The following is a 57671-nucleotide window of genomic DNA, read 5'->3' on the forward strand; positions in this document are numbered from 1 at the left end:
ATTTTCCGTTCTCGCGAGTCTCGCTTTCCGTGCCCAAAATAAATGCCGCACGGCCATAATGATCGCTCGTAGCTGTTTTCTTGTCCTCAATCCAGGTAGAATATTTGGCATTCGCATTGAAGCCCGTGAGCCCTAGCGCCCATTTGGCGGTGCCTAAAACGAAATCGAAAAACTTATTGCCGGTCTCAATTTTGGAATTGAATATCATATCAAGAGTGCCGAGATTTGAGACAACCACAACACTGTCTTTATCCATCTGCTGATGGAATACGGACTCATGTATACGCTCAAATGTAGTCTTGTTGCTGGTGCCGATCTCACCTTGACCATGGGTCAACCAGCCAAGGCTGGAAATTGTGTTATCCCGCGACATCCCCGTAAGAAGCTTGAGCGCGAGCGCTGCGGGACTCCAGGGATCCAGCAGATTGTAGGCATCGTCAAAAGAGATAACATTATTGGGTCCGGAGCGAATTTCCGGCTTTATCTCGTCGAAGATCTCCGGATTTTTCGTGCGCATCATTTCGATAGCTTCTTTGTAGGAGCTAAACTGGCCATATAGCCCGGTAAGACCGCCCCCACCCAGAAACGCGCTAAAGAGGAACTTCCCCAGTATGTCTTCCCCCTTCTGACCACCAAACTGCTTATAGAAATCCTTCAGCCCCGTTTTGCGACCATATCCCCAAGCGCAATAGACCGGATCATTCTCCACACCGAGATTGATGATGCTGCCATCATCTTCCAGCGTCGAGATCACCGGAGCCATGGCAGCGACGTATACCGAATCTTTGAAAAAGCCGCCTGCAAGCGTGGCTTTCAGACGGTGAAAGCTGTTTGTGAACGAGCCGCCAAGGCTTGCACCGGTAAAAACAACGCTTTTCGGGTCCAGATTGTTATCCTGTGCGAGGCAGCGCACCGCATTCAGCGCATAGTCCAGCCTTTGTCCAATCGTACCATCTGTCTGTTCGTCAAACTCTGGTATGTCGCCGGGTTTATCCTTCCCCGGCACATCATTTCCGTAGGACATGATACTGAGGTTCGCGACTCTATCGCCTTCATACCGGGCGAGGACTTTTATTTGTGAGCCGCCGAATTTTGATAATTCCTTTACAATGTTGCCGTTCTTGTCCCGTATGACATCGCCATTCTTGTCCCTCTTGTCATTGATGCCGATGAACTTCCCTTCTTTATCGATAAGCTGGGTGGGGTCCTTGCTCAAGGTTTCGTAGAGATCACCGAGAAAGGCTTTGGTAAGTCCAATTCTGTCAAGCCAAGCCCGATTTTTGTCCAGGCTGCTTCCACCGCCATCAAGCTGCAGAGCCTTTAAAGTGGCGCTTTTGTCGATCTTGTTCACATTGCCGGCATCCGTACCAAGAGCCCGCCAATGTTCGACGTCACCCTTGTCATTTACGATGTCCGCCTTGCGCTCTTTTGACAGATACTCCCCTTGGACAAGCTTGAGGGCGTGCATTGCTTTTTGATATTTTGCTTCGTCATTGAAAAAAGCCATATTTTAATCTCTCCTTTTATTAATAAGTAAACGCTGGCGCCAAGCACCATGCTCGCGCTCCGGCAGCGGATGGGCTTCGGCCCGCGAATTCAAAAATTTTCTCTAAATTTTCCTCCGCGCTCCTCCCAAAGCACGCGTATTACTCTTACGTTTACGTCCAAACCTGCCGGAAATTCGGCAAATGTTACTTGCTCGATAACTAAGTTGGCTTGGTCCGCGTTCATAGACGGCGATGCAGGATGGCCGCGCCGGATTCTTCCGGCGCGGTGTCCATGATCTGCGGATCAGACGAAGTTGAACGCCTCGCTGTGGCTGTTGGCATAGGCCCTGAATTGATCGAGACTAGCCCAACCCTGCAATTTCACGCCGCTATTGTTATTCACCAGCGAGATCGTGCCCTCGCCGCACCATTTGGCATTTGCCAGCAACTCGCCAAGATTGCCGAACAGCGACCTGTCAATGGTCAGCACATCCCGGTCATTGGCATTGGTGTTGAAATCGCCGATCGTATCGATGCCGAAGCCGGTGCCTTCATAATAAAAACGATCATTGCCAAAGCCGCCGTGAAGGACGTCATTGCCAATACCGCCATAAAGCTGATCGTTGCCCTCGCCGCCATAAACCGCATCATTGCCGTGGTCGCCCATGAGCGTATCATTGCCCTTGCCGCCGATGATGAGATCGTTGCCGTTCAGGCTGCGGATCGTATCGTCGCCATCCGTGCCGAGGAGATGGTTGGCATTGTTGTTGCCTCCGTTCGGACCACCATGGCCGTTGAAACCATAGTTTTTTACCTCGCCGCCATGCCAGAACAGAAACTGCCAGCTCTCATAGCGGCTAAGCTGGCCGCTCTTCACATCGACATTGAAAGTGCCCTCATGCTTGGTGCCGCCCCACAGGCCCGAGAACCAGTTCACCACTGCTTCGCCCCACCAGCGCGCACCGCGGAACTGCAGATTTTCCACATCATGCAGTTCTTTAAGGCCGGTGGCCGGGTTATAGACATAAAGCGTGCGCGATTTTTTATCGCCAAGGATAACGTAATCCTCGCGATAGCCATCGAGTATCACCGTGTCATTGTCCTGACCGGCATAGACGATATCCGTGCCCTTCGAGTGCTCCAATCCGGCCGCCGAACTCAGATCGATATAATCATTGCCGCTAAGCGTCTCTATGGCATCATCGCCGCGCCCGCCGCGGATGAGATCGTTGTCATTCGTGCCGAGAATGAAGGCCGCTGCGCCATAATGATCGCTCGTCGGCGTCTTCTTGTCTTCCACCCAGATTTTGCCCTGCAGTTTCGAGGTGAGATGCGAAAGAACAATGACGCTGTCGCGGTCCATGACATCATGAAAGACCGAACCATAAATGCGATCTACTGCATCGCTCATTGGCATGCTGCCATGCGTCGCCCAACCGCTGCTCGCGACGGTCTTGTTGTTGAGCTGCATATTAAGCAGATTGGCAATCCACTCGCTCGCGCCAAGCAGACCGTTCTGCTGATGATAAGCATCGTCAAAAACGACCAGGTTATTGGGGCCAGAGGCAACATAGGGCCTGAAATTATCGAATACACCGATATAATGGGTGATGAAGCTTTTGAAAGTATCCGGTTTGATGAATTTTGAGGGATCCCTGCCCTTGTTGAAAACTTTAGTGACAAGATGCTGAAAGTTTTTATCAGTGAGAAGGCCCGTCAGAAACTTGGATGTATCTTCGCGTTTGACAATTTGAACCACAATTTTGCTGAGCGTGAAAAACAAGGGACCCAGGTTTTCAAACAAATCCGTCCAGCCGAGCTTGCTCGTATCCGGCATGCCGTTCTTGAACAGCCGGCGGAAATCGTCGTAGCCTTCGGGCGTGCCGTGATCCCACAGTCCATAGACCGGATCATTTTCAGCGCCGATACTGAATATTCTGCCGTCCCGCTCCTCCGGCGAGATGGCGCCGGGAGCACCCGCGAAATAAAACGAATCCTTGAAGAACCCGGTTTTCAAGCGATGGAAACTGCTGATAATGCCACCGCCGAGGCTGTAGCCGGCGAACATTATATCCTTGCCTTCGATACCGTTTGCCCGGGCGGTTTTTTCCACGGCGCTCAGAATATAGCCGAATTTTCGTGCCATGGTGAGATTGGCTTCGGCGTCTTTCTCAGGGAAATCCAGCGCACCATTGGTGCCGAGTGCGGTAATGGCGAGGGAAATGATGTTTCCCTTGTCATCATATTGCGCAAGAACCTGCACCTGAGCGCCGCCATCGGGGGAGATGCTATATTTTCCCGTCGGCTTGTCGTTGGCATCGTATTCGACATTGAAGCCACGAAAGAACCCATGGCTGTCGATAAGCTGGGTGAGATCGGTTATCGGCTTGCCATCATCGCCTAGATAGGTGCCGTCCTTGAAACTATCTGCGGTGATGCCCAAGGCTTGCAGAATGGCAAGCCTGATATCCTTCGTATAGGCATCGTTCTGTTTGTCGCCATTCTTGTCGGTGAAAAACACCGGGGCCGGACCGCCGATCTGCTTCCAGCCCTTCATGCCGCTTTCTTCGGTCAGATGAAACTTGCCTTTTTCATTGACCAGTCCCCCAAAGGCTCCGGTTCCATACTCGTCGATGGTTTTATCAACGCTCTTTTGATCCCTATAGGACCCCTCGCTGAGCAGCACGAGTTTCCAGCCAAGGCTGGCTTTTTGATATTGTACTTCGTCTTTGAAAAATGGCATTGCTCGTTTCTCCTGAAAAATAGGTGATAGATGAATAAAGGCCGGCGGCAAGCACCATGCTCGCGCTCCGGCAGCGGATGGGCTTCGGCCCGGCGAATTCAATAATTTTCTCTAAATTTCCTCCGCGCTCCTCCCAAAGCACGGGAATTACTCTTACGTTTACGTCCAAATCTGCCGATGATAGCAGGATGCGGTTTCCTGGTGGCCGGCCGGACTGACTACCGGTTCGGATAAGGTGCGACGATAAATCTAAGCCGCCGCTGCGATACGGGCTCTGGCAAAAGCGCCGATCCTGGCGATTGCCTCGCGTGCCTCGCGCAATTGCGAGCCGAAGATTTGCCAGACGTGCCACATGGAAGGCCAGATCTCCAGATCGACGGCAATGCCCGCGGCACGCGCAGTTTCCGCCAGATCGACCGAATCGCTTAGCAGGATTTCGTCGTCGCCCACCTGGATGAACATCGGCGGGAAGCCACCCTGCAGACAGCCGAAAAGCGGCGATATCCCACAATGATCGAGAGCATGGGTTCCGGCATAGGCGCGCGCTGAACTTTGCAGACGAAGCGTGTCGGAAAAGAATGGATCGCGCTTGCGGCGCGTCTTCATGCTCTTGCCGGTCAGCGTCAGATTGGTCCATGGGGAAAGACAGATAAGGCCGGCAGGTAACGGGACCTGCGCGTCGCGCAGCCGCAAGGCGGTCGCCAAGGCGAGGCCACCGCCAGCGGAATCCCCCGCCAGCAGAATGCGCTGCGGCGCAATTTGCTGATCATGCAACAGCCAGTCATAGGCCCGCACCGCATCCTCAAGCCCTGCGGAAAAGGGATGTTCCGGAGCAAGGCGATAGCCGAGCACAAGCACAGCGATGCCGCTCGCCCTGGCAATTTCAGCAGCGAGCGTGCGATGCGTATCGAGCGAACCGGCTGTATAAGCGCCGCCATGCAGATAAAGAATGACCGCGCCTTTCGTCTGGCCCGCAGGAATTACCCATTCTGATTGCCTCCCGGCAACATCCACCAGTCTCGTTTCCACGCCCGGTGGCATTGCGAAGCGGCGGGTGGCATCTTCCATGCCCTGACGCGCTTCTTCAAATGACCTGGCGCCGGCTCCGCGCATCTTGCGCCGGATGACCGACCTGTAGAGATAGCTCTTGATGCTTGGCAATCGAATTCCCCTCCCCGGGCTCAAGCAGCACCCCACCTCCCATGCCGCTTGTTTAGTCCGAAGGAATTAATCCGGCTTCGAATTTCTTTGCAATTCGACTTAGGTAGCATATTCGGGCGCAGCTAACGGGAATGACCGCCCAAGCTCTCCCACGGAACCCACTCAAAACTTCGAATGCCAATCTATCGAATAACCCTTTGTTAATACTGCTTTCATACGTCCGCCATTATCATATGCTTTCGTCAAGCCTTCGGATCAGGGGCAATCACGATCCGCTTCATATAAACTGGTAGCGCTCATGCTGAGAACGTCTGTTTTGCGTCATATCCTTCTTGGCCTCACGCTCGCGTGGACGGCGTCGGCTTCGCACGCCCAGAACCCGGTGCCTTCGGCAGCATTGCCCGTGCCGGAGCTGAAGCCCTTTGCCCCGGCGCAAACCCGCGTGAGCCCCGCGATCCAGGCGGCGCTGCATCCGGACCCGGTGACGACATCGGGCATCGGACGGAGTTCAAAACCGACGGCAATCGCGGGGAGCCTGAAAAGCGGCCTCGACGCCATTGCCGCGGGTGACGTGCGCAGGGCCATCGGCATTCGCAACGGCCTGCCGTCGCAGGCGCTCGACCGGCATATATTGACCTGGGCCATCGGGCTGTCGAATGCGCCGGGCGTTCCCAGCTCCGAGATCGCGCAAGCTGCCGCCGAACTGCCGGGCTGGCCTGGCATGGCGACCTTCCGCAACAATTCCGAGCGGGCGTTGCTCAAGGAGAATCCCGCGCCCTCCGTCGTCATCAGCGCTTTTGGCAATACCGCGCCGCAGACAACCGAAGGCATGGTCGTGCTGGCACGCGCCTATGTCGCGACGGGCAACCAGCGTGCCGCACGGCAAATCCTCGGGCCTTTCTGGCGGACCAAGAAGCTCGATGACAGCCAGGAGGCGATGATCCTCAAGGAGTTTTCGCAGGTGATCGCGCGCGAGGACCACCTGACGCGCATGCTGACCATGCTCTATGAGGGCAAGGTGAAATCTGCCGGGCGCGTGGCCAAGCTCGCTGGTGCGACCTCATTATACCAGGCCTTTGCCGCCGTACTGCAAAAGGCGCCGGACGCCGGCAAGAAGCTGGCACAGGTGGATGGTTCCTGGGCGCGGAATGCGGCCTTTATCTTTGCAAAGGCGCAATATCTGCGCCGGCAGGAGAAATACAGCGAAGCGGCCGAAGTCATGGCTACGGCACCGCGCGATGCGGCTTCGCTGGTCGATCCGGACGCTTGGTGGACCGAGCGCCGGGTGCTGTCGCGCGAGCTTCTCGACATTGGCGATGCAAAGCGGGCTTACCGGCTGGCCGCCATGCACAGCGCCGAGACGCCCGCCGTCGCAGCGGATGCAGAGTTCCACGCGGGCTGGATGGCGCTTCGGGCGCTGAACGACCCGAATACGGCTCATAAGCATTTTGCCCGCATCGCCGAGCTTTCATCAAAGCCGATGTCGGCATCGCGAGCCTATTACTGGCTCGGCCGTGCGGCGGAGGCCGGCAGCCCGGGAAATGCGCGCGAATATTACGCGCGGGCTTCACGCTATGGCACGACGTTCTACGGCCAGCTCGCGGCCGCGAAGCTTGGCCAGACCGGCCTGCAACTTCCCTACCCGCGCCCCACCGATGCCGATCGCGCACGATTTGCACAGCGCGAGGCGGTGCAGGCGATCAAGCGGCTTGAGGATACGGGCTACGATTCGCGCGCAGCGATGCTCTATACGAGCCTTGCACAGGAACTCGACAGCCCGGGCGAACTCGCCTTGCTGGCGGTAATGGCGGAACGCAAGAACAACCATTATGTCGCCTTGCGGGTCGGCAAGGCCGCCGCACAGCGCGGTATCGATGTCGGCGCCTTGTCCCACCCCATCGGCGCCATCCCTGGAAATGCCAATATCTCCGGATCCGGTACGGCCCTCGCCTATGCGATTGCCCGGCAGGAGAGCGAGTTCAATCCGGCCGCGGTCTCCAGCGCCGGGGCGCGCGGACTGCTGCAGCTTTTGCCGGGAACGGCAAAGGGCGTCGCCACCCGCGCCGGCATGAGCTATTCGGCGGACCGACTTACAACGGACGCGGCCTATAACGCGACGCTCGGCGCGAAGTTTCTCGGCGAGCAGATCTCGAAGTTCGATGGTTCGTATGTACTTACGTTTGCCGGATACAATGCCGGGCCGACACGGGCGAACCAGTGGATCGCGAAATACGGCGATCCACGCGGCAAGCCACTCGACGAGGTCGTCGACTGGATCGAGCGGATTCCCTATACCGAGACACGCAACTACGTGCAGCGTGTGATGGAGAACTACGAAGTATATAAGTCGCGGCTTACCGGTAAGGCGCAGATCGAGACCGATCTGACCGCCGGGCGGCGTGGTTGATCGCTTGGCTTTTCGCGAGATTTCTTACGATGCGCCGGACGGGCTGAAGCTTTACGCCCGCGTGTATGAACCTGTGCGGGAACTCGAAAAGCTGCCGCTGGTGTGCCTGCCGGGGTTAACGCGCAATTCCAGAGACTTTCACGAACTCGCGCAGACGCTGGCGCAACATGCGCAAACGCCGCGACGCGTGATCAGCTTCGACTATCGCGGGCGCGGCCTCTCCGCCTATGATCCCGATTTCACCCATTATAATATCGGCATCGAAGCGGGCGACGTGATCGCCGGACTTGCTGCGCTCGATATCAGCAAGGCGGTGTTTCTCGGGACCTCACGTGGCGGACTGATAATCCACATTGTTGCGGCGATTGCTCCGCAGCTTCTGGCCGGCGTGATCCTCAACGATATCGGGCCGGAGATTGCGCCGGCGGGTTTGCTGCAGATCAGCCACTATTTGCGCAACCCGCAAATCCCGTCGACCATTGCTGAAGCCGCGGAAATCCAGCGTGCCGTGCACGGCGCAGCATTTCCGGCGCTGAGAGACGCGGACTGGGAGCGTTTCGCCCGGGCGATCTACCGCGAGACCGATGGAGTGATACGCCCGGACTTCGACCCCAACCTGGTGCGGACGCTGGACGGCATCGACTTTACCCGGAAACTGGCGGACTTGTGGCCGCAATTCGACCTGATGAGCGAACTGCCCATGCTGGTTATCCGGGGCGAGAATACGCCATTGCTTGCCGCTGAAACTGTCGAGGAAATGACGCGCAGGCACAAGGCGCTGCAGGTCATCCATGTGGCAGGGCAAGGCCATACACCGATGCTGGAAACCGGGCGCCTGCCCGAACTGATCGCAGCATTTGTGGCTGGTGTGGATTTACGCGCGGTTTAGGTTTCGGGCCTTGGAGCAGTTCTTGCCTGGAAATACTGCTGTGCGTGGTTCGACAAGCTCACCATGAGGGAGGTGAGTTGACTGCAGGTGGGCACTTGCAGGGAATGGAGTTGACTGCAGGCATGGGGTTGGCTGCAGAGAGTGGGCTAATTGCGCGGGCTTGGTCGACTGCAGAAATTCAGCACGTCAGCGATTGTCGTTGCAACACTCTACTTCCCTCATGGTGAGCTTGTCGAACCACGCATAGCAGCATTGCCAAACGGAAAACGCTCAGCCGTTTTTGCCGGTTCTGGCTGGTCTGGGTGCAGCTTTGTTGGACGCACCCTTAGGCTTTGCTTTCGCCTTCATCAGGTCGGAAGCCTGCTTGACCCAGTCCTCGCGCTGTGCGCGACCGGGAAAGCCAAGTTCCTCGCTGATCCACGCGGCCTCGTCCGCAGTCCAGGCGGCTATCTGGTCGTGATGATAGATCCCCAGCATGAAGAGCTTCGATTGAATAATTGTCCCGATGCCGTTGATCTGCGTCAGCTTGTCGGGCCTGCCGCGCCGCGCCGCCTTGAGCAATGAGGGCCGGTTCTTGTCATCCTGGCGCGGGTTGCGGACAGCTTTTGCCGCCGGCCTCGCCCGCGCCGTTGGTGCGGCCGTCTTGGCGGCTGTTCTCGGCCCCCGGCCTGATCTTGCGGGATCGGGCGCCGGGATCGGCTCGGCCGGCGGAATCATCGCGGCGGCTTCCTTTGCCGATTTCCTCACGTCGTCATTGGCAGGCGTCCCAAGAAGCGGCAGTGACGAGAGCCGCGCATCGGCGGCACGCGTCGAACTCTCCGAAACAGAATTACTCTTTGGAGATAAGCTCTTGGCAAGATTGCCTAATATGGCCCCAATGATGAAGGCTGCAGCAATGAGGAACAGCGACGACAAAATGAACATGACCATGATCTTATCCAATCTTCATCGAGTTCAGGCGACTGCCTAGGCCCGGGTCGTCCAGCCTACATAGAAGCCGACCAGAACAGCAATCAAGAGAAAGAGCCAGAGCTGGCTTATCAGATACCACATCAAATCCGCCTCTTTTCAATTGCTGCTGGCGCGCGCCGGCGCTTCCAACTTTATCTCGCCCGCCTCCGCATTGCCCGGCAGAGCGGTATGGAAAGCAGCGTTCAACCTATCATAATCATTCAAATTGGCGGCGGTACCCCTGATATTATAGGTAGTGCCGGAAATTTCCACCTCGCCATTGGTCAGCTGAGCCGCCTGGGCAAGCGCGAAATCGACGAGATTGAAAAATCCCTGCGGCGCACCGCGGGCGACGGCCATTTCATCGAGAATCTCGATGCCAGGCATCGCATTTTCCGCAGCGGCGAGAATTTTTGCGCGCGCATCGCCGTAGGGAACATTGCCCGACAGGAGAATGCCCTCATCGGACTTGGTGACCACGAAGGAGAATGGGTCTGCGAGGGGCAAAAGCGTGGTCTGATTATCGACGATCCGAACGCCCTCCGTTTCCCCGGCGATTTTCAGCGCGGCGGCGAGAGCCTCCTCGGATGGCGCAATCCCCTTGAGGACCAGATCCCGGCCATCGATCTCGGCGCTTGCCCAGTCGTTTTGCAGCGCAAGCCCATCATTGACAGAAGCCGTAAGCTCGCGGTCGATCGGATCGGTCAGAAACCACACGGCCAGCGCCGTCAAAAGCGCAATGGTGATTACGCCTGGCCAGAACCAGCTTTTGATCGTGTGCATATATCCAGAACTTTCTCGTCTCACTTGCAGTCATGTTCATGTCTGCCCGCTCTTTATGGCCTTTTCAACACAGCCATGTGCCTGCGTGCCACAATCTTGTTCAGAAAAGCCGTTGACACGGAATTTTGACAAAAGAAAACCCGGCAGCTTGCGCTGCCGGGTCTCATTCAACCAATCCAGTAAAGGATTAGAAGTTACGCTGGAAGCGGATGATGCCGCCGAATGCGTCGTCGCTGCCGCCGTCAAATTCGGAAGCGGCCTGACGGGCACCGTCAAACTTGGTGTAGTTGATTTCTGGCGTGATAACGAAGCCAGGAACCAGCTCATAAGCTACGTTAAGAGCGAGGGCATAGGTGCCTTCGGATTCGTAAGCGCCCTGAGCATTGATGGTTGCCTTATCAGTAGCCTTGACAGAGATACCTGCCCAAGCTGCCCAATCGCCTTCCCATGTACCGAACCAGTTACGGCTATCGAGATCAACGTCGCCTGTGATTGGATCGAAGTCGTCTTCATAGCCTGACTGATATCCACCCATGACGAAGGCAGAGAACATCTCGTTGAACTTCACGTCCAAACGCAGCTTGCCAGCGAACTCTTCAACGTTGGAGTCGTAGCCGACAACACCGGAGATACCACCCCAGCCCTGTTCAAACTTCGCACCAGCAAGAACGTGTGGCATGTAGTCTTCGATAACGTAGTTGCCACCAAGACCTGTTACGTCATCCTGGCCCTGTTCAGCACCGATCATAGCGGAGAAACCATTGCCGCCAGTGAACGTGTAGCTGACCTGGTTGGTCGTGCCGGACTGGTAGTTGATAACATCGTCGTTGATGATGTTGCCAGCATAGTTCGTCCACGAACCGAAGAGTTCGTCAGCAACACCGATACGGAAGCCGCCGAGTTCGATCCAAGCCTGTGGCAGCGAACCGCCATCATCGATGCCATTGGTGTACTGGAAACGGCCCTGAATGTAGGAACGCAGGGTGCCGAGTTCGGTTTCCGAACGTGCATCGAAGCGAACTTCTGCACGAGTACGCTTGTACCAGGTCTCGTTGTCCTTGGCACCAACGTTGGTGCCGTCATAGACGTTGTCACCAGCAGCAGCATCATAACGGACATAGCCGCTGATCTTCAGGCAGGTCTCGGTCCCCGGGATGTAGAAGAAGCCAGCGCCGTATGCGTCGCAAACGCGAACGTATTCAACGGGCTCTGGTTCGGCGACGACGACTGCGTCAGCAGCACGTGCGCCTGATACTGCAACGAGAGCTGCAGCGGAGCCGATTAGAAGGCTCTTGATGTTCATTTCTGACCTCCAGTCAAAGTTAAAAATGGGTCTGGGCATTCCAATTTGGCTGAAGGACAACCTGTCCCCATCCCCTAAGTCCAAGAAGAAATGCGGTGAACGCCCTTCCTCTCGACAGACCATACTCGCCAACGCCGGGGTTTCAACCACGAATGTCCCCATCAACACCCTGTGAGGGCTCTATGCCAAGCCGCTGTTGCACAAAAGCCACGAAATTGCCCCGGCTCCTCCAATATCTTTACCACTCATTAATACAGGTAACCGGCTTTTTAATAAAAACATGCCTTGAGATGACGGAATTGGAACGCCAAAACCTAGGAGAATCGGCCATTACGGCGGTGTTGCGCGCCAAAGGATGAATCGAATCAACGATTTCCGGCTTTCCCTCGATGGTGATTTGACATGACTTATCTTACCCTTCTTCTCGCCATAGTCTGTGAAGTCGTTGCCACGTCGGCGCTCAAACAGGCGGATGGGTTTACCAGGCTGTGGCCATCGCTGGTCTGTGCGCTCGGTTATGGCGCTGCGTTCTACCTGTTGTCGCTGCTGCTGCGGACCATGCCTGTCGGCATTGTCTATGCGATCTGGTCGGGCGCGGGGATCGTTCTCATCGCGGCCGTCGGCTGGTTCTGGTTCAAACAGCCGCTCGATATCGCCGCGATCGTCGGCCTCGCGCTCATCATCGCCGGCGTTCTCATCGTCAATCTCTTCTCCAGCTCCGTCGGCCACTAGCCAAAAGTCGCGCATTTGCTGGGGAAAATGCCTCCTCCGGCCTGCCATTCCCCCTGATCTCGGTCCGAATCTTGACTGGAGGTCAGAAATGAACATCAAGAGCCTACTTTTCGGCTCCGCTGCAGCCCTCGTTGCAGTAACCGGCGCCCGCGCTGCAGACGCAGTTGTCGTCGCCGAACCCGAACCCGTTGAATACGTCAAAGTCTGCGATGCTTATGGTTCGGGCTTCTATTATATCCCGGGAACCGAAACCTGCCTGAAGATCAGCGGTTACGTTCGCGCAGACATCTCGGCTGGCGATGACGCATATTCAGGCACCAAGCGCGACACCTATGACTGGCGTGCCCGTGCGCTTCTCCGTTTCGATGCACGTTCGGAAACCGAACTTGGCACGTTGAAGTCGTTCGCTGAACTTCGCTACAACTTCAAGAATGGTGCCGACGCCGAAACGGTTGACCTGAACCAGGCGACGATCGAGCTTGGCGGCTTCCGTGTTGGCGCGGCCGACTCGCAGTTTACGACTTGGACAGGCTACCTTGGCGGCGTCATCAATGACGACGTGATCGCGGAAGGTTCATATGTCACCAACCAGATCAGCTATACATTCGCTGGCGGCAATGGTTTCTCGGCATTCGTTGGCCTGGAACAGGGAAGCGGCGGCTATAATGTGGTTGATGTCATCACTGGCGCGCCAATTCTTGATGCTGATGGCGAGCAAGTTACCTCGAGCAACAAGATCAATGACTATACACCGCACGTCGTTGCCGGTGCGAAGTTCGAGCAGGCCTGGGGTTCGCTCTCCGGTGTTGTTGGTTACGATTCGGTTACCGAGGAATTCGCGGGCAAGCTTCGTGCTGACGTCAAGTTCAGTGACACCATCTCGGCGTTTATCATCGGTGGCTACAAGACCGGTGATGAAAAGGACTTCTTTGGCACCTGGAATGGTGACTACGCAGTCTGGGGTGGTCTAACCGCCAAAGTTAGCGACAAGGCAACTGTCAACGGCCAGGTCGGTTACGAGGAAGATGGCACTGTCGCTGCTGCCCTTAACGTCGAATACCAGCTGGTTCCTGGTTTCGTAATCACGCCAGAAGTGAACTACACCAAGTTTGACGGCTTCCGTTCGCTTTACTCTGGTCGTGCTGACGATGCATTCGGCGGCATTATCCGCTTCCAGCGCAACTTCTGATCTTTTGACGTGCTGACAGAAGCCAATGCCGGGCGCTCCGGCATTGGCTTTTCGTCCTCAACAACCAATTCGGCCTTCGTTGTTTGAACTGCAGGCGCGGGTCGAGAAGACCTTCCCTTTCACCAGATTTGAAAACGCCAGAACCATTTTTTATTTGATTGGAGATTGGAAATGTACATCAAGAGCCTTCTAATTGGCTCCGCTGCAGCACTTGTTGCAGTATCAGGCGCACGTGCTGCTGACGCAGTCGTCGTCGCCGAACCAGAACCTGTCGAATATGTTCGCGTCTGCGACGCGTATGGCGCTGGCTTCTTCTATATTCCCGGCACCGAGACCTGCCTGAAGATCAGCGGCTATGTCCGCGCCCAGATCAATGGCGGCGACGACGCCTCTAAGGGAACTGAGCGGAACACCTATGACTGGCGTGCCCGTGCTGTTACCCGCTTCGATGCACGTTCGGAAACGGAGCTCGGCACGCTGCGCTCCTATGCCGAACTTCGCTACAATTTCAAGAACGGTGCAGATGCCGAAACGGTTGACCTGAACCAGGCAACCATCGAGCTTGGCGGTTTCCGTGTTGGTGTTGCCGACTCGCAGTTCACATCCTGGACGGGTTACCTTGGCTCCGGAATCATCTCCGATGACATTATCGCCGAAGGCAGCTACGCCACCAACCAGATCAGCTACACTTTTGCTGCCGAAAATGGTTTCTCGGCATTCATTGGTGCGGAGCAGGGTAAGGGCGCTTACCTGATCGATGACTATCTTCCGCATCTTAGTGGCGGTGCGAAGTTCAAGCAGGGCTGGGGCTCGGTTACCGGTGTGGCCGGTTATGACTCCAAAGCCGAAGAATGGGCTGGCAAGGTTCGTCTGGACGTGACGCTCACCGATACTGTCTCGGCGTGGGTCATGGGCGGATACAAGTCCAACAACCGCAACGACTTCTACGGCACCTGGAATGGCGATTACGCTGTCTGGGGTGGTATTGCTGCCAAGGTCTCAGACAAGGCAACCGTCAATGCACAGGTCGGCTATGAAGACGAAGGCACGATCGCTGCCGCTTTCAACGTAGCCTACACGTTGGTTCCGGGTTTCGTTCTTACGCCGGAGGTTAATTACACCAAGTTGGATGATGCTCGCCAGGCCCGCACGCCTGGCGCCAAGGATGACGCCTTCCAGGGCATTATCCGCTTCCAGCGCAACTTCTGATCTTTTGATCACCTGACAATTACCCAACGCCGGTACTTTTCCGGCGTTGGCCTGCCCCTCAAACATATTCACCATTCAATTTTCAGCGTTCGTCGAGCAACGCACAGACATTAACGAGAGAGGATTTTAAAGCCGGTCGCGGACCGAGGAGACGAAGAAATGTTTGGACAACAACCCTCGAGGTTGGAGCTCGCTGTAACCACGCACGGTTTCAACGAACGGGAGTCTATTAGCCTAAAGTTCTATAGGCCTAAGGATTGCGCTTTCGGAAAAGACGGCTACAACTCGTCACATATTATTCCGGCATTTGTTTTATCAATTAGAGCGCAACCAATATGACTATCTCGGGCATGTCCCCCTCTCCGTCCGACGCGGCGTTTCCAGTACGGTTCCAGTATGATCTCAGCTACGCTTCGGCGGACCACGGGATCAAGCGGCTCGTCAGGGAACACTCTCTCGACAATTTGACAGCGCAATATATCAGCATTCTCTGGGACGAGGGATCGCACAAGACCAATGTCCGATCGTTTCTTGGCGAGATTTGCGAAATATTGAGCGGCGAGCGTTTCAGCGTCTTTACGCAAGAGATGCTCGATTCTGTGATTGGCACCCTTCGCGAGCGCGGCAATAGCAATGCAACCATCAATCGCAAGATGGCCGCATTGAGCAAGCTGCTGCGAAAGGCATGCAAGATGGGCGACATCTACAATCTGCCGGAGTTCCGGCGCCAGAAAGAGCGGCAAGGGCGCATCCGCTTCCTTGAAGCCGAGGAAGAGCAGCGGCTTTTCTCGGCAATCCGTGCGCGCTGCGAAGACAGCTACAGGTTGAGCGTTTTTCTCGTCGATACGGGTTGCCGGCTCGGCGAAGCGATCGGGCTCAACTGGAACGACCTGCAGGATTCGCGTTCGACCTTCTGGCTGACCAAGTCCGGACGCAGCCGCACCGTTCCTTTGACCGCCCGCGTCAGGGAGGTCCTCCAAATTCCGCATGGCCGCTTGAAGGGGCCATTCGCCATGCACACGCAGGTTCGCTTCCGGGCCATCTGGAACGAAGCCAAGGCCGAGGTCGGACTTGGCACGGACGATCAGGTGGTACCGCATATTCTTCGCCACACCTGCGCCTCGCGGCTGGTGCGCGGCGGCATCGACATTAGACGTGTACAAATCTGGCTCGGTCACCAAACGCTGTCGATGACCATGCGCTACGCCCATCTGGCGACAAACGATCTCGACAGCTGCGTTGCCGTTCTCGAACGCCATTGATTGCAAGCGTTGTCCTATCGTTCGCGCCGAAAGCGCGGGGCGATAGATCGAGTGGGCCAGCGGCGGATAATTGGTCCTCACGCTTTTGCGCGCCTCGTAGCGGGCAATGGCTTTGAGTTAACGCTCCCCCTCTTCCTGCCCTTCGGGCAACGAGCGAGATGAGCGACGAACTCGCCCTTCGGTCGGACTCCATGAGAGAGAAAAAAGTTCTCCAATCTTGGCGTCCCTTTCTTCTCCCCCACGGGGAGAAGGTGGCCCAAAGGGCCGGAGGGGTAGCGAACGTAACTTCGTCAGACGCTCGCCTTGCTTGCGGAGCGGCGGCATCGACATTAGACGTGTACAAATCTGGCTCGGCCACCAAACGCTGTCGATGACCATGCGCTACGCCCATCTGGCGACAAACGATCTCGACAGTTGCGTGGCCGTTCTCGAACGCCATTGATTGCAAGCGTTGTCTTATCGTTCGGGCCGAAGCGCGGGGCGATAGATCGAGTGGGCCAGTGGCGGATCGTAGATCCTCGCGCTTTTAGAGGCCTCCGTGGCGACTAACGCGATTCTGATTGATGCTAGCCCTCATCCGGCCCTTCGGGCCACCTTCTCCCCTTGTGGAACCATTGCGAAACTTGCTCTTGCGCCTCGGCAGCCTGATTGCGGGTCGACATAGCGGATCGTGTCGAGGCCCATGCGCCGCTTGAGCGTGGCGAATGTCGTTTCCACAGCCGCCCGGCTTTTGGCGATGATCCGGTTGAAGCGCCGGGCAGCGGGCTTGAGCACCGGATGATGCTTGTTTGGCCGCCGCATCAGACCGCAGCGGATGCCGGCTGCCTTGAGCGCGGCCTCGCGAGCATGGGTATGATAGGCGCTGTCGGCCAGAACCCGCACTTCGTCGCCCGAGATCATAGCGTCGGCCGGCACCGTGTCGTTGACATTGGCCGGCGTGGTGATCACCTTGCGGATGATCCCGGATCCCTCGTCGACCCCGACATGGGCCTTGTAGCCGTAACTTGAACCGGCTTGCCCTTCTTGTGCGTGAACGCCGCATCCGGATCGCGCGGTACCTCTTACTGGCCCTCACCCTCGCGCAGCGGGTGCGCCGCGGCCTCCGTCTCGATGATGGTCGCATCAAGCATCGTGCCGCGCCGCAGGATCAGCCCGGCCGCGTCGAGCTGCCGGTCGAGCTCCAAAACAGCTTCTCCAGCACACCCGCTTCCATCAGCCGGTTGCGGAAGCGGCACAGCGTCGTGTGGTCGGGCACCATCTCGTCCAGGCCCAGCCCGCAGAAGCGGCGAAACGACAGCCGGTCGTAGAGCGCCTCTTCGAGCTCGGCATCCGACAGCCATAGAGCCGCTGCAGCAGAAGCGCCTTGAACATCAAAAGCGGCCGGTAGGCGGGCGGTCCGGCGGCGGTCTCCTTGTCGAGCGGCTTGAGCACTTTCTCAAACCGGTACCACTTCACCACCGACGACAGCTTGCCCAGACGATCCGAACCGGCACGCGCCGTCACCAGCGCATCGGCAAAACTGAACTGACCCACCGTCTTCTCAACCATCCAATTCATCCCCCGCAACACAGACAGGGAATCATATTCCAAGAGTTTTGCAATATTCCCCTTGTGGAGAAGAAACGGATGCCAAGATCGGAGAGCTTTTTTCCCTCTTTCATGGAGTCCGAGGGGCGAGACCCGTGGCCCAGCCGGCTAGCTATCCGGAAGGGTGGAATGAGGGGGGAGCTTCGTCAGACGCTCGCCTTGGCTTGCGGAGCGGCGGCATCGATATCAGGCGTGTACAAATCTGGCTCGGCCACCAAACGCTGTCGATGACCATGCGCTACGCCCATCTGGCGACAAACGATCTCGGCAGTTGCGTTGCCGTTCTCGAACGCCATTGATTGCAAGCGTTGTCTTATCGTTCGCGCCGAAAGCGCAGGGCGATAGATCGAGTGGGCCAGCGGCGGATCGTAGATCCTCACGTTTTCGCGCGGCCTTTGTGGCGGGTGCCAGGCAACAACGGCTTGAATCAGCGGACCAGCGGCATGCGGAAGGTGAATCGTGTTTCCTCGTGGGTCGAGGCGACTTCCAGTGTCCCGCCGTGCACCCGCGCGATCTCCGAGGCGATATAGAGGCCGAGCCCCAACCCCTGCTGACCCGGGCGGGCCTCACGGCGAAAGAATGGAAGGAACAATTGTTCCTGTGCCTCGAGCGGAATCGGGTCCCCGGAATTTGACACCGATAGTTCGAACGCGTCACCATCGATCGATGCACGGATGCGAACCGGACTGTCCTCCGCGCCATGCATCAAGGCATTGCCGAGGAGATTGGACAGGAGCTGGCCGATCCTCACCCGGTCGCACTTCACCGGATCCTCGAAGTCGAAGTGCGTTTCGACTAGGCGATCCGGCTGAATTGAAACGAGTTCGTCGACGACCTGGATCAATGTCGGCTTGAGGGGTTCTGCCTCGTCGACGTCGAGCACCACACCGCCGCCGAGCCTCGCCCTTGCCAGATCAAGCACATTGTCGATCAAGCCCGACATGCGAACGGCGCTGCCGCGGATCAGCTTGACGATACTCTTCGCCTTTTCGTCCAGCGGAGAGCGCAGCAGCATGCGCGTGCCTGATTGGATCGATGCAACCGGATTGCGCAGATCATGCCCGAGCACGGCGACGAATTGCTCGCGGAACTCGGAAATCCTCCGCTCATCCACAAGTGCGGCTTCCGTCATCGCGAGGCGCTCGTTTGCATGCAGATGAAACGCGATAAGCTCTGCGAACAGTTTGAACATGCCGATCACCTCAGGATTATCGAGGCGTGCCGGGCGCGGATCGATGGCGCATAGCGTGCCAAAAAACGTGCCATCAGGGAGGACGATCGGCATGGAAATATAGCTCTGGAAGCCATAGATCGCCGGTGTGTGGTGCAATGCGTAGCGCTCATCTTTCGCAACCTCCTCGATGACCACCGCTTCACCCGTATCGCGGATCTGGTCGCAGAGCGTGGTTTTGACCGACAGTTCACCGCCAGGCTCAAGGCCGAAATCAATGCTGTCGAGAACCTGACAGGCGACCCAACGATCCTCGGTCACACGTGCTACGGCAGAAAAGCCCATGCCGGTTGTCCGGCATATGACGTCGAGGATCATCGGCACAGCGTCGATCCGGCCGATCGCATCAATGTCGGCCTGAAAGTCATCGTTCATCGAGGATTCCGATATTGCAGTTTCGTCCAATATAGGGGCTCCACAGAATAACGCCATAATTTGTGTCAGCTTTTCCGCAAGTTCCGAAATGATATTCGCGTGTGTGCGCGGCGGGATTGGATTGGCGGAGCTCGAAGTACTTCCCTGGCGGGCGGTGCCAGCCCAAAGAAGAACGAGTGTTTCCGACCGGGCTCGATACCCTGCCCCGATAATAAATCTGCATTAAACTGTCTAGTCTTGACGATTAATTGATTTCTCTCTGCTCCTCTGCAAGACTTCGCGTTGGCACACCGGAGCCCGCGCATGACACAATGGTTAGATATACTTCGCGAGAAAAATGATCTTGCGGGGCAGTTGAGCGAGAAGATTCCAAGGTTTCTCGCCTATGAGGCGTTGACGCTGGACCAGGCCAGGCGTCTGCATGCCTTCCTGGAGCAGCACGCGCTGGAAATGCGGGCGCTCGCCGAGGACATCGGCGCAGTCGATCTCGCCGAAGTCCTGCACGAAGCCGCCGCCGCGCTCGACCGGATATTCGCTGACCTCGCCCATTCAGCCGCGCTCAAAGTCGCAGAACTCGAGCAGAGAGAAACGCGCTCAGGATTCAAGCCGAAACTCGTCTATAATTAGCGCGTTATCACCCCCCAAGCGGACAACGGCTGACAATCTGGCCTGCCGAGAACTTGGCGGCGCGGCGCCAGGATTCGTCCGTATCGCCGCGATAGGTGATCAGTTCGCCGCAAACGGCACGTTGATCTTCGACATTGAGAACCGAGTATTTGACCCAGCCGATCAATGTGCTTGTCTTCTCGACGATGCCGATGACGATGAAACGCGCGCCCACCTGTTTTGCCTGGCTGGCAAGCGCTTCGAAGCCAGGGTCTGTCGCGGTGCACTGAGCTTTCTCGCAAGGCAGATTTATCAGCTTGAGCTTGCCGCTCGTCGCCAGCTGCTGGCGCAGAAAATCAGACAGTTGCCTTAGCCTGCGTTCGTGCGTTTCGCTCTGGTCGACCGGTTCACCCGATGTGTCCGAGAAGTCGAAGTTTGCCACTGCAACCGGAATCGCGGGATCAGCCCGCACCGGGGACGCGGCGGGCGCGGCACCGAGCATCGCAGCCGCGATCATCGCATGAACCTTCATTTCCATCATCCTGTTCCGGTGCCCGTTCACCGCAGCGCATGCTGGCCGGAAGCGAGGATAGTTCAAACTCCGACGATGTCCACCCGCGGGGTGAGATGGCAATCAACAAGAGTTCAGCTCTTGACATCTGGCGTTCACATTGAATTGATATGGGACGGCTCAAAGTCAAGAGGGCATTGCATGCACGACGATGATGAAGACGACAATATCATGCATTACACCACGCCTATGTGGTGTCATCTACTCGTCTTTGGCTTTGCCGTTTCGATAGCCGTCGCCATCTGCCAGTTCTGTTCGTAGCACCCTGCCGCCTGTGCCATGCCGGGTGTCCCGGGGCTTGCCGTCGTCCGATGTCGCCGGGCGACTAATTAATTTTAGTGAACTGACGGTTTATTGAGGAGAAATCACGGTTTCCGCACAATACAAGAAAAACGAATCGGGACCAGTGATATGCGGAATCGCGACATTGAACCTTTGGAACTGCGGGACTTCCTGATCATGGCCATTCTGATGGCGGCCGTATTGATTGCCTTATGGGGAACATTCCAGACAATCGGTAACACAAGGGACAAGTTCGAGGTCTCGCCAGTCGTGGCGCGCTAGGGTCCGGACCCAGGTCAGCGCACTGCGGTAATGACGTGGGCCCGGATCCGGCCTTCGATGGCGCCGGTCCCGAATTTTCTTTCCAAGGCCAGTGCCGCATGTTCCGTCGCCGCTTCAAGGCCGGAAGGTGAACGGGCTTCAATTTCCTTGCGCAGCGGCGTTCCCTGGCAAAACGCAGTCGCAGCGTCGCGTGCCGAGTTCGCCCGGCTGGTCCTGCCGAGCGTTTCAAACTCGACCGACTTGAATCCCGCAGCGGTCAGGTCGCCACGTATCCTGGTCTCGTCATGGTAGCCGTGCGGTGTTCTCGCCATGAAGCCAGGCGGATCGTCGGGGAACAGTTCCTCCAGCGCCGATGATATCGCTTGGGGAAAATCGCTTGTCGCCAAAGTATCCCACACGTTGAACAGATAGCGGCCGCCGGGCTTCAGGACACGGCAGGCTTCCTTATATTCCTCGATCTTGTCCGGGAAAAACATGACCCCGAATTGGCACGCGACGACATCGAATGCTTGGGGCTCAAAGGGAAGCGCGAGGGCGTCCGCCACTTGCCAGGTGATGCGAGCGTCGGACAGCCGCGACTGTGCAAGATCGAGCATCGACTGGTTGAGGTCGGTTGCGACGATCCGCGTCTGGGCATCGAGACGGCCGGCCATGGCCCGGGTCAGCACCCCCGTCCCCGCTGCGACTTCGAGTATGTGCCGCGGCTCGAGGTTCGCGACACGGCCGGCAAGATCCTGCGCGTAGGGCTCGAAAATCATTGGCACCATGAGCCGGTCATAGATGTCCGGAATTGCTCCCGCGAAGACTTTATCTGCAGATCTCATCAGCCTGCCTCCCGCCGTTAACAGGCGAGGATCATAGGCCTTTTGCCGGCTCTGCGGAATACGCAAAAGGTGGCCGGACGGGACGCGGTGCCCCGGCCGGCCAATGCGCCACAGGCCTTATCAATCGGCGGCGTTGACGATATCATCCCAGGTCTTCACCTTGTCCTGCCCATCGAGGAACGGCATGACCGCCTCCGGCAGTTCCGGCGCGAAGAAGATGTCGTAGTGCGTACGGTTCGGAACGATCGCGAGGCGGTTCTGCGACATGGTCTCACGCATCCAGCCCGCATCCCTCAGGCCGCCGCCGAGCAGCTGGTAGAACTTGACGACATGTTCAGGGCGATACATGTCGCTATCGGCAAAAACCAGCATCACCGGAATCTTCAATTTGGCGACGTCGGCGGAATAATCGTAAGGTTTGCGCATGAAATCACCCATGGCGCCAATGAGACGCGGAAAGTCGGCGGGCTTCGGCGCGACGGCCATGTAGCTCTTGTACATGGGAGTGTCCTTCATCATGTCGGCCATGCCCGCATTCATCGTCGCCTGCATCTTGATCATTTCCGGATAGAACCCATCCTGCGCATAGCCCGCAGACACGAGCGCCAGGCGACCGACCATTTCAGGATGCTGTACGGCAAGCCGGAACGCCACGCCGCCGCCGAACGAATAACCGAGGACGTCCGCCTTGTCGTGACCGAGCGATTTCAGGATGGTCGCCATGTCGTCGCCCATCGCCTCAAGGCTGATCGGGCGAGTTCCAAGCTCGGTACGGCCATGGCCCTGAAGATCAACGCCAATGACCTGACGATCCCGGGTGATCCGGGCCATGATCGGCTGGAACATGTCTATCGACCCAAGTCCGCCATGCAACAGTAGAAGCGGCCTCCCCCCGCCCTCGCCGTGAATCTCGTAATAGTAATTGATGCCGCCAGCCTCGACGTGTCCGGTTTTAGCAGGCCCGGTTGCCGCGGCGTGAGCCATGGACGTGACGCTTAATGCGATTGCTGCAACTGCCAAAAGGCTGGACAGGATTTTCATGTTCGTCTCCTCGGTTTGTATCGTTCGTGTCATGAAGACGAACAACGATCGGGGAAGCCGACATGCCCTTAAAAAAATCGTCGAAGCCAGATAGCAGAAAAGTGTTTTGACCTCGGGCGGGCCTGCCACCATGCTTGTCGAACCTGATATCTCAGGAGACCAACTCCAGCCAGCACGCCCCACGTGCACAGCCAGAAGCGGGACGCGATCATGATCACATTCAAACTTAATGGCCAGCAACGGACTTTCGACGGGGATCCCGAAACCCCGTTACTCTGGGTGCTGCGCGACTTCGAAAAACTCACCGGCACGAAATATGGCTGCGGCATTGCCCAATGCGGCGCCTGCACGGTTCACATGGACGGTACGACGCGGCGCAGCTGCATCACGCCAATATCGACCGTCGATGGCTCGGAGATCGTGACGATCGAAGGCATCGAAGGCAAGGAAGCCGAGGCGATCCACAAAGCCTGGGTCGCCATCGACGTGCCGCAGTGCGGTTACTGTCAGTCGGGACAGATCATGTCGGCCGTTGCGCTGCTGCAAGTGACGCCGAAACCGACGGACGATGATATCGACGGAGCGATGGCAGGCAACATCTGCCGATGCGCCACCTATCACCGGATTCGCCAGGCGATCCACGATGCCGCCGATACGATGGAGGGCTGAGCCATGACCATCCACACCATCAAGAGCACGCGCCGTTCGTTCCTGGCAGGTGCCGGGCTCGTCATCGGTTTCACACTCGCGCCGAAAGTGTTTTCGGCAAACGCATTGGAAGGTGTCCAGGCCGGGGGCGCGGAGACGCTTTCCGCGATGAATGCCTTCGTCAAGATCGGCGCCGACGATACGGTAACGGTGCTGTCGAAGCATATCGAATTCGGCCAGGGGCCCTTCACCGGGCTGGCCACGATCGTCGCTGAAGAACTCGACGCGGACTGGAGCCAGATGCGCGCCGTGCACTCACCGGCCGACGACAAGGTCTACGCCAATCTCATGTTTGGCCTGCAGGGCACGGGTGGATCGACTGCCATCGCCAATTCTTACGATCAGCTCCGCAAGGCAGGCGCTACGGCCCGGGCCATGCTGGTTGCAGCGGCTGCCGCCGAATGGAATGTTCCGGCAAGCGAGATCACGGTGTCGAAGGGCCGCATCATGCATGCGGGTTCGGGCAAGGAAAGCGGCTTCGGCGCCTTGGCTGCCAAGGCAGCGACGCAGACCCCGCCGGCGGAACCAAAACTGAAGGATCCGAAGGATTTCGTCCTTATAGGCAAGGAGCTTCCCAAGCTCGATACGCTGAGCAAGACGAATGGTACGGCGGTCTATACGCTCGACATAACGGCAGACAACATGCTCTACGCGGTCGTCGAGCATCCGGCTCATTTCGGTGCCACGGTAAAGTCGTTCGATGACAGCGAGGCGCGCAAGGTTGCGGGTGTCGTCGATATCAAACAGGTGCCGCAAGGTGTAGCCGTTTATGCCGACAACACCTTTGCCGCCCTCAAAGGCAGGGCCGCACTGAAGGTCGAATGGGATCTTTCCAAAGCCGAGACAAGGTCAAGCGACCAGTTGACGGCAGACTATGCCAAGCTATTCGGCGAAAAGGGTCTGCAGGCAACGCATAATGGCGATGTCGACAAGGCATTCGGTGCGGCGGGCGTGCAATCGCTGGAAGCAACGATCGTGTTTCCATTCCTTGCGCATGCACCCATGGAGCCGCTCGACGCGGTTTTCATCAAGAGACCAGATGGATCGGTCGATGTCTATAACGGCGCCCAGTTCCCCGGCATGGACAAGAACACCGCGGCAAAGGTGCTCGGTCTCGATTCCTCGAAGGTCCGGATAAACACGCAGATCACAGGCGGCAGCTTCGGACGCAAGGCGCAGTTCGGCTCGCCTTACATGCAGGAAGCGGCAGCTGTCTTCGGTGCAACCGACGGTACCCGTCCGCTAAAGCACATGTGGACACGCGAGGACGATATCCGCGGTGGTTATTACCGGCCGATGTATGTCCACAAAATGCGCGGCGCCATGGACGCCAATGGCCAGATCGTCGGCTGGGACCAGACGATCGTCGGCCAGTCGATCATGGGGAAAGCCGACCTCGACGACAGTTCGGTCGAAGGTGCATCCGACCTGCCCTACACAATTCCGAACCTGCGGGTGATTTCGCACAATACCAAGCTGGAAGTTCCGCCGCTCTGGTGGCGTTCCGTAGGTCATACGCATACCGGATTTGCTGTCGAGACGTTTGTCGACGAGTTGCTACAGAAGGTCGGCAAAGACCCGGTCGAGGGCAGACTGGCATTGCTCCAAAAGGAGCCCAGGCATACGGGAACACTCAAGAAGGTCGCCGAGATGGCCAATTGGGGTTCGCCCATTCCGGAAGGACGGCAACGGGGCGTTGCCGTGGTCAAGAGCTTTGGGAGTTACGTTGCGCAGATCGTCGAAATCTCTCTCGGAGAAGACGGAACGCCCCGGGTGCACAAAGTGTGGTGTGCGGTCGATTGCGGCATCGCCGTTAACCCGAACGTCATCGCGGCGCAGATGGAGGGCGGCATTGGCTATGGTCTCGGCGCTGTGCTGTTCGATGCAATCACCCTTGGCGAAGGCGGAAAGATCGTTCAATCGAACTTCCACGACTACCGGTCATTGCGCATCAACGAGATGCCGGCAGTCGAGGTCGCGATCATTCCCTCAACCGAAAAGCCGACCGGCGTCGGCGAACCCGGTGTGCCTCCCGTAGGCCCCGCGGTCGCCAACGCTTGGCGGCGGCTGACAAATAACCCCGTCCGGCAGTTGCCGCTCGTCAACGTACTATCGGCTTGAGTGAGGGGCACAGCATGAAACGGAACATCGCTTACATGTCGGTGGCAGTGTGCCTTGCGGTCAATGGCGCACTCGTTGCCTCCAATATCTCGTTCGCTCAGGACAAGCCAGCACCTGCGAAGGAGGAACTGAAACCTGCATCGTCGTTCCAATCGATCGCCGATGAAAAGCAGCGTTCCGTCGCGCTGTTCGAGGAGGCTGGCAAGGTCATCGAGCATCCGCGCTGCGTCAATTGCCATCCGGCGAGCGACAGGCCATTACAGGACATCTCCATGCATCCGCACCAGCCGCCGGTATTGCGGGGCGAAGGCGGCATGGGCAAGCCGGGCATGCAGTGCAATACCTGCCACGGAGCCGAGAATGTGAACATCATTGCCCAGTCCGAAACGATCAAGAGCATTCCCGGCAACCCGAACTGGCATCTGGCTCCAATCGAGATGGCCTGGGAAGGCAAATCGCTCGGCTATATCTGCAACCAGATCAAAGACCCTCAACGCAACGGCGGCAAGAGCCTTGACGAGATAGTCGAACACATGGCGCATGACGATCTCGTCGGCTGGGGCTGGCATCCCGGCGAAGGCAGGGAGCCTGTGCCCGGAACTCAGGAAGCATTTGGTGAACTGATCAAGGCCTGGGTTGCAACAGGCGCCGCCTGCCCTTCGTAACAAGGCAGATCGTCAATTTCCGTTGGCGATCCTGCTCCCCAAAGCCAAGGTTTCCCGAACCAGGAGATCAAGATCTTCCTGCCGGGTGCGGTGGTTGTTGACTGCAACGCGCAGGCAATGCTCGCCGCGAACCGTCGTGTCCGAAATCGAAGCGGTGCCTTCTTCCTGGAGTCTCAGCATGATCTCGGTGTTCAAGGCCTTCAGGCGCTCGCCGGAGAATCCATCCGGACGATAACGATAGCAGACGATGTTGATGCTGGTGGTTGCGACCAGCTCCAGAAGCGGCTCCGCCTCGATCAGATCGTTGAGGAAGTGGCCCTGCCCGATGTTCTTATCGATCAGACGACCGAATTTCAGAACGCCGTGCTCCTTCAGCGACATCCACACTTTCAGCGCGCGAAAACCGCGTGAGGTCTGCAGGCCATATTCATGCAGCCAATTGGCCGATGCGAGGCCACGCGACGTCATCTCCAGATATTCAGGCGTCACCGCAAATGTGTTGCGATGGGCGGACGCATCACGGACAAGGGCGCAACCGACTTCAAAGGGTGCATGCAGCCACTTATGCGGATCGAGCGCGACGGAGTCCGCATATTCTATACCTGCAACACGCCAGGCATTCTCCGGAGCGATGGCAATGAGCGCGCCAATACACCCGTCGACGTGGAACCAGAGGCCTTCTTCCGCCGCCAGCGCCGCCAGGCCTTGCAGATCGTCGACGGCGCCGGTGTTGACGGTTCCGGCAGTCCCGATCACACAGGCGGGTTGGAAACCTGCCGCACGATCTTCAGCGATTGCCGCCCGCAAGGCGGCAAGGTCGATGCGCAAGTCCGCATCTGTCGCTATGCGCCTGAGGGCAAGGTTCCCGAGGCCAAGCGCCTCCATTGCCTTGCGATGGCAGCTGTGAAGCTGATCCGACCCATAGAAGCGCAAAGGCTTCTTGATGGCAGCAACGCCGTGTTCGCGAACGTCGATACCAGCCTTGACATTTCTCGCCACGGTCAGCCCGATGATATTCGCCATCGAGCCACCACTGACCAGCGTGCCGCTCGCAGAAGCAGGAAAGCCCAGCATTTCCTTGCACCAGTTGACGACCTGCTGATCCATCAGAGCGGCGGCATGATTGCCGCCACCAAGATTTGAGCCCTGGATTGCCGCCAGGAAATCTCCGAGCGCCCCTGTGAAGTTGCTCGATCCCATGTACCACGACCAGAAGCGTGGATGAATATTGCCCATCGGATAGGACATCACGGTCGCGGATACTTCACGATAGACATCGGCGATGGGCGCGGGCGTTTTTGGCAATGGTGCGTCGAAGACTGCCCTGACCTGATCCGGCATGTCTTGCCAGACCGGGCGCTCGCGAACGTTGCGCAGGTAACCCACCGCATCGTCGATGACCTGGTGCGATAGTGTCTGGATGCCGGACCAGTCGTCCGGATCCAGAGTCTCCTCGGCTTTTACCACCGCAGGCCTGACCGAAATATCCATAGCCAGGCTCCGGTTATTCGGCAGCGAACTGGAAACCGGGGGTCGAGCGCGAAAGCGCCTTCTCCTCTTCATCCATCTCGGTTTCGATCCCCTCGAAGAGCGGCGTCGTCATATAACGTTCGCCGGTATCGGGAAGCATGCACAGGATCACGGAACCAGCGGCTGCCGTTTCGGCAATGCTGTGCGCGACAGCAAAGGTGGCTCCACCAGAAATGCCCGTGAACATGCCCTCCTTTTGCGCCAGCGCCCTCGCCCACTTGATGCCCTCAGGCCCGGCGATGGGCATCACCTGATCATAGAGCTTGTGGTCAATCGCTTCCTGCAAGACATTCGGTATGAAATCCGGTGTCCAACCCTGGATCGGATGGGGTTCGAAGGCTGGATGACTGGCAGCCGGTGCTCCGCCTGCCCCCCGCACCTGAACCTTGCCGCTGCCGAGCAGCTGCGCATTTGCCGGCTCGCTGAGGACGATGCGCGTCTCCGGGCGCTCCCGGCGCAAGACACGGCCAACGCCGGAAACAGTCCCGCCGGTTCCATAGCCGGTGACGAAATAATCGAGGCGCGATCCGGCAAAATCATTGATGATCTCGCGCGCAGTCGTTGCCTCATGAATATCGGCGTTCGCCTCCGTCTCAAACTGGCGGGCGAGGAACCAGCCATTCATCTCCGCAAGCTCGACGGCCTTCTGGTACATGCCGAAACCTTTTTGCGCGCGGGGGGTCAAGACGACCTTCGCGCCCAGCATGCGCATGAGCTTGCGACGTTCGATGGAAAAGCTGTCAGCCATCGTGACGACCAGCGGATAGCCTTTCTGGGCACAGACCATCGCAAGACCGATACCGGTATTGCCGCTGGTTGCCTCCACGACGGTCTGGCCCGGTTTCAGGGTGCCATTGCGCTCGGCCTCTTCAATGATGTTGAGCGCAAGCCTGTCCTTCACGGACGAGGCTGGATTGAAGAATTCGGCCTTGACGTAAATCGTGACGTGGTCTGGCGCAAGATTGTTGATCCTTACCGCTGGCGTGTCGCCGATCGTGTCAAGAATGCTGTCAAAAAGGCGCCCCCGCCCATTCGAAGTCCGGATTTTAGATTGTATCGTCATGAAGTTTCTCCCTCTCGAATTAATGATACGCACCGGGCGCACTGCTGCCCCGATGCAAATTTTCTATTTCCATGGTAGAACAAAGACGTGGGATGATCGTGGGAACAAGCGTGGAAACGCACGTGGAATCTGCATCGGGAGCTTTGAACGGTGTTTGTACCGGCCTTTCCGTGCGGATGCTCGGGCCCCTGAGCATTGTGCAGAATGGCTCCACGCTCGAACTTCCAGGATCTCGCAAGGTCCGCGCCCTTCTTGCCTATCTGGCGCTGACGCCGCATGCAATCAGCCGCAGCCGCCTTTGTGACCTCCTGTGGGATGTGCCCAACGATCCCCGGGGTGAATTGCGGTGGTGTCTGAGCAAACTTCGCGCCCTTCTCGATGAACCCGGGCGACACAGGATCGAGACCTCCGGAGACGCGGTGCGGCTCGAGCTTGGAAACTGTTCCGTCGATGCCATTCAGATCGCTGCGGCCGCGGAGGCGGGAATCGAGACGCTGGACGTGCCACAGCTGCGAGAGCTTTCGAGGCTTTTCGCGGGCGACTTCCTTGACGGGCTGGAGATCGATCGCAGTCCGCATTTCAACCAGTGGCTTATTGCTCAGCGACGGCGGTTCCGGTCCTGTCATGCTGCAGTGCTTGAACATCTCGCCAGCAAGCTGCCGGCGGGCTCGGACGAAATCTGCTCGATACTCAATTCATGGGTCGAGCTTGCACCATTCGACAAGCGCGCCCATCTGGCACTGCTGACCACGCTTGCCTCGCGCGGCCAGATGGCGGATTGCGAAGAACACCTTGCTACTGCGGCGAAGCTGTTCCACTCGGAAGGGCTGGATTTCAGTTCCATACGGGACGCGTGGCCCGCGATCAGGAACGCACGACGGGGCACGCTTGTCATTCCAGACCATGTTCAAATTCCAGCTACCCCGCGTGTCGAACTTGTTGCCAGCGAGAGCGGCCCTGCTGCGCACGCCTCGCTTGCGGTCATGCCATTCATGCTCGAGGCGAACAGCGAAGGAGAACGGGGCGGGCTTGCCGATGGGCTGACCCACGACATCATCACGCGCCTCGCCCGGTTGAAGAGCTTCTTCGTCATAGCGCGAGGTTCGGTCTTCGCTCTCGCCGAGCGCAATATCGGCCCTGAAGACGCGGGCCGACGCCTGAACGTCGACTATGTCGCCAGTGGAACCGTTCGGTATCAGTTGCATCGCATTCTTGTGCGCGTTGAGCTGGTGGAGGTACGGACGGCACGCATCGTCTGGGCAGAGGTCTTCGATCACAAGCTGGACGATACATTTCTGGTTCTGGACGAGATCGGCAACAGGATAGTTTCATCGATCTCAAGCGAGATCGAGATGGTTGAACGCAATCGCGCGATCCTCAAGACGCCGAACTCCTTGAATGCCTGGGAGGCCTACCACCGCGGTCTCTGGCACATGTACAGGTTTACGCGGCAGGAGAACGAACTGGCGCAGCACTTTTTCGGGGTGGCAGTGCGGCTCGACCCGACGTTTGCCCGAGCCCACGCCGGCCTGTCCTTCACCCATTGGCAGAACGCATTCCAAAGGTGGGGCGACTACGAGAAGGAAAGCGATCGCGCCTACCATGCTGCCGGCCAGAGCCTTCTGGTCGACGACAACAATCCCGCCGCGCATTGGGCCATGGGGCGTGCCCTGTGGCTGCGCCATCGCCAGGACGAGTCACTTGGCGAACTGGAACGGGCAGTGGAACTCAGTCCCAATTTCGCGCTGGGTCACTACGCCCTCTCCTTCGTTCAGTCACAGTCCGGCGATCCGACGGCAGCCATTGGATCGTCCGACCACTCTCGCCATTTGAGCCCGGTCGATCCGCTGCTGTTCGGCATGCTGGGCGCGCGAGCCATGGCCCACGTGCGCCTTGGCCAGTTCGATGAAGCGGCTGAATGGGCACTGAGGGCCGCTGCCCGGCCCAACGCCCACGCCATCATCCTTTCCATAGCTGCTCACTGCCTGGCATTGGCCGGGAGGATCGACGAGGCGAATGCCTTTGCCGCCTCCATACGCAAGACGCTTCCCCACTACTCCGTGAATGATTTTCTTGCGACGTTCCAGTTCACACCCGACACCGAGGCCGTGTTCAGGCAAGGTGCAAAACGGATCGGGCTGGCATAGGCTATTCGGATAGATTGATCTTCACGCTGCGCCGCGCCATGACTTGAATTCCGACGAATTTCACCGACAGGTCAACGGCATGAGCCGATGTACGAAGCTTCTCGCCCTATTTATGGCCATCTCGATCGGCTCGGCGCTCTTGCCGGAGATATCCAAGGCAGATGAGCGAGCCCAGCCCGCCGATTTCGGCTTCCCGGTACCAATACCCGAGCCAGAGCTGCCACCGGGTGCAGATGCCTTCGATCCACCCGTCTTCCCTATAAGTCCCTCCTCCCCGGCGATCGCCGAAATTTCAAGAACGGCGGACCGCGACGAGATAGTGACGATGACAGGTATCGATCTCGATGGAGCCACCAGCTTCGATGTCTTTTCGCAAGACCCGTCCGGTAAAGAAGGATCAGTGGTCCAGATCCGGCCCCTGCGCGCCGACGACACCACGGCGACTGTTCTTTTGCCGAACGAAATCCCCGCCTGGTCGATGTACCTGATAAGACCCGTGCACGATGGAAATGGCGGCGCGGCCTTCGCCGTCAACCGGACGGAAGCCTGGTGGCTGGGACCAGACAACGCAGTCCCCGGTGCAACGATTTCGCTCCATGGCCGCAACCTGGCGAAATCCAACGGGACATCGGTGTCGTTCATTTATATCAAGTCCGGGGATCGTGAAGGCCGCTATGTGACGCCGGTTTCGGTCAATCCTTTCAAGGTGGACTTCAAAGTTCCTGACCTTTCCGAGGGCCCGCATGAGGTATGGGTGCTCAATGGGCATGGCGGCAGCTTCGGCTGGAGTGGCCCTTTGCCCCTGGCAATTGCAGGCAAATCGCCCTGGGCAGGCCAGGACCGGCAACGCCTCGACGTGAAAAACTTCGGCGCCAAGGGCGATGGAGCAACCGATGATACGGCGGCCATCGAGGCGGCATTGACGGCGGCGGAGACCGCAGCTCCTGCGACTGTCCACTTCCCGGCCGGGACTTATCTCGTCAACTCGGTCCTTAAAGCGCCGAGCAATGTCCGCTGGCTCGGAGATGGCATGGACGCGACCGAAATCCGGCTGGACACGAGCATCGACAACAGCATGATCGACAACGCCGATCACAGTGCGCAATTCGAAAACCTCACGCTCAACGCCAATGGCAATACCGGTACGAAGCCGCTGCTGTGGATCCCCTCGGTCTCGAACCTCCGCCTGCAATCGATGCGGCTGAGGGCTTGGGGAGTACCCGCGCTGGAAGCGCATAGCGCCTCCGGCCTCTATATCGAGGGATCGGAGCTGATAGAGAATGGCTCCTTCTATGGCAGCAGCCGCCAGGTATTCCTGACGAAGAATCGCTTTCGCATGACGGGGTACGGCGAGTCCGTGGCCGCGCTTTGGGGCGGGAGCGAATTCTCCATGGTTGGCAATGACCTCGCCAATGCCGACGAGAACCGCGACGACGGACACGGCATCGGCCGGTTTTTCGTCGCGCAAGGCCATCATGGCAGTATGCGCAACATGTATTGGGGAGACAATGTCTCGCACCAGGCTGCCCCGCACGACTGCTCGAAGGTGGATTGCAACAAGGGTGAACAGATCTGTTTCGAAATGGTCGGCAGCGATTTGCAGGAGGGGTTCAAGACAGCCTCCGCTACCACCGTGACATTCTCCTCCCTGTCCATTCCCGAGGAGGCTGGAGGAAAGGATCTGGTCATCGTCGGCGGCAGAGGCGCAGGGCAGCACCGCCGCATCGCCTCGGTGAGCGAGAACACGGCGAGCCTGGACAAGGCCTGGAACATCATCCCCGACGGATCGAGCCGCTTTGCGCTTGCGTCGGCAGCTTCGCAGGTCGCGATATACAATAATACTTTCCAGGGCCGCCCGAGCTACTTCAAGCACGATTCCGACTCTACCGCCGTCCTTCTCTACGGCAATGTCTACGATGCGGTCGTCGACCACAACAACATTTCGCAGATGCGCCACGGCATGATGACCGTCGCCTTGAGTTCGGCGAACGGGTTGAGCCCGTACTTCCTGCAATATTCCAACAATAATGTCACCGATAGCAATAGCGGCCTTTATGTCGGTACGACCTTCACCGATTCAGGCGTCGAGGGTGTCTGGGGCGGCCTCGGCAACATATACCGGAAAAACGATTTCAGCAGGCTTGCGCATATAGGCGTCGAGTTCGAATCGTGGGGCTACAGGGGAGCGGATTACAACGGGACGGTTTTTGAACAGAATCGGTTCACCAATCTCAAATTCGGCTTTATCGACGCATTCCAGCTCATGTGGACCTACACCGGAAACTTCAAGGCCCCGCCCCTGTATAGTTCGCGCAAGTACAACACGATCCTCTATAAGAACGTCTTCGAGCGAGGGTCGGCGCTAGCACCGGGAAGTGTCGGATTCAAATCACTACAGCCGAAGAACACCTGGCTGAACATGGGCTCGACATGGAGCGGCTTCGAGAGCGGCAACAAGGGGCCGGGCAAATAGCGGGAGTTCGCGGCTTGCGAAGACTTTCGGGCGTCGCCTGCTTTTTCGTGGCTTTGTATAATGAAAAGCCCGATCTGCTGGAACGCAAATTACCGGCAGATCGGGCTCTTATGAGCCTGTTGTGAAAAAGAAGCCAGTCAATCGGCAGGCTCTGCCGGCGGGGGCTGCCGGCATGCTCAAGAATACTCCTGGGAAGAACGGGATAAATCGGACCAAAGGCCTATTGCCGAAAGTCAAAGGACCTAGCTCGAATTGTCGAGCGAGGCAATGCAGGCACATTGCGGGATGGCTCGCCGACTGGCGCCCGGCACCCGAAATTGGGCAAGCCAGCGGCTGGCGACAGAGCAGTTGTGCGGATGCATAGGTTTCCAGCATACGATCGACGTCAGACTGCTTGGACCTCGGCTGCTCGGACTGCTGTTGTAACGTTGCATTTTCAGTAACGTACTTCCCTTTTGGTGCATGGGTGCAATCCTCTCGGTTCCCAAACCTGACGAGGCACGACATGCGCGCAGTACTCATCGCCTTGATCGCATCAGCGTTCATTTCATCACCGGCCACGGCATTTACGCCGCGTGAACTGGCCGATCGAACCACCGAGCGCCGCGCGGTGGAGGCGGTAATCTGGGGTATTCCGGTAGTCAACTATGACTTGATGCTGCAAGAGATGCTGACGAAGACGAAAGGTAAGGTGAACGAGATACTCTACTGGTCGCGGCCGCTCGACTGGCACAATCAGACTCTGACACCTAACCCTGATGCAATCTATTTGATGGCATTCACGAACACGAAAGATATCGGCCCGGTTGTCATCGAGGTTCCACCCGCGGAAGGCGGTTCCATCAACGGCAATATCGTCAACGTTTGGCAAATGGCACTGGAAGACGCGGGCCCATCGGGCGCGGACCAAGGCAAGGGCGGCAAATATCTGGTACTTCCACCGGACTATACCGGAAAGATTCCCGAGGGCTACATACCGCTTCACTCCGATACTTTCGGCGGCTACGCACTGATGCGATCCAACCTCGCCAGCCACAGCGACGCGGACATAGCCAAATCAGTCGAATACGCGAAGCGCTTGAAGGTTTATCCGCTGTCGCAAGCGGCAAACCCTCCCGAAACCATTTTCACCGATGCAAAGGACGTCGTGTTCGATTCCACGATCCGTTACGACGCCAGCTTTTTCAAGTCGCTCGACAGGGTTGTCCAGAGTGAGCCCTGGCTGCCGCGTGATCGCGCGATGATCGATCAGTTGAAATCTGTCGGCATCGAAAAAGGCAAATCCTTCGCACCGACAGCTCCCATGATCAAACAGCTCGAGGCCGGGGTTCAGGAAGGTCGCGAGTGGCTGGAAGAGCGATACGACACCGGTCTCATTCCATTTTATGAGAAGAGCCGCTGGAACTATGCCGGAAGTCCGGAACTCGTGAAGAGTGCACAAGCCTCCTACGACGAACCGAACTCCTATCCAGTCGATCTGCGCGGCGTTGCCTACAGCTACGCCTTCGTCGGCTTGAAGCGAATGGGAACAGGGCAGTTCTATCTGATGTCGATCAAGGACAAGGAGGGAAACAGCTTCGACGGCTCCAAGACCTATAAATTGACAGTGCCTGCCAATGTCCCTGTACAGCAATACTGGTCGCTGACGGCATATGACCGTGAGACCCATGCGTTGATCCGCAATATGCCTCGCGCCAGCCGCTCATCCCAGGTCGCAGAACTGAAGAAAAACGCCGATGGTTCGGTCGATATTTTCTTGGGACCCAAAGCTCCCGAGGGCGAGGATGCCAATTGGATCCCAACGGACGATCAGCGCCGTTTCGAACTGATGTTCCGGCTCTATGCGCCAACAAAGGCTCTGTTCGAGAAGACATGGGTGCTGCCGGACGTCGAGAAGGTCGCCCACCAGCCGTAACAATCCACGACCAGATGAACTGAAGGGTTTGAACAAGAACTGTCCATTGTCCTTACGCAAATGGAACTGAACGCGAGATTCATGGAGGCTAATGATGAATAGGCTAAATCCGGTTGTGCTTGGCATTACACTTTCACTGGCCTTCGCTGTCCCCGGCATTGCAGCGGATACGGTGCCCGTGACTGTCGAGAACTTTGTCCGGGCAGAGTCCGACCTGTATTTCACAGCAGTAGCCTTGCAAGACAAGGCTTTCGGCAAATTCTTTCACAGACGCGAACTGTCGCCGATCGATGACCAGCACGTCATCCGGCAAAATCGCGACACCCTCTATTCCGCCGCTGTTTTTGACCTCGACGCCGGACCGGTCACCGTCACTCTTCCCGACGCTGGGAAGCGCTTCATGTCACTGCAAATCATAACAGAAGATCACTACACGCCTCCGGCCGTTTATGCGCCTGCCAACCTGACAATCACGCGGGAAGACGTCGGCACTCGTTATGTTCTGACGGCTGTCCGCACGCTGGTGGATCCGAACAATCCGGACGATATGACAGCTGCGCATGGGCTACAGGACGGTATCAAGGTCGAGCAGCCCAACGGTCCCGGTGAGTTCGCCGTTCCCAAGTGGGATGCTGAAAGCCAGAAGAAGATTCGAGAAGCTCTCCTCGTGCTTGCGACGACAATCAAAGATACATCCAAGGCATTCGGGACAAAGGACCAGGTCGAACCCGTGCAGAGACTGATCGGCGCTGCATCCGCCTGGGGCGCTAATCCACCGAAGGATGCAACCTATCTCAATTTCGTGCCTCCCAAGAATGACGGCAGGACCATCTACAAACTTGACTTGAAGGACGTGCCTGTCGACGGGTTTTGGTCGATCAGCGTCTACAACAAAGAGGGCTTCTACGAGAAGAATGAGCAAGGAGCATACACGCTCAACAATATTACCGCGAAGACCAACGCTGAAGGCGCCTATGTCATTCAATTCGGAGGTTGCGAGGACAAGATTGCCAACTGCCTGCCTACATCTTCCGGTTGGAACTACATGGTGCGCCTCTACCGACCACGAGAAGAAATCCTCAACGGCAGCTGGAAGTTCCCCGAGGCGGAAGCTCAACCATGACCGAGTGCTTGCTTGCCTTCAGGGACGCTGCAACGACGTGAGCGCCAACGTGGGCTGCAGCCAACAAGTTTGTCATGATATAGTCCAGCAAGGGCCGATCTTCGGCGTCGTCATGCGTTTCTGATCGACCGGAACAGCGGTCGTTCATAGATGCTTGTTACTTCGGAAATAGAAACGTGATGGCCAGTCGCGCGCCAAAGCCATCCGGTCCATTGTCGGAGCTATCGGCCCAATAGCGGACACCAGCCGAAAGTTGGATCGGCTGTTTGTTGACCTTCACAAGCTTGGATACCATGAAGTTGATCGGGACTGACCAGTCCTCGGTCTCCCAATTATAGGTGCTTTCGGTATTGAGAGCGAAAGTCCAGGCCTTGGGTGTGGTGTAGGAAATGAATGGCTGCAGGAAAGTGGCGTTTATGTCCTCGCGATCATCATCGCCCGCGAACGACCAGATGTGGTTTGTCAACGCACCGATGGTCCATGGTCCATCCTGCTTGAGGACAACGGCAGTTGGTCCCGCGCCCCACTTCTCGCCGCCAAGCAAATCGTCGGTAGCTGTCGGCAAAAGAAAGACTGGACCTACGCCCCAGATGATGCCCGAGGCGGTTGGCTTCTTCGGCGAGAAGAACAGGCTCTGCGTGATATCCCCCAGACCGAACTGGTCACCGGAAGGTCCGGCGATATCATCCTGCCAGGCTATCGGCAGAATGGTGCGCGAGATGACGTTCCAGTTCTCGTTCAGTGTGAACGGTATGACGGGTTGAACATTGACGTAATATTTATCGCCGTCGTCAGGGCCGTAACCACTGTCATAGTTGAACTGAAACGGCACGCTGATCATTGACGCGACAGGATTGGACAACTTCTTGGCAAGATCCTCCGCGCTGTTGTCCTGGGCATAAGCGGTCACGGCCATGACAAGCGAAGCAAACACGGTCATAACTCGCAAGGGCGTCGTATTCATCGCATGCACTCCGATTTTGCGTCTATTTGACCCTCGTCATCTGAGGCATCTGGTATGTTCCGTCTAAAACTGCGTCGCTCGGTTGATACATGCGCAATATGACGTAGAAATCGCCCTTTGGCGCAGGCAGCCAATTTACGTCCGCATCGTCAGGCTTTTCGTTTTGAACGGCAATTGTGAGCGATCCGTCCGCTGCCTTTTTAAGACCTTGCGTGTCGGTTCCCACCTTGTACCGTTGGATCGGATTTTCGACGAGCATCTTGTCAGACGCGTTGTACATGGTCAGCGACCAGAATGCATCGACAGGAGGCTGCTCGTCCATTTTTATGACGTACTTGTTTGCGCCGTTCAGGACCTTGCCCTCAGCGTCGGTATACCGGATCGGATACATTGCCTCCTTCTCGCCATTCCCACCGAGATAAGCTCCAGCTACCAAGGCACGCATCGGATAGTTGAAGCCAAAGCTGTCGAGACCCTTTACCCAAATCCAACCATTGCGCACCTCCGACGTGCTGTCGAACGACGATACCACCATTGAAGGGGCGTCAGCGAGGGCCCGAACCAAACCTTTGCGCATTTGCGGCGACAGTTTCGTTTCATCGAAGCCATCGGCTGTCAGTCCCATGCGCGCGAATTGCGCAAACAGGGCCTGATCTGCAGGCTTGGCGGTGTTTGACCTGAGCGCGAAGCCAAGATGTTTGAAGAAGCCAAGCTCATCGCCAGCAATGGAGGGCAGCGGTGGGAGCTCCGCAGACTTCGCCTCGCCGCTGGCAGGTGCCAGAGTGAACTGCTTCTGCAAGGCATGGACAGGCTCCACTGCTTCTCCTTGTGCGACCCGTAAACGTCCCCACAGCCAAACCTTGTCGGTAGAAACGTCGAGACGGGGTGCATCGGACGGAACTTCCCCGGTCCATCCGGGAGGAACGATCACGTAGCGCCCAGCTTTTGTTCCAGTAGTACGTCGACCGATGTAGTGTTCGAGTTCCTGCCACATGTTGAAGACGTTGATGACATAATAGCGGTCTCCGGTGTCAGGTACCGAGAGGATATACGGCTGATCCAGGTCAACGACCGCACTCATATAGTAGGTGTCGTTATTGGCGGTGGGCATGTCCTTAGCCGACGGCGTCGCAAGCTCTTGCGCCCAGCCGATTTTATTCAAAGGGGCACGGTAGCTGGTCGCGGAAACACCGCCGGAAACATCGGAGTACGACCTTGCCACCCTTTCCATTCGAACGAGTGGATAGCCCCAGGAGTATGCAGAAACGCCGAGTTGATAGCCGTCAACTTCCAGACCTTTTGCTATGACTTCGGGGGTGGCTGGCGTCGTTAGCAACGGGTCATCGAATTGCTCGGCAGACTTTGCCAGCGAGTTGCTCAGCGAGAACGCCGCGACAAACGCAAGTATGGCCGCACAACGTGTGCAATTCATATCGTCCTCCCATACTCGACAAACGAGACAAGCTGGCTCGGTGGCGAACGAGACAAGCTGACGATATGTTTTCACCGCACAGCTTTGCACTGGCGAGAATGCCCATCATTAATATCGCGGGAAGTTACGTTACTGTAACACGAGTGTAAATTACACAGCAGCTGGCGATGGGAGCGCGACCTGCACGTTGGATCCGGGACGGGGTGAGATGGGGCTGCCGTAGCAGCCCCAGTTTGATCGATTTCTACTTGGGTGCTGCGTTCACCATCGTGCCGCCAAGGCTGTTGAACGTATTGTTGACGCTACCGCCCAGCGACGTCGCACCAGCGATGATGCCAATGGAGATCAGAGCAGCAATCAAGCCATACTCGATAGCCGTGGCGCCGCTCTCGTCTTGCAGGAAACGTGTGAAGAGTTTGGTCATGATGTTCCGCCTGTCCTGTGGATTGTTCAGTGGTTTCGTTGAACCATCTTGAACATACGTGGACAGACAATGCGCGGTTCTTAACCGATATAGTTAACGAGAAATCATCGAACTTGTTGATTAATTTGCCTCTACCGGGGAAGAACGATTTAAATTAAATCTGTAATGACGCAGGAACAAGCCGTCGTAGTGCGTGAACAAGGCGTCCGGCAGACAAGCCCGGCGCTCTCGGGAACGCCGGGCCGTGGTTACCACACTGGCGTTTACCATGTCTGGCTATTGTACCAGTCGTCGACATCTCTTCTGGCGTCGTCTTTCGCCTTGCCATATCGCTCCTGGATCTTTCCTTCAAGCTGGTCGCGGTTCCCTGCGATAACGTCCAGATCATCATCGGTCAGCTTTCCCCACTGTTCCTTGATTTTACCTTTGACCTGCTTCCAATTGCCTTCCACGCGGTTCCAGTCCATGACGATTCTCCTTGTCATTGCAGTAAGAAACCAACGTGTTCGCTGGACAAGAAGTTCCGATTTAGCGTGGAAACGATCGCAGTCTGGTCGATCGGACAGATTTCCAGAGCACGGCAAGCCCCGAAGCGGGACTTGATTGGTTTCAGGCCAAAGGAAGCACCTGGGTTCTACCTGACGAGTTCGAACTCCCCCGGCTTCCACGTCTTGTCAAACCAGGGCTCCAGCGGGCCATAGAGGCGCAGAAGTACGTTCCAGCCCTTGCCGGGAACCGTCTGCACCCAATTTGCCTCATGACCTTCGGGCGCTTTCGGGCCGAACCAGACATCGACCGATGAGTCCGCGTTGACCACGATATCTTTCTTGTCGCTGCCAATGCTTGGAAACTGCTGATCTGTCTGCAGCATCGAGCGCGTCTGGTTGTCGTAAGCGACGAATGACCAGAATTCCTTCGCCGGAATGTTTGGCGGCAGGTGCACCTTGTAGGTTTTACCGCCATCGAACGGCTTGCCGTCCTTGTCGGTCGTTGCACCGGCATATTGCGAGCCGACGCCGACACGCTTGATCGACATGGCCGGCGTGACGCCGGTCGCATAATAGTGGAAGAGGACACGCGCATCGAGATACCGCACGCCGGGCTGCGCGAGGAACTCGTAGTTCCCGCCGACAAAACCGGTAAACCATGCACTGTCCGGATAATAATAGGCATCCTTCATGCGGGTCTTGAAGGTGATGGTGCGCGCCGTCGCATTGCCGACGGCCACAGCTTCGGTGAGGATTCTCTTCATCCGCTCGTCAGGGGCGAAGGGTTTGCCCTTTTCGATCCCGATGGAGGCGAGTTGTCCCAGTACTTCCGGGTGATAAGCCTCGTTCGGCTCGTATTGGACGATATCGTTTACTTCTTCGTAGAAATGAAAGTCATTGGCGTGAATAGTGTTGTACTCCTTGCCAGAAGTATTGATGATCTTCATCGGCGGCGGGTTGTCAGCGTCGGAAAGAAGATACACCTTGGCGAACTTCCTGGTGTTTGCGACGGCCGTGGCCGTGCTGCCATTTTCAAGGAAGCCGCGCCAGAAGAACAGGTTACCGTAGGTTGACGTCCGCAATACGAAATAGCCTTCGGGCACCTCGCCCTGATATCCCGGCGGCAAGAGCAGGTATTTGCCACCCTTGCCCTTGTCCGGGCCGGCATTGCCGACATCGCCGACATACTCGAACCAGTGGTTGTCGATCATGCCCAGAATGTTGGGCGGCGTCTCGATGACGAGTGGGCCGGCCTTCGTGTCCAGCCACATCAGATTGTAAATGCTTTCGGTGTTCCCCGTCAGGAACAACGAATGCGAATCCATCAGGTTTTCGAAGATCAGGATGGTCTGGTTATTGTCTGCGCCCTGGCTTGCCAATCCAACCCGCAAGGCTTCGACGGACGCACCGGGCATGGCATTGAGGAAGGCATCGACCCCGCGCATGAAATCGAGATTGTCGTAGAGCTTTTCCGACGTGGCGTCATCCGGGAAGCCATCGAAAAAGTTCAGCTTGCCGATTCTCGTGTCCAGGCTCTCCGGAGTGATGATCGAGTCCGGTATCGGAGTCGTCATTTTCATCTTCGGCGCCGTATCGGCGAAAGTGGCGCCTATGCCCACCAACACCATCGCGGCGGTGGCGCAAAACAATTCTCTGATGCGTATCATTGCTATCTCCCCGTTTAACGGCGCATCCTCATCAACTGGTCCTGATAAAGGAAGTACGTAACTGTTAAACCGAGCATCAGCGCTGCGGCAGCTAAAGGCTGCAGATGCAATTTCCATGACCGGTGAACCCACCGCGGCGCTGCTTCTGGGACAGATCGCGGACTTAGTGCAACGCGCCGGGCTTAGGAATGGGATTGATACGGAGTAAAATGCTTTTTGGAAATCTCAATATTTTATGGCCAACTAAGTGGCGGAGAGGAAGGGATTCGAACCCTCGAGACCGTTTAACGGGTCTACTCCCTTAGCAGGGGAGCGCCTTCGACCACTCGGCCACCTCTCCGAGGACGCTGACTAAAGATGAAACCCTTTGTTTGCAAGGATTTTGTTCCGTTTCGCCCAAAAAACGCGTTGGGCCATAAGATGAGGGTTAAAACTGCCAGGCACTGTTCCAGACGAGTATGCCGGCTTCCTTGGCGGCGGCCACAAATGCCGTCCGCGCCTCCTCCACGCTCCCTTTGCCTTCGATCGCATCAAGACAAGCGCGGCGTGCTCGCGATAATTCCTTACCGCGTTGTACCGGCCAGTTCCGGAGGAGGATTTCGGAGGCTTCCGCAACGGAACTTACATTGCAAAGCTCTCCTGTCTCATCGATTTCAATCGTTACGGCAATAAAATCCATAGTGATCATTTCGGTTCAACGCAGACGGCTGACACTTGTTCCCCGGGGCAAGTCGGCGCTAAGTCTTTCTAATGAATTAGATTTATGTCGATCATGCCGCGCCTGTGTACACCAGAGGACAGATAAAGCTGGGGGATTCCCTTTGGGTCTGTTCTTTGTATCATAAGTTCGATTCGTTTTCTCCTGAGGGACTGGGGGCAAGCATGAAAAACCAAAATTCGGCGGTTGTCGCAATCATTGTCGCGGCAGCCTGCTACGGATACTCGACCATTCCATCGCCTGCCGCAGAAAACTCCCCCTTCATATATTTCGCCACATCAGACCCTTTCCTCAAACAGGGGCAGGCGCCAACGCGGAATGACATCACCGTTCTTGGCGGGCCATTCGTCGAAAACGCGTTTGGCGGAGCAACGCAGATCTTCGGCGCGGATTACACATCCAACTATATTCTTGGCGCTGCCTACGGCCGCGACTTCTATGATCTGGGCGCGGGCTTTGTCCTTGGCGGTGTCGGCGGCGTTGCAATTCGCTTTGGCGAAGATGACGAGACATCCGGAGAGGCCTGGGCCGGCGTACGTGTGCGCCAGCAAGGCCTCGTCATAGGCGATCTCTTGTTCTCACCGGCATTCACTGCGGGCTTCAGCGCCGTATCGGGTGAAACCGAAATTGAAAAGCGCAGAGAAGCCCGGCGAGGAGACGGCGATGCGTCCTTTCTCGGTTTCCTTGGCCCCGAACTTTCCGTGCGCTGGCGCGGCGCTCCCAATCTTGAATTGACGTGGCAGTTGCATCACCGTTCCGGAGCTAACGGGACGTTTGGGGACATGGGCGAAGGTTCGAACGCCAACACAATCGGTATCCGCTACCGCTTCTAGCGGTAAGCTCCGTCAAGCACAGCGACTTCGACAGCGTCCACCGCTGCTCGGCCCTTTCTCGCATTACGGCCTCGACACCAGCGCGCCGGTTGACTAGCCTCTGGACGGTGATCGGGGGAATGGCATGCGGACATCAGTTATATATATTGTTTTTCTGGCGGGGCTTCTGCCGGCTTGCACGGCAACGGGCAGCCACAGATCGAATGAGAGCAGCGTCGTGGCGAATGCCAGAACTCTCGTGATCGTCTCATATCAGTGCCAGGATGCGCTCGGGCGGGAACCGCATTACTCGGCTATCGAAAGCAGCGAAACGATCCTGAAATCACTGGGAAATTCACCCGAAGAGGCTGACCGCACCGTACGCGGCTGGTTGAAGGCAGTGATAGAATCGCCGAAACAGCCGGCGGACTTCGATGCGAAAACCTGCAAGGACAAATTGCTGACGCAAGCGGAGAAGGTCCGGGTGGGCTACGAATCGTTGCGAAGGCCGACATAAAAGGCCGAGACAATGAAAAAGGCGGCTCCGGGGAACCGCCTTGCGTGTTTTTCGCCGCAATTGTCTTACTGGTGGCTTCTTCCGCTGCCGCCCATGTAGCCGCTGCCGCTTCGATAATATCTGCGATTGTGGCTCCAGCGACGATCATCGCGCCGCTCTGCCCAATAACGGCGATCGTAACGGTCGCGGCGCCAGTCACGACGGTCGCGGTCACGGCGCCATTCACTATGCCGGCTGCGGTTCCAGCCATAGCGATGACCGGGGGGATTATGCCAGCGACGATGGTGAATATTCTCGACGTTGGACGTTACCTGCAATGGCTGAGGCGATATCGGTGCCGCCAAGGACGAAGCGACCGAGGTCAGAATAACTGCCAGCCCCAGCATGAGCGCCGAAACGGCGGAGAGAATTCTTTGCATTTGATGCCTCCTGTAAGTGGTGCAACCATTGGTGCACCCCTGTCGATGAACTGATGATGAACAATAAAGTTCCGGCCACGCGCTGCCGCTTACCCGCCGCGACGTATGGCTCAACACCACCATGAGATGATCTGGCATTTGCATTCGCAACTGTAAATGGCAGTTGCAAATCTTGAGTGGCGAAGCGGGAACGTTCCTCCTAACTGATCGTTATCGGGCCATCAATCATTCGGAGACCCCACATGACGATACAAACTGTTCCGCAGGATGTTTACCAGCGCCATGAAAGAGAATGGCAGATGTTGCGGGAAGCAATCGCCAAAGCAAAAAAGCAGGCAGACAAGCCCGCTTTCACGATCCCCAGTGACCCCTATCTGAATTCTTCCAAAGACCGACCTCAGTGATTGTCTGACTGGAGCGCTGTTGCCGTTGCCATCAATCCGGCAATGGCAAAGCGCTGAAAATGTTGGACCATCGCTTCCTGCGCCTCGAGCCCGCCGGAGTTTATTCCCGGCAGGATGCGGGTGAATATCTGTTTATTGCCGACCAGCAACATGGCGAAGGGTGCAATGATATTCAACGCGCAGCGGGTGACGACGGGATCGTCATGCGCCAGGCCGAGCATCTCCCCGATAATGCCGGTCACGACCAGCTTTTTGGGCAGGATTTCCTGCTGCACCAACGCGGGAAATGCCGGTGAGGGGGACAGAATCTCGCGGCTGAGAACACGCAGCGCCCAGGAGGACGATGCCGGGCCGATGATCGTACGCGCGATCTGGCCGATGAGCGTTTCCAGCTTGCCAACAGCGTCTCCCGGCCCTTCTGCCAGGGCGACGAGCTTGTCATAGGTCAGGAGCCTGCGATGAGCTTCAATGAGCACTGCGGTATAAAGACCTTCGATCCCGCCATAGTAGTAGTTTACAGCAGCAGAGTTGCTCCCTGCCCGCTCGGCAATTTCCTTGCCGGTGGCACGGTCAAAACCTTTTTCGGCGAAAACGCCGCCGGCGGCCTCCAATATCTGAGCTTTTGTTGTGGCGCCGTCTTCGCGACGGCCGGGTGACGTTCTCGGTGTTTTTCTCGGCATCTGACGACACTACACGACATTTCAAATGATTGAAAGTTAAAATTGAAATTCAAATTTGACTTCTGCGCATTTTTGGCGGTATGATGAAAACATGAAAAAGCCTCTCCGTGTCATCCTTCTTCTTCTTCTCATCGCTGCTATTGGCGGCGGAGCCTGGTGGTATTTGCACCGGCCAGTGCAAAACGATGCCCTGACGCTCTACGGCAATGTGGACCTGCGGCAGGCGACGCTCGCGTTCAATGGCTCCGAGCGCATTGCCGGTGTTCTCGTCGAAGAAGGCGACGTGGTGAAGAAGGGGCAGGTCCTGGCGCGGCTCGATACAAGCCGGCTGTCGCCGCAGGTGCGCGAAGCAGACGCTACTGTCGCCGCCCAGCGCGCCATGGTGATGAAGCTGCGCAATGGCAGCCGCCCTGAAGAAATTGCACAGGCGCGTGCAAATTTGGCATCTGCCAAGGCAGACGCCGCAAACGCCAACATACAATATGAGCGGCGGGCTGCACTGACCGCAACAGCGACGATCAGCAAGCAGGACCTCGATACCGCCAAAGCCGCGGCGGCCGTTGCTGACGCCAAGGTGGAAGTGGCCCAGAGCGCGCTTGATCTTGCCATTGCCGGCCCGCGTGCCGAAGAGCTGCTGCAGGCCGAGGCGCAATTGCGCGGCAGCGAGGCGCAGCTGGCGCTGATACGGCAGGAACTGGAAGACGCGGAACTGATTGCACCCTTCGACGCGGTCGTACGCTCCCGCCTGATGGAGCCGGGCGAAATGGCCGCGCCGGCGAAGCCGGTATTTTCGCTTGCCACGATCGGCACGAAATGGGTGCGGGCCTACGTCTCGGAGGTCAATCTGGGGCATGTGCGCTCCGGCATGCGAGCCAGGATTACTTCCGACAGTTTTCCCGACCGGCCCCTCGATGGCTGGGTGGGGTTCATTTCGCCAATTGCCGAATTTACCCCCAAGACCGTAGAGACGGAAGATTTGCGGTCAAGTCTTGTCTATGAAGTGCGGGTTTTCGTCGCGGACCAGGATGATCTGCTACGGCTCGGCATGCCTGCAACCGTGAAGCTGCTGCCCGATGCGGCGCCAAAGCCCCTGCCCCAGAGTTCCGGTCGCAAGGCAACGCCATGACGGCGACCGCGCCAGCCAATCCCGTTACGGCGCGGACCATCCACAAGAGCTTCCGCCGCGATACGGGAGAGACTGTCAAAGCGCTGGAGGGTGTTTCTTTTGAAGCCCGTCAAGGCACGCTGACCGCGCTCGTAGGTCCGGACGGTGCAGGCAAGACCACTCTGCTGCGGCTGATCGCCGGGCTGATGGTTGCCGATAGCGGCGAACTCTCGGTGCTCGGTGTCGATGTAGCGGCCGACCCGCAGACGATCCAGAACCGGATTGGATACATGCCGCAGAAGTTCGGCCTTTACGAGGATTTGAGCGTCCAGCAGAATCTCGATTTATATGCTGACCTGCATGGCATCACCCGCGAAGAGCGCAGGGAAATATATCCGCGGCTGATGGAAATGACCGATTTGGGCCGCTTTACCCAGCGGCTTGCTGGCAAGCTCTCAGGCGGAATGAAGCAGAAACTCGGTCTTGCCTGCACGCTGGTGCGCTCGCCGGAACTTCTTCTTCTGGATGAGCCGACGGTGGGCGTCGACCCGCTGTCACGGCGGGAATTATGGGAGATCGTCACCAAGCTCGTGCACGATGATGCATTGACGGTCGTTGTCAGCACCTCCTATCTCGATGAGGCGGAGCTTTGCGACCATGCCGTCGTCATGCACCAGGGCAAGGTTCTGGCGCAGGGCAAGCCCGATGAAATCACCGCAACCGCGAAGGATTGCGTCTTCATCGCCACGCCCGGCAAAGGCACGAACGCACGATCGCTGCAAGCGCGGCTCTTTCGCCAGGAGGGCGTGGTCGATGCGGTGCCGGAGGCAGGCAAGGTTCGCGTCGTAAGGCAGCCGGACTTCACGGGCGACATCGGAATCGACGGAAAAGCAGTCGACCTGCAGCCAACCCGGGCGCGTTTCGAGGACGGTTTCATGGTGCTTTTCAGCGCAGTCGCCACCAAGAGCCATTCCAGCGAAGTGGCACTGGACAGGCCGAAGAGTGCAGGCGGCGACGAGATATCGGTAGAAGTCCACGATCTTGTGCGCAAGTTCGGTGATTTCACCGCTGTCGACCATGTCAGCTTTCAGGTGAACCGCGGCGAGATCTACGGCCTGCTCGGGCCCAACGGCGCCGGGAAAAGCACGACGTTTCGCATGCTGTGCGGGCTGATGCCGGCAACCAGCGGCGCCCTGCGGGTCGCCGGGGCGGATCTGCGCACCTCGCGGGCGGAGGCGCGGCAGAAGCTGGGTTATGTCGCGCAGAAATTCTCGCTCTACGGCGATCTTTCCGTCGATGAAAATCTCGACTTCTTCGCCAGTGCCTATGGTTTGCGAGGCCAGAAGAAGCGCGATCGAATCGCGTGGTCGAAAGAGCAGTTCGAGCTTGGCGAACTTGCGACGCTGCCGAGCGGACAATTACCCGGCGGTTTCAAGCAGCGTCTCGCCATGGCCGCGGCGCTGCTGCACGAGCCGGACATTCTGTTTCTCGACGAAGCAACCAGCGGTGCCGACCCGCTTGCCCGGCGCGAATTCTGGGGGCGCATTACCGCGCTTTCCGAGCAAGGCGTAACGGTGATCGTCACCACACATTTCATGGAGGAGGCAGAATATTGCGACCGTATCATCATTCTTGATGCGGGGCGTAATCTTGCGGAGGGTACGCCCGCCGAAATCCGCGGTCATGCCAAGCCGAAGGATGGCGAAGAACCGAACATGGAGGATGCCTTCATCGCCATCGTCGAGGAATCCCGCCGCGATAAAAGGGAGGCAGCGTAACCATGACCGCGTCCAAACGCGGCAGCCTGCGCCGGATACTCGCGCTGGTTCGCAAGGAAAGCTGGCAGGTGGTGCGCGACCCAAGCAGCATCGCCGTCGGGATTGTCATGCCGATGGTCCTGTTGATCCTGTTCGGCTATGGCCTTTCGTTCGATCTGAAAAACCTGCCGGTAGCATTGGTCATGGAGGAATCATCGGCAGAGGCGAGCGCGGCGGTTTCCGGCTTCGAACTGTCGGATTATTTTCAGACGCACCCGGTCAAGACCATGGCGGAGGCAGAACGGCTGCTTGCCGACAAGACAGTGAGCGGCATCGTGCGCATTCCGCCGCAATTTGCCCGCGACGTACAGAACGGTACGGCGGAGATTCAGGTCGTCGTCAATGGCAGCGATGCCAACACGGCGCGTATAGCGCTGGGTTATGCGCAGGGGGCTATCGGCACCTGGCTGGCGCGGGAAGCCTCCGAGGGCAAGCCATTGAACACAGGCGCATCCATCGATCTTCAGACACGGCTTTGGTTCAACACTGCCAATGACAGCACCTATTTTCTGGTGCCGGGGCTGATCGTACTTGTCATGACGCTGATCGGCGCATTGCTGACGGCACTTGTAATAGCGCGCGAATGGGAGCGCGGCACATTCGAAGCGCTGTTCGTGACGCCTGCGCGGCCAGGAGAAATCCTGCTTGGCAAGACCGTTCCATACTTCGTGCTTGGCATGCTGGGATTGGCCCTCTCGGTCATCGGCAGCCAGTTGCTGTTTGGTGTTCCCTTGCGCGGATCGCTGTGGATATTGATCATCGTATCGATGCTATACCTGCTGGTAGCGTTAGGCATCGGGCTCTTGATCTCGTCGCTCACCAAGAATCAGTTCGTGGCGAGCCAGATCACGCTGATCATCACTTTCCTGCCGGCGATGATGCTTTCAGGCTTTATGTTCGACATCAGAAGCATGCCACCTGTCATTCAGGGTTTCACTTACATTTTTCCAGCGCGCTATTTCGTCAGCGTACTGCAGACCCTGTTCCTGGCCGGGGATATCTGGGCCGTTATCCTGCCCAATGCTGCCGTGCTTGCGGCCATGGCAACGTTTCTGATGACCGCAAGCGTCTTCGCCACCCGCAAAAAGCTCGGATGAGGCGGTCATGAGAGAATCATTCTTCCGCATAATCGCGCTGATCCGCAAGGAATTGCTGGCGATGTTCAAGGATCCCAAGAGCCGTTTCGTGCTGGTGCTTCCGCCCATCCTGCAATGTCTGATCTTCGGCTATGCGGCGAGTTACGATCTCAACAATGTGCCCTATGCGTTGCTTGACCACGATCACAGCGCAGCATCCGTCGAGCTGGTCGCAAAGCTGGACGGTTCCGGTATTTTCAGCCGCGTTGCCACATTGCAGCGGACGGCGGATATCAACGAGTACATCAACGACGCGCGCGTCCTTCTGGTCGTGGTCATCGATGAGGATTTCGAAAGACGGCTGATGGCGGGAATGCCCGCGAAATTGCAGGTCATAGCCGATGGGCGCAATTCCAATACTGCTGGCACCGCGCAGAGCTATATAAGCACGATCGCAACGGATTTCACGACCCAGTGGCGCGCACAGAATGGCCAGGAAACGAGCAGTGGTGTCAAGGTCACGACCCGCGCCTGGTATAATCCCAGTCTCGAAACGCGCTGGTACATGATTCCATCATTGATCGGCACGATCACGATGATGATGACTTTGATGCTGACGGCAATGTCCGTAGCCCGCGAACGCGAAGCCGGTACATTCGACCAGCTGTTGGTTACACCATTCCGGCCATCCGAAATAATGGTAGGAAAAGCACTTCCATCCATGCTCGTCGGACTTTCCCAGGCGACGACCATCCTGCTCGTAGCGCAGCTATGGTTCCAGATACCTTTCGCCGGATCCTATTTCATCTTGTATCTTGGCCTTGTGCTCTTCCTCGCGGCGGCGGTGGGTATCGGGCTCTTCATTTCTTCGCTTGCCGGCAATATGCAGCAAGCAATGATCTATTCGTTCATACTGCTGATGCCGTTCATGCTGCTGTCGGGTCTCACGGCGCCCATAGGCAACATGCCGGAAATCCTGCAATACCTGACATTGATCAATCCGTTGCGCTATGCCATCAGCATCACGCACCAGGTTTACCTCGAAGGCGCGGGGTTGAGCCAATTGCTGCCGGAGATGCTCGCTCTTGTAGCGATCGCTGCGGTCACCCTGCCCTTCTCCGCCTGGTTGTTCCGGAACAGGCTAACGTAATCCACCCCTGCCCGCCGAGGATGAACTTCCTCTAGTTCGACCCCGGAAAGGACTTCATGGCAATGTCGATAAGCCGGTAAATTTCATCGCGGGCTGCGCCACTCGACGCCTGGACTGCGGTCCCTTGAGCAATGGTCAGGAGGTAGCGTGCGAGATCGTCCGGATTACTGTCAGCGGGCAGATCGCCCTCGCGCTTGGCCCGTTCGAAGCGCCGGGCCAGCGCCTTCTGCGCCACCTGGCGACGCTCGATGATCGTCTTCTGTATGGCTTCCGCGGCCTCGCTGCACCCCATCGCGGCATTGATACCAAGGCATCCACCGGGATTGCACTCTTCCGTCTGGGCATCGGCAAAACCATGGAGTACGTCAAGCGCGACCACGCGCGCACTCGGCTGTTCAAGCGCCTTCCAGAAGAAGGACATGTAATTTTGTTCATAGCGCTGCAGCGCCATGCGGAACAGCTCTTCCTTGTTGCCGAAAGTTCCGTAGAGGCTTGGCTTGGTGATACCCATGCCATCGGTCAGGTCAGTGATGGACGTGCCTTCATAGCCCTTCCGCCAGAATAGCTCCAAAGCCGTCTGCAAGGCATCATCCGCATCAAATTCCCTGGGCCGCCCCATGGACATTACTCCCTAAAAGAATTATACCGACCGGTATAAAATTCCATTGACAGCTGTTGCATCGCCGCCTTATATCAGCCGTTCTATACCGATCGGTATATAACGTCAATGCTCAATTCGATGTTCGAATTCGGATTCGCCACTCCTCCCATTGGCGGAAACTTCAAAGCAGGATGACCACGATGTCAATCAGCACTCTAAGAAAAAGCCTATACGCCAGCGCCCTGGTTCTCACGCTTGCGACAGCGGGCGGGACTTATCTTCTCGACATGCAGCAGAGCCACGCGGAAGGCGAGAAAAGCCAGGCGGCGCCCGCGCCAGCCACCCCTGTTTCAGTTGCGGTCGTGAAGTCCCAGCCTGTCACACGGTGGAGCGAGTTCTCGGGAAGACTCGAGGCAGTCGACCAGGTGGATGTTCGCTCACGCGTTGCCGGCGCCATCCAGTCGGTTGCCTTCAAGGAAGGTGCAATCGTCAAGCAGGGCGACCTCCTGGTCAAGATCGACCCTGCGCCGTACGAGGCGGAAGTCGCACGTGCAAAGGCACAGGTGGCAGCCGCAGAATCAAAACTTGCCTATGCAAAGGGCGAGCTTGCTCGCGGCAAGCAGCTTGTGACCTCGCGCTTCGCTTCGCAAAGCGACTACGACCAGCGCCTGAATGTTCAGATCAGCGCGCAGGCGGATCTCGAAGCGGCGAAGGCCGTTCTCCAGACCGCGATGCTCAACCTTGACTGGACGGATATACGCGCACCGATCAGCGGCCGCGTTGGCCGTATCGAGATCACGCCGGGCAATCTGATCGCCGCGGGACCAAGCTCGCCGCTCTTGACCTCGCTGGTATCGATCAGCCCGATCTATGCAAGTTTCGAGGCTGATGAGAACGTCGTTGCCAATGCGCTTGCCGATCTTCCGGAAGGCTTGAACAGCCGCGACTTCGTCGACCGAATCCCCGTTCAGATGGATGTTCACAGCAGGGACGGTATCTCCGGCAAGCTGCAACTGATCAATAACAGCGTTGACGCCTCAAGTGGCACGGTCAAGGTTCGCGCTGTCTTCGACAATGCCGATGGTAAGCTAATTCCAGGGCAGTTCGCGAAGGTTCGCATGGGCCAAGCCAACGAGCACAATGAATTGCTGGTCGACGAAAAGGCTGTAGGAACAGATCAGAACAAGAAGTTCGTCATGGTCGTAAACCCCCAGAACGTCGTCGAATACCGCGAAATCTCGCTTGGCGCGAGGACCGATGGTTTGCGGATCGTCACGGCTGGATTGCAGGCGGATGACAAGATCGTGGTCAACGGCCTGCAGCGCATTCGCCCAGGCTCACTCGTCGCCCCGGAGATGGTGGCGATGGGCGGCAAGGCTCCAGACCTGCAGGCGCTGGCGGATCAGGCCAAGGTCAAACAATAATTCAGAGCCCTTCATCGGGCAGGCGGAATTGATATGAACATTTCCAACTTCTTCATTGATCGCCCGATCTTCGCGGGCGTTCTTTCTTTCATCATATTCCTTGGCGGTCTCATCTCGCTGACGACCATGCCCGTTTCGGAATATCCCGACGTTGTGCCCCCATCCATCGTGGTGCGGGCACAATATCCGGGAGCAAACCCGAAAGTCATTGCCGAGACTGTCGCAACGCCGATGGAAGAACAGATCAACGGCGTTGAGGGCATGCTCTACATGGGCAGCCAGGCAACAGCCGACGGCCAGATGACGCTGACTGTCACGTTTGCGCTCGGCACCGATCCGGACAAAGCGCAGCAGCTGGTGCAAAACCGCGTCTCCCAGGCCGAACCACGCCTGCCGGAAGAGGTGCGCAGCCTCGGGATCACCACGGTAAAGAGCTCTCCGGACCTGATGCTCGTGGTCAACCTGATCTCTCCCAATGACCGCTACGACATAACCTATCTGCGCAATTACGCCCTGATCAACATCAAGGACCGCCTCGCCCGCATCAATGGTGTCGGCGACGTGCAGCTGTTCGGGTCAGGCGATTATTCAATGCGCGTCTGGCTCGATCCACAAAAGACGGCCGAACTTGGCCTCTCGGCGACGGACGTTCTGAACGAGATCCGCGCGCAGAACGTCCAGGCCGCCGCCGGCACGATCGGTGCTTCGCCCAACTCGAACGATGTCGACCTGCAACTGACGGTGAATGCCCAAGGACGGCTGCAATCGGAAGAAGAATTCGGTCAGATCATCGTCAAAACCGCCGCCAATGGCGCCATCACCCATCTGAGCGACATCGCCCGTATCGAGCTTGGAGCAGCAGATTATTCGCTACGCTCGCTGCTCGACAACAAGAGCGCCGTCGCCATCCCGATCTTCCAGGCACCGGGCTCGAACGCGATCCAGATCGCCGACGAAGTTCGTGCCGCGATGGACGAGATGAAGCTGACCATGCCGGAAGGCGTGGATTACGAGATCGTCTACGATACAACCCAGTTCGTCCGCGCTTCGATCGAAGCGGTCATCCACACGCTGCTTGAGGCCGTGTTGCTGGTCGTGCTCGTGGTCATCCTCTTCCTGCAGACATGGCGTGCATCGATCATCCCGCTCATCGCGGTTCCGATATCCATTGTCGGAACGTTTGCGGTGATGCATCTGTTCGGCTTCTCGATCAACGCACTCAGCCTGTTCGGTCTTGTCCTCGCCATCGGCATCGTTGTCGACGATGCCATCGTGGTGGTGGAGAATGTCGAGCGTAATATCGAGAACGGCCTGGCGCCGCGTCAGGCGACGATCCAGGCGATGCGCGAGGTTTCCGGGCCGATCATCGCGATTGCACTCGTTCTCGTGGCGGTGTTCGTCCCCCTCGCCTTCATCACCGGACTGACCGGGCAGTTTTACCGGCAGTTCGCGCTGACGATCGCCATCTCGACGGTTATCTCGGCATTCAACTCCCTGACACTATCGCCTGCCCTCGCAGCCTTGCTGTTGAAGGGGCACGATGCGCCGAAAGATCGCCTGACGCGCTTCATGGACTTGACGCTGGGCTGGCTTTTCCGCGGGTTCAATGCAGTGTTCACGCGTGGCGCCAACGGCTACAGCAAGGGTGTACGCGGCGTGATCTCGCGCAAGACGATCATGATGGGCATCTATCTCGTTCTGATCGGTGCAACGGCCTTCATGTTCAAGAGCGTACCGGGCGGTTTCGTGCCGCCGCAGGACAAGCAATATCTCGTCGGCTTCACCCAGCTGCCGGATGGCGCGACGCTCGACCGGACAGAAGCGGTCGTCCGGCGCATCGGTGACATGGCGCTCAAAATTCCAGGCGTGCAAAGCACGATCGCTTTCCCGGGCCTATCCATCGCCGGTTTCACCAACAGCTCCAACGCAGGCGTCGTCTTCGTATCGCTCAAGCCTTTCGAAGAGCGCACAACTCCGGATCTGAGCGCTGGCGCGATCGCAATGGCGCTCAATCAGCAGATTGCCGGCATTCAGGAATCGTTCAGTGCGGTCTTCCCGCCGCCTCCGGTCCAGGGGCTTGGCTCAATCGGCGGGTTCAAGCTGCAAATCGAAGACCGGAATGGTCTCGGCTATCAGGCTCTTGACGATGCCACGAAGGCGTTCCTCGCCAAGGCGGCTACTGCGCCGGAATTGACGGGTCTATTTACAAGCTACCAGATCAATGTTCCCCAGCTCTATGCCGATGTTGATCGTGCAAAGGCACGCCAACTCAACGTCTCGCTGCCGGAAATCTTCAACACACTGCAGATCTATCTTGGTTCGGTCTACGTCAACGACTTCAACAAGTTCGGGCGCACATACTCCGTCCGCATGCAGGCCGAATCCGACTTCCGGGCCAAGGCCGAAGACATCGGTGACCTGAAGGTGCGCTCCGGTTCGGGTGAAATGATCCCGTTGTCGGCGCTCGTCAACGTCTCTTCCAGCGCCGGCCCGGATCGCGCCATGCGTTACAACGGCTTCCTTGCGGCCGATGTGAACGGCAATGCGGCGCCCGGCTACTCCTCGGGCCAGGCGCGCGCTGCGGTGGAAAAGATCGCCGCCGAAACACTCCCGCCCGGGATTGGCTTCGAGTGGACCGAGTTGACCTATCAGGAGATCATCGCCGGCAATTCAGCTTACCTTATTTTCCCGCTGTCGATCCTGCTCGTGTTCCTCGTTCTGGCCGCGCAGTATGAAAGCCTGTCGCTGCCGCTGTCGATCATCATGATCGTGCCGCTCGGATTGCTGGCCGCTCTTGCCGGCGTCTGGCTGACGGCGGGCGACAACAACGTGTTCACGCAGATCGGACTCATCGTTCTGGTTGGACTATCGGCCAAGAATGCCATCCTGATCGTGGAGTTCGCTCGGGAGCTGGAGTTTGCCGGGTCGACGCCATTCAAGGCTGTGATCGAAGCGAGCAGATTGCGGCTGCGGCCGATCCTGATGACGTCGCTGGCATTCATCATGGGTGTGGTGCCGCTCGTCACATCGACAGGGGCCGGTGCTGAAATGCGCAGCGCGATGGGTGTCGCGGTGTTCGCCGGCATGATCGGCGTGACATTGTTCGGACTGTTCATGACACCGGTGTTTTACGTGCTGGTTCGCAGCCTGACGGGCAACCGTCCGCTCAGGCATTCTACCCACGGCAGCAACTTTGCCGGCGAGACCGGTCACAATTCGGGCACGATTGCGCCGACGGCAGTGCCCGCAGAGTAACAAAAAATACCGCGGCGCGGAGCTTGCACAGCTTTCGCGCCGCCGTTGCAAACAACTGAAACTTAAGAATGTTCTGTATTGACGCAGCAAGATCGGATCTGCCGGAAACGGTTTTCACGGCCAAGTTGAACAGTTGAAGAGAACTTTTTGGGTGACAAAAAGTTTCAAACTGTTACAGTTGCGTGACCAAGCCGAAATTCGGCACTGACGATCATGATCCTCTCACCACTTGCGAGGATCGTCCAATCGGGAGCAGTCCTTATGAGCTTTGCCGCAGCAAATGATAACCGCAAGATAAGCGACGGGTTTATTCCGTTCGTGACGTTCGTCGTCTGTACCCAGATAGCAGCCACCATCCTGCTCGCTTTGCCGAATTGGTATTGAAACACGAGCCCACCTCTTCAGGTTTCTCGATGCTGCCGATCCTGGCGGGCATTGTTGTGATTTTCATGATTGCCGGTGTGTTTCTCGCGACCTGACGGCAGCACCCCGTAACGTCTGTATTCAACCAAAGTCTGGCTATGAAACGTCCCTATAATTGGGATAGTGTTGCTTTGTTTTCCGCCAGGAACAGACGATGGGCGGCGATGTCGATGCGCGAGTTCGTGACAATGAGATAGTTAAGTACTTTTCTGCGTCGCTGGATCGGCGTGCGACAGCAACGATTCTGGTTGGCTTTATAGGACCTGCAGCGATATTGATGAACAATCCCGAGATAACTCTGGATTACGATTCTCGTCGCTGGATATTTGTGGCCGTCTCGAGCCTCTGTTGGCTAATGGCCTCGTATGGACTACGTATAACCGGCAAGTTCACGTCAGCACGAGGGTTCAGATGACAAATGAATTGGCCAATCTGCTCACATCGGTCGTCCTAGGTACTCTCTTGGTCGGATATGGTTATTTCGCCTCACTCATCGCCACTGTGGAACGCCATGACCGAGAGCGCGAAGAAAGCGGGCGGCGACATTTCAAACCTGTCCAGTGATTTTCACGCATGTATTTAGCCTTGGCCGGTAAGGACCCCATGAAACTTTTGACTGGTTCAGCGATTTTGCTCACACTTCTCATTGCGGGCTGTGTGTCGATGACCCCGGAAGAGCGGCGCGCGATCGACGGCCAAACCTGTTCATCCTATGGCTTCCGCCGCGGGACGGACGCCTTTGCCAATTGCCTGCTAGACCTGGATCTCGACCGGCGCGCGGCCAGCCGCGCCCAATTGGAGCAAATGCAGTTCAATACCCCATTGATCCTCTACGACAATCGTTATCGCTATCGCTATTATCGGCATCGTCCATAGAAAACACCCGCTCGCCTTTCACAGCGTGCGGGTGCACCAGACCAGTGTGACTTATCGGACCCAGACAACGCGCCGCGTGCCGGTTTCAACCAAAGCCGGTCTATCCTGCACATATACATAGGAATAGCGGGGCTGATCGGGTACAGCGACCAGCGGGATATCGGCCGGAATTACCGTTCCCATCGTAAGATCACCTTCGATGACCACGGGGTCGGTGGGATTGGTCTCGATATAGGAGACCACATCGTCAGGAACCTCCATTGAGCCCTCAGACAGATATACGACCTGACGGTTCTCCATGGAGACGATCACAGGACGGCCCTCAACATAGATGTATCCGTAGCCCGGGCTTTCCGGAATCGGCCGCACCACGACGCTTTCAGGCACCACATAGCCCTGCGACAGGTCACCCTCGATCACAACCGGATCGGCTGGATGGGCGATGACATATTCGCGGGCCGACTGTGGCACTTCGACGACGACACTGTCCTGGGCGCTCGCCAGGCCGGCGCTGGCCATGAATGCTGCTGCAGTAACTAAAAGAACCGTTTTCATTATCTTGCCTCTCTGTTGAACCTGCTTGTCCACAGTGGAGGGAAAACCCCGCGCCCGTGATTTGGTTCCGCCCCGGCCCGCTCTGCGCATGTATGGACGGCGGGAAGGCTGGCGTAAAATGAGTGAAATTTTGCTTTTCGCCAGCGGAAAAACTGATATCGCTGTGGCCATGGAACCGCTGCTGATCCCCCTGATCGATAATCT

Annotated in this window: 49 protein-coding genes, 1 tRNA gene and 5 pseudogenes (2 of these 55 only partly in view); 30 read left to right on the plus strand and 25 right to left on the minus strand. The window is 57.5% G+C overall.

Annotated elements, in window-relative coordinates:
• The 3 genes from CU100_RS27230 to CU100_RS13905 all read right to left on the minus strand — a co-directional run.
• A protein-coding gene (locus tag CU100_RS27230; RefSeq protein ID WP_106717111.1) for a calcium-binding protein crosses the window boundary here: on the minus strand, positions 1-1507 show its 5' portion. 938 nt of this gene lie to the left of the window's left edge; 1507 of the gene's 2445 nt are visible here — the first part of the coding sequence; its start codon is at positions 1505-1507; its stop codon lies off the left edge, out of view.
• Positions 1508-1791: 284 nt separating this feature from the next.
• Complete coding sequence (locus CU100_RS13900) at positions 1792-4230, minus strand: calcium-binding protein (RefSeq protein ID WP_106717112.1); 2439 nt, start codon at positions 4228-4230, stop codon at positions 1792-1794.
• Positions 4231-4479: 249 nt separating this feature from the next.
• On the minus strand, positions 4480-5391 hold the full coding sequence (locus CU100_RS13905; RefSeq protein WP_106717113.1) for an alpha/beta hydrolase: 912 nt from the start codon (positions 5389-5391) through the stop codon (positions 4480-4482).
• A gap of 298 nt (positions 5392-5689) precedes the next feature.
• On the opposite strand from CU100_RS13905, the gene CU100_RS13910 reads away from it, so the two are divergent.
• A complete protein-coding gene (locus CU100_RS13910; RefSeq protein WP_106717114.1) occupies positions 5690-7798 on the plus strand; it encodes a lytic transglycosylase domain-containing protein in 2109 nt (702 codons plus the stop codon).
• 4 nt (positions 7799-7802) lie between these two features.
• Positions 7803-8687 carry an alpha/beta fold hydrolase gene (locus tag CU100_RS13915; RefSeq protein ID WP_210280716.1) on the plus strand — a complete coding sequence of 295 codons (885 nt, stop codon included), beginning with the start codon at positions 7803-7805 and terminating at the stop codon, positions 8685-8687.
• 270 nt (positions 8688-8957) lie between these two features.
• Here CU100_RS13915 and CU100_RS13920 read toward each other — a convergent pair whose 3' ends face one another.
• From CU100_RS13920 to CU100_RS13930, 3 genes are all read right to left on the minus strand, one after another.
• On the minus strand, positions 8958-9617 hold the full coding sequence (locus CU100_RS13920; protein ID WP_106717116.1) for a hypothetical protein: 660 nt from the start codon (positions 9615-9617) through the stop codon (positions 8958-8960).
• Positions 9618-9755: 138 nt separating this feature from the next.
• Positions 9756-10421 carry a BON domain-containing protein gene (locus tag CU100_RS13925; RefSeq protein ID WP_106717117.1) on the minus strand — a complete coding sequence of 222 codons (666 nt, stop codon included), beginning with the start codon at positions 10419-10421 and terminating at the stop codon, positions 9756-9758.
• Between the two features lie 187 nt (positions 10422-10608).
• On the minus strand, positions 10609-11724 hold the full coding sequence (locus CU100_RS13930) for a porin (protein WP_106717118.1): 1116 nt from the start codon (positions 11722-11724) through the stop codon (positions 10609-10611).
• Positions 11725-12126: 402 nt separating this feature from the next.
• Here CU100_RS13930 and CU100_RS13935 point away from each other — a divergent pair, with 402 nt between their 5' ends.
• The 5 genes and pseudogenes from CU100_RS13935 to CU100_RS27235 form a co-directional block, all read left to right on the plus strand.
• Positions 12127-12456 (plus strand): DMT family transporter, encoded by a 330-nt coding sequence (locus CU100_RS13935; RefSeq protein WP_106717119.1) that lies wholly within the window; start codon positions 12127-12129, stop codon positions 12454-12456.
• 88 nt (positions 12457-12544) lie between these two features.
• Entirely contained in the window at positions 12545-13645 is a 1101-nt protein-coding gene (locus CU100_RS13940) for a porin (RefSeq protein ID WP_106717120.1), read from the plus strand.
• 171 nt (positions 13646-13816) lie between these two features.
• A complete protein-coding gene (locus tag CU100_RS13945) occupies positions 13817-14854 on the plus strand; it encodes a porin (protein ID WP_106717121.1) in 1038 nt (345 codons plus the stop codon).
• A gap of 458 nt (positions 14855-15312) precedes the next feature.
• Positions 15313-16116, plus strand: a pseudogene (locus CU100_RS13950) (tyrosine-type recombinase/integrase); the annotation flags it as partial.
• Between the two features lie 307 nt (positions 16117-16423).
• Positions 16424-16558: pseudogene (locus tag CU100_RS27235) on the plus strand (tyrosine-type recombinase/integrase); the annotation flags it as partial.
• Positions 16559-16776: 218 nt separating this feature from the next.
• Here CU100_RS27235 and CU100_RS27655 read toward each other — a convergent pair.
• Both CU100_RS27655 and CU100_RS27660 read right to left on the minus strand, forming a co-directional pair.
• Positions 16777-17136, minus strand: a pseudogene (locus CU100_RS27655) (transposase); the annotation flags it as partial.
• A gap of 65 nt (positions 17137-17201) precedes the next feature.
• Positions 17202-17673 (minus strand): annotated as a pseudogene (locus CU100_RS27660) (IS5 family transposase); the annotation flags it as partial.
• 194 nt (positions 17674-17867) lie between these two features.
• On the opposite strand from CU100_RS27660, the pseudogene CU100_RS13970 reads away from it, so the two are divergent.
• A pseudogene (locus tag CU100_RS13970) lies at positions 17868-18002 on the plus strand (tyrosine-type recombinase/integrase); the annotation flags it as partial.
• Positions 18003-18130: 128 nt separating this feature from the next.
• On the opposite strand, the gene CU100_RS13975 reads toward CU100_RS13970, so the two are convergent.
• Complete coding sequence (locus tag CU100_RS13975; protein WP_106717127.1) at positions 18131-19309, minus strand: GAF domain-containing sensor histidine kinase; 1179 nt, start codon at positions 19307-19309, stop codon at positions 18131-18133.
• Between the two features lie 303 nt (positions 19310-19612).
• On the opposite strand from CU100_RS13975, the gene CU100_RS13980 reads away from it, so the two are divergent.
• Positions 19613-19936 carry a hypothetical protein gene (locus CU100_RS13980; protein ID WP_106717128.1) on the plus strand — a complete coding sequence of 108 codons (324 nt, stop codon included), beginning with the start codon at positions 19613-19615 and terminating at the stop codon, positions 19934-19936.
• A 7-nt stretch (positions 19937-19943) separates the two neighbouring features.
• On the opposite strand, the gene CU100_RS13985 is transcribed toward CU100_RS13980, so the two are convergent.
• Positions 19944-20447, minus strand: coding sequence for a DUF2380 domain-containing protein (locus CU100_RS13985; protein ID WP_170113819.1), 504 nt, complete (start codon positions 20445-20447; stop codon positions 19944-19946).
• 450 nt (positions 20448-20897) lie between these two features.
• Here CU100_RS13985 and CU100_RS26880 point away from each other — a divergent pair, with 450 nt between their 5' ends.
• A complete protein-coding gene (locus CU100_RS26880) occupies positions 20898-21050 on the plus strand; it encodes a hypothetical protein (protein ID WP_170113820.1) in 153 nt (50 codons plus the stop codon).
• Positions 21051-21064: 14 nt separating this feature from the next.
• On the opposite strand, the gene CU100_RS13990 is transcribed toward CU100_RS26880, so the two are convergent.
• Complete coding sequence (locus CU100_RS13990) at positions 21065-21874, minus strand: class I SAM-dependent methyltransferase (protein WP_106717130.1); 810 nt, start codon at positions 21872-21874, stop codon at positions 21065-21067.
• A 120-nt stretch (positions 21875-21994) separates the two neighbouring features.
• Entirely contained in the window at positions 21995-22915 is a 921-nt protein-coding gene (locus tag CU100_RS13995) for an alpha/beta fold hydrolase (protein WP_106717279.1), read from the minus strand.
• Positions 22916-23125: 210 nt separating this feature from the next.
• On the opposite strand from CU100_RS13995, the gene CU100_RS14000 reads away from it, so the two are divergent.
• From CU100_RS14000 to CU100_RS14010, 3 genes are read left to right on the plus strand one after another with little or no spacing between them, the layout of a single operon-like run.
• Positions 23126-23584, plus strand: coding sequence for a (2Fe-2S)-binding protein (locus tag CU100_RS14000; protein WP_106717280.1), 459 nt, complete (start codon positions 23126-23128; stop codon positions 23582-23584).
• A gap of 3 nt (positions 23585-23587) precedes the next feature.
• Positions 23588-25744: a xanthine dehydrogenase family protein molybdopterin-binding subunit gene (locus CU100_RS14005; protein ID WP_106717131.1), complete on the plus strand. Its 2157-nt coding sequence runs from the start codon at positions 23588-23590 to the stop codon at positions 25742-25744.
• Positions 25745-25758: 14 nt separating this feature from the next.
• Positions 25759-26409, plus strand: a complete 651-nt coding sequence (locus CU100_RS14010) for an Isoquinoline 1-oxidoreductase subunit (protein WP_106717132.1) — start codon at positions 25759-25761, stop codon at positions 26407-26409.
• A 12-nt stretch (positions 26410-26421) separates the two neighbouring features.
• On the opposite strand, the gene CU100_RS14015 is transcribed toward CU100_RS14010, so the two are convergent.
• Positions 26422-27900 (minus strand): pyridoxal phosphate-dependent decarboxylase family protein, encoded by a 1479-nt coding sequence (locus CU100_RS14015; RefSeq protein ID WP_106717133.1) that lies wholly within the window; start codon positions 27898-27900, stop codon positions 26422-26424.
• 13 nt (positions 27901-27913) lie between these two features.
• Positions 27914-29002 (minus strand): cysteine synthase A, encoded by a 1089-nt coding sequence (cysK, locus tag CU100_RS14020; protein ID WP_106717134.1) that lies wholly within the window; start codon positions 29000-29002, stop codon positions 27914-27916.
• Positions 29003-29094: 92 nt separating this feature from the next.
• On the opposite strand from cysK, the gene CU100_RS14025 reads away from it, so the two are divergent.
• The 4 genes from CU100_RS14025 (at position 29095) to CU100_RS14040 (ending at position 36660) form a co-directional block, all read left to right on the plus strand.
• Entirely contained in the window at positions 29095-31149 is a 2055-nt protein-coding gene (locus tag CU100_RS14025; protein ID WP_146141848.1) for a transcriptional regulator, read from the plus strand.
• 79 nt (positions 31150-31228) lie between these two features.
• The gene (locus tag CU100_RS14030; protein WP_245419003.1) at positions 31229-33622 is read left to right on the plus strand and encodes a glycosyl hydrolase family 28-related protein; all 2394 of its coding nucleotides are present in this window, start codon (positions 31229-31231) and stop codon (positions 33620-33622) included.
• 505 nt (positions 33623-34127) lie between these two features.
• Positions 34128-35537, plus strand: coding sequence for a DUF1254 domain-containing protein (locus tag CU100_RS14035; protein ID WP_106717136.1), 1410 nt, complete (start codon positions 34128-34130; stop codon positions 35535-35537).
• Positions 35538-35628: 91 nt separating this feature from the next.
• Positions 35629-36660, plus strand: a complete 1032-nt coding sequence (locus CU100_RS14040) for a DUF1254 domain-containing protein (RefSeq protein ID WP_245419004.1) — start codon at positions 35629-35631, stop codon at positions 36658-36660.
• A 157-nt stretch (positions 36661-36817) separates the two neighbouring features.
• On the opposite strand, the gene CU100_RS14045 is transcribed toward CU100_RS14040, so the two are convergent.
• From CU100_RS14045 to CU100_RS14075, 7 genes are all read right to left on the minus strand, one after another.
• Positions 36818-37624: a transporter family protein gene (locus CU100_RS14045; RefSeq protein ID WP_106717138.1), complete on the minus strand. Its 807-nt coding sequence runs from the start codon at positions 37622-37624 to the stop codon at positions 36818-36820.
• Positions 37625-37646: 22 nt separating this feature from the next.
• The gene (locus CU100_RS14050; RefSeq protein WP_106717139.1) at positions 37647-39056 is read right to left on the minus strand and encodes a DUF1254 domain-containing protein; all 1410 of its coding nucleotides are present in this window, start codon (positions 39054-39056) and stop codon (positions 37647-37649) included.
• A gap of 244 nt (positions 39057-39300) precedes the next feature.
• A complete protein-coding gene (locus tag CU100_RS14055) occupies positions 39301-39480 on the minus strand; it encodes a Flp family type IVb pilin (RefSeq protein ID WP_106717140.1) in 180 nt (59 codons plus the stop codon).
• A gap of 263 nt (positions 39481-39743) precedes the next feature.
• Complete coding sequence (locus tag CU100_RS14060; RefSeq protein ID WP_106717141.1) at positions 39744-39947, minus strand: CsbD family protein; 204 nt, start codon at positions 39945-39947, stop codon at positions 39744-39746.
• Positions 39948-40114: 167 nt separating this feature from the next.
• On the minus strand, positions 40115-41635 hold the full coding sequence (locus tag CU100_RS14065) for a DUF1254 domain-containing protein (RefSeq protein ID WP_106717142.1): 1521 nt from the start codon (positions 41633-41635) through the stop codon (positions 40115-40117).
• A gap of 248 nt (positions 41636-41883) precedes the next feature.
• Positions 41884-41975: transfer RNA gene (locus CU100_RS14070), tRNA-Ser, on the minus strand.
• Between the two features lie 87 nt (positions 41976-42062).
• On the minus strand, positions 42063-42323 hold the full coding sequence (locus tag CU100_RS14075; protein ID WP_106717143.1) for a DUF982 domain-containing protein: 261 nt from the start codon (positions 42321-42323) through the stop codon (positions 42063-42065).
• Between the two features lie 194 nt (positions 42324-42517).
• Between CU100_RS14075 and CU100_RS14080 the strand changes: the two genes are divergently transcribed.
• Positions 42518-43186, plus strand: a complete 669-nt coding sequence (locus tag CU100_RS14080; RefSeq protein WP_106717144.1) for a hypothetical protein — start codon at positions 42518-42520, stop codon at positions 43184-43186.
• 124 nt (positions 43187-43310) lie between these two features.
• The gene (locus tag CU100_RS14085; protein ID WP_106717145.1) at positions 43311-43682 is read left to right on the plus strand and encodes a hypothetical protein; all 372 of its coding nucleotides are present in this window, start codon (positions 43311-43313) and stop codon (positions 43680-43682) included.
• A 65-nt stretch (positions 43683-43747) separates the two neighbouring features.
• Here CU100_RS14085 and CU100_RS14090 read toward each other — a convergent pair whose 3' ends face one another.
• Positions 43748-44101, minus strand: a complete 354-nt coding sequence (locus CU100_RS14090) for a hypothetical protein (protein ID WP_106717146.1) — start codon at positions 44099-44101, stop codon at positions 43748-43750.
• Between the two features lie 242 nt (positions 44102-44343).
• Between CU100_RS14090 and CU100_RS26885 the strand changes: the two genes are divergently transcribed.
• Positions 44344-44505, plus strand: coding sequence for a hypothetical protein (locus CU100_RS26885; protein ID WP_170113821.1), 162 nt, complete (start codon positions 44344-44346; stop codon positions 44503-44505).
• Here the strand turns inward: CU100_RS26885 and CU100_RS14095 are convergent.
• Positions 44499-45185: a CerR family C-terminal domain-containing protein gene (locus CU100_RS14095; protein WP_106717147.1), complete on the minus strand. Its 687-nt coding sequence runs from the start codon at positions 45183-45185 to the stop codon at positions 44499-44501. The genes CU100_RS26885 and CU100_RS14095 overlap by 7 nt on opposite strands.
• A 91-nt stretch (positions 45186-45276) precedes the next feature.
• Between CU100_RS14095 and CU100_RS14100 the strand changes: the two genes are divergently transcribed.
• The 4 genes from CU100_RS14100 to CU100_RS14115 are packed head-to-tail and all read left to right on the plus strand — an operon-like array spanning position 45277 to position 50333.
• On the plus strand, positions 45277-46311 hold the full coding sequence (locus tag CU100_RS14100; protein ID WP_106717148.1) for an efflux RND transporter periplasmic adaptor subunit: 1035 nt from the start codon (positions 45277-45279) through the stop codon (positions 46309-46311).
• Positions 46308-48068: an ATP-binding cassette domain-containing protein gene (locus CU100_RS14105; RefSeq protein ID WP_106717149.1), complete on the plus strand. Its 1761-nt coding sequence runs from the start codon at positions 46308-46310 to the stop codon at positions 48066-48068. Before CU100_RS14100 ends, CU100_RS14105 begins: the two co-directional genes overlap by 4 nt.
• A 2-nt stretch (positions 48069-48070) precedes the next feature.
• Complete coding sequence (locus CU100_RS14110) at positions 48071-49204, plus strand: ABC transporter permease (protein ID WP_106717150.1); 1134 nt, start codon at positions 48071-48073, stop codon at positions 49202-49204.
• Between the two features lie 7 nt (positions 49205-49211).
• Positions 49212-50333: an ABC transporter permease gene (locus CU100_RS14115; protein WP_106717151.1), complete on the plus strand. Its 1122-nt coding sequence runs from the start codon at positions 49212-49214 to the stop codon at positions 50331-50333.
• Between the two features lie 31 nt (positions 50334-50364).
• Here CU100_RS14115 and CU100_RS14120 read toward each other — a convergent pair whose 3' ends face one another.
• On the minus strand, positions 50365-50952 hold the full coding sequence (locus CU100_RS14120) for a TetR/AcrR family transcriptional regulator (protein ID WP_183635562.1): 588 nt from the start codon (positions 50950-50952) through the stop codon (positions 50365-50367).
• A 182-nt stretch (positions 50953-51134) separates the two neighbouring features.
• Here CU100_RS14120 and CU100_RS14125 point away from each other — a divergent pair, with 182 nt between their 5' ends.
• The 5 genes from CU100_RS14125 (at position 51135) to CU100_RS14140 (ending at position 56912) form a co-directional block, all read left to right on the plus strand.
• A complete protein-coding gene (locus CU100_RS14125; protein ID WP_106717282.1) occupies positions 51135-52358 on the plus strand; it encodes an efflux RND transporter periplasmic adaptor subunit in 1224 nt (407 codons plus the stop codon).
• Positions 52359-52391: 33 nt separating this feature from the next.
• Positions 52392-55613 carry an efflux RND transporter permease subunit gene (locus CU100_RS14130; protein ID WP_106717153.1) on the plus strand — a complete coding sequence of 1074 codons (3222 nt, stop codon included), beginning with the start codon at positions 52392-52394 and terminating at the stop codon, positions 55611-55613.
• Between the two features lie 261 nt (positions 55614-55874).
• A complete protein-coding gene (locus tag CU100_RS27495) occupies positions 55875-55997 on the plus strand; it encodes a hypothetical protein (RefSeq protein WP_280951607.1) in 123 nt (40 codons plus the stop codon).
• 450 nt (positions 55998-56447) lie between these two features.
• On the plus strand, positions 56448-56600 hold the full coding sequence (locus CU100_RS26890) for a hypothetical protein (RefSeq protein WP_170113822.1): 153 nt from the start codon (positions 56448-56450) through the stop codon (positions 56598-56600).
• 21 nt (positions 56601-56621) lie between these two features.
• A complete protein-coding gene (locus tag CU100_RS14140) occupies positions 56622-56912 on the plus strand; it encodes a hypothetical protein (RefSeq protein WP_407070331.1) in 291 nt (96 codons plus the stop codon).
• A gap of 51 nt (positions 56913-56963) precedes the next feature.
• On the opposite strand, the gene CU100_RS14145 is transcribed toward CU100_RS14140, so the two are convergent.
• Positions 56964-57467, minus strand: a complete 504-nt coding sequence (locus CU100_RS14145) for a DUF1236 domain-containing protein (protein ID WP_106717155.1) — start codon at positions 57465-57467, stop codon at positions 56964-56966.
• Between the two features lie 118 nt (positions 57468-57585).
• Between CU100_RS14145 and CU100_RS14150 the strand changes: the two genes are divergently transcribed.
• Positions 57586-57671 carry the start of a pyridoxal phosphate-dependent aminotransferase gene (locus CU100_RS14150; RefSeq protein WP_246709395.1) on the plus strand. 1066 nt of this gene lie beyond the right edge of the window, so only the first 86 of its 1152 coding nucleotides appear in the window; its start codon is at positions 57586-57588; the stop codon falls past the right edge of the window.

The sequence above is a fragment of the Phyllobacterium endophyticum genome (genome assembly GCF_003010935.1).
GTDB lineage: Bacteria > Pseudomonadota > Alphaproteobacteria > Rhizobiales > Rhizobiaceae > Phyllobacterium > Phyllobacterium endophyticum.

Coding starts and splice junctions, on each gene's coding strand:
- CU100_RS13900 (WP_106717112.1), bottom strand. CDS start 4,230: ATGCCATTTTTCAAAGACGAAGTACAATATCAAAAAGCCAGCCTTGGC.
- CU100_RS13910 (WP_106717114.1), top strand. CDS start 5,690: ATGCTGAGAACGTCTGTTTTGCGTCATATCCTTCTTGGCCTCACGCTC.
- CU100_RS13920 (WP_106717116.1), bottom strand. CDS start 9,617: ATGGTCATGTTCATTTTGTCGTCGCTGTTCCTCATTGCTGCAGCCTTC.
- CU100_RS13925 (WP_106717117.1), bottom strand. CDS start 10,421: ATGCACACGATCAAAAGCTGGTTCTGGCCAGGCGTAATCACCATTGCG.
- CU100_RS13930 (WP_106717118.1), bottom strand. CDS start 11,724: ATGAACATCAAGAGCCTTCTAATCGGCTCCGCTGCAGCTCTCGTTGCA.
- CU100_RS13935 (WP_106717119.1), top strand. CDS start 12,127: ATGACTTATCTTACCCTTCTTCTCGCCATAGTCTGTGAAGTCGTTGCC.
- CU100_RS13940 (WP_106717120.1), top strand. CDS start 12,545: ATGAACATCAAGAGCCTACTTTTCGGCTCCGCTGCAGCCCTCGTTGCA.
- CU100_RS13945 (WP_106717121.1), top strand. CDS start 13,817: ATGTACATCAAGAGCCTTCTAATTGGCTCCGCTGCAGCACTTGTTGCA.
- CU100_RS13975 (WP_106717127.1), bottom strand. CDS start 19,309: ATGAACGATGACTTTCAGGCCGACATTGATGCGATCGGCCGGATCGAC.
- CU100_RS13980 (WP_106717128.1), top strand. CDS start 19,613: ATGACACAATGGTTAGATATACTTCGCGAGAAAAATGATCTTGCGGGG.
- CU100_RS13985 (WP_170113819.1), bottom strand. CDS start 20,447: ATGAAGGTTCATGCGATGATCGCGGCTGCGATGCTCGGTGCCGCGCCC.
- CU100_RS26880 (WP_170113820.1), top strand. CDS start 20,898: ATGCGGAATCGCGACATTGAACCTTTGGAACTGCGGGACTTCCTGATC.
- CU100_RS13990 (WP_106717130.1), bottom strand. CDS start 21,874: ATGAGATCTGCAGATAAAGTCTTCGCGGGAGCAATTCCGGACATCTAT.
- CU100_RS13995 (WP_106717279.1), bottom strand. CDS start 22,915: ATGAAAATCCTGTCCAGCCTTTTGGCAGTTGCAGCAATCGCATTAAGC.
- CU100_RS14000 (WP_106717280.1), top strand. CDS start 23,126: ATGATCACATTCAAACTTAATGGCCAGCAACGGACTTTCGACGGGGAT.
- CU100_RS14005 (WP_106717131.1), top strand. CDS start 23,588: ATGACCATCCACACCATCAAGAGCACGCGCCGTTCGTTCCTGGCAGGT.
- CU100_RS14010 (WP_106717132.1), top strand. CDS start 25,759: ATGAAACGGAACATCGCTTACATGTCGGTGGCAGTGTGCCTTGCGGTC.
- CU100_RS14015 (WP_106717133.1), bottom strand. CDS start 27,900: ATGGATATTTCGGTCAGGCCTGCGGTGGTAAAAGCCGAGGAGACTCTG.
- cysK (WP_106717134.1), bottom strand. CDS start 29,002: ATGACGATACAATCTAAAATCCGGACTTCGAATGGGCGGGGGCGCCTT.
- CU100_RS14025 (WP_146141848.1), top strand. CDS start 29,095: ATGATCGTGGGAACAAGCGTGGAAACGCACGTGGAATCTGCATCGGGA.
- CU100_RS14030 (WP_245419003.1), top strand. CDS start 31,229: ATGAGCCGATGTACGAAGCTTCTCGCCCTATTTATGGCCATCTCGATC.
- CU100_RS14035 (WP_106717136.1), top strand. CDS start 34,128: ATGCGCGCAGTACTCATCGCCTTGATCGCATCAGCGTTCATTTCATCA.
- CU100_RS14040 (WP_245419004.1), top strand. CDS start 35,629: ATGATGAATAGGCTAAATCCGGTTGTGCTTGGCATTACACTTTCACTG.
- CU100_RS14045 (WP_106717138.1), bottom strand. CDS start 37,624: ATGAATACGACGCCCTTGCGAGTTATGACCGTGTTTGCTTCGCTTGTC.
- CU100_RS14050 (WP_106717139.1), bottom strand. CDS start 39,056: ATGAATTGCACACGTTGTGCGGCCATACTTGCGTTTGTCGCGGCGTTC.
- CU100_RS14055 (WP_106717140.1), bottom strand. CDS start 39,480: ATGACCAAACTCTTCACACGTTTCCTGCAAGACGAGAGCGGCGCCACG.
- CU100_RS14060 (WP_106717141.1), bottom strand. CDS start 39,947: ATGGACTGGAACCGCGTGGAAGGCAATTGGAAGCAGGTCAAAGGTAAA.
- CU100_RS14065 (WP_106717142.1), bottom strand. CDS start 41,635: ATGATACGCATCAGAGAATTGTTTTGCGCCACCGCCGCGATGGTGTTG.
- CU100_RS14075 (WP_106717143.1), bottom strand. CDS start 42,323: ATGATCACTATGGATTTTATTGCCGTAACGATTGAAATCGATGAGACA.
- CU100_RS14080 (WP_106717144.1), top strand. CDS start 42,518: ATGAAAAACCAAAATTCGGCGGTTGTCGCAATCATTGTCGCGGCAGCC.
- CU100_RS14085 (WP_106717145.1), top strand. CDS start 43,311: ATGCGGACATCAGTTATATATATTGTTTTTCTGGCGGGGCTTCTGCCG.
- CU100_RS14090 (WP_106717146.1), bottom strand. CDS start 44,101: ATGCAAAGAATTCTCTCCGCCGTTTCGGCGCTCATGCTGGGGCTGGCA.
- CU100_RS26885 (WP_170113821.1), top strand. CDS start 44,344: ATGACGATACAAACTGTTCCGCAGGATGTTTACCAGCGCCATGAAAGA.
- CU100_RS14095 (WP_106717147.1), bottom strand. CDS start 45,185: ATGCCGAGAAAAACACCGAGAACGTCACCCGGCCGTCGCGAAGACGGC.
- CU100_RS14100 (WP_106717148.1), top strand. CDS start 45,277: ATGAAAAAGCCTCTCCGTGTCATCCTTCTTCTTCTTCTCATCGCTGCT.
- CU100_RS14105 (WP_106717149.1), top strand. CDS start 46,308: ATGACGGCGACCGCGCCAGCCAATCCCGTTACGGCGCGGACCATCCAC.
- CU100_RS14110 (WP_106717150.1), top strand. CDS start 48,071: ATGACCGCGTCCAAACGCGGCAGCCTGCGCCGGATACTCGCGCTGGTT.
- CU100_RS14115 (WP_106717151.1), top strand. CDS start 49,212: ATGAGAGAATCATTCTTCCGCATAATCGCGCTGATCCGCAAGGAATTG.
- CU100_RS14120 (WP_183635562.1), bottom strand. CDS start 50,952: ATGGGGCGGCCCAGGGAATTTGATGCGGATGATGCCTTGCAGACGGCT.
- CU100_RS14125 (WP_106717282.1), top strand. CDS start 51,135: ATGTCAATCAGCACTCTAAGAAAAAGCCTATACGCCAGCGCCCTGGTT.
- CU100_RS14130 (WP_106717153.1), top strand. CDS start 52,392: ATGAACATTTCCAACTTCTTCATTGATCGCCCGATCTTCGCGGGCGTT.
- CU100_RS27495 (WP_280951607.1), top strand. CDS start 55,875: ATGAGCTTTGCCGCAGCAAATGATAACCGCAAGATAAGCGACGGGTTT.
- CU100_RS26890 (WP_170113822.1), top strand. CDS start 56,448: ATGACAAATGAATTGGCCAATCTGCTCACATCGGTCGTCCTAGGTACT.
- CU100_RS14145 (WP_106717155.1), bottom strand. CDS start 57,467: ATGAAAACGGTTCTTTTAGTTACTGCAGCAGCATTCATGGCCAGCGCC.